This window comes from Vibrio rhizosphaerae (genome assembly GCF_024347095.1).
In the GTDB taxonomy this organism is placed as follows: Bacteria; Pseudomonadota; Gammaproteobacteria; order Enterobacterales; family Vibrionaceae; genus Vibrio; species Vibrio rhizosphaerae.
The window spans coordinates 1,038,089-1,095,759 of sequence record NZ_AP024903.1 but is presented as its reverse complement, the minus strand read 5'-3'; the positions used below and the strand labels follow the sequence as shown (position 1 = coordinate 1,095,759).

Sequence of the window (57,671 nt, the reverse complement as noted above, 5' to 3'; positions counted from 1 at the left end):
CAACCGGACTGGGGCAGCGTTGAAATCCGTTACCGGGGCAAACAGATCAACCGTGAAGCATTACTCCGTTATCTGGTTTCTTTCCGTGAACACAATGAGTTTCATGAACAGTGTGTGGAACGAATCTTTACCGACTTGATGAAGTATTGTGCCCCACAAACGTTAACCGTGTATGCACGGTATACCCGCCGCGGGGGGCTGGATATTAATCCTTACCGCTCAACGGAAGACAGTCAGCCAGCCAGCATCTTGCGTATGGCACGTCAATAAGTCGGCTTGGAGTCACCATTGAGATGATCAGAACCATCCGGAATGCGCTATTTTTATGGTTGCTTCTCAGTAGCTGTCCGATAGCATTTGCCAGTGTTTATACTTCTCCGACACTGGAAGAAGCCAACCTACTTCTGGATATTTCGCCGAAAGAAGCGCAGTCACTGACATCGACTTACCTGACCAGAAGAATCTTATCGGACACCAACGAAAAAACCCAGACGAAAATCACCAGCGAGAGCTCAGATAACCTCATCCGCACACCAAACTCTAGTGTTGAAGCCATGGAAATTCTGGCTCAGGCACTGTTTCGTCAGGGATATTATGATGAAGCGATGCGTTATCTGAAAAAAGCCATCGCATTGACTCAACAATACCAGCTCCCTTATCTGGAAATTGAGGTGCGTCAGTTAGAAATTCGGCTGAACTGGCTTCTCAATCATGATTCACAACTGGCCCGGGAACAGCTCAAAAAACTCTCCGCTGCATTAGCTCAGCTAAAAAATGCCGAACAGCTTGGCAAAAGAATCCACTATCATATTTTGATGCTTCTGGCGGAAATTGCCTCAAAATCCAATGAGAATGAACGGGCAGAAAACTATTATGAAGAGGCCAAAACCTACATCAGTGAAACACAATCCGTCAAAAGACAAATTGAGTACCACATTCAGGTCGGGAAGCACTATCTGAATCACAAACGTTACAATAAAGCCCTCTCAGAGCTACTGACCGCTTATTGGAGTGCCTTAGAATCCAATGACAGTGCCTTACTGGCGATGACCAATTCGCTCTTGGCCCAACTGTTTTATGAACGGAAGGTACTGGACCGCGCACTGCTTTATCTGGCTCAGGCTGCTGACTTTTATGATAGTTATGAGGAATCTCCCGTACTGGTGGATATCCTCAAACGGATGGGTGATATCTACTATCAGCAAAGTAAATTCAATCTGGCTCTCGTCTACTATCTCAATGTGCTGGATCACTCGGTCACACAACACGAAATGCAACTGTTTATTGGGGTGCGGATTCGTCTGGCATCGACCTATATGCAGCTCTACAACTACCCGTTAGCCGAGGATTACCTGTCAGCGATCGAGCCGTTACTGACCCAATTCGACTTTCCTCAGTTGCAGGGACAGGCTTTGCTCCTGAAAGCGGGGATCGCTTTTTATCAAAAAGACACATCCCGGGCAATCGCGCTGGCACGTCAGTCCGCTGTGCTGGCAGGACAGACTCACGATGATCAGACGCTGATGCAAGCGTTAAAACTGCTCTCCGATGCATCAGAGAAACAAGGACACTATTTAGAAGCTTTAAACTATTCACGTCAGTACAACCAACTGACGCAAAGACAGCAAAATCAGTTAAATCACATCAGCGAAGAAGCGTTCAAACAGCAAAAAATGTTTGTCGAACAGACATTACATCTGGCAGGACAAGACCGGGCGCTGAAACAACAGGAAAAACATTACCGATATTTACAAAATGTCGCTTACGGTCTTTTTGCGGCCGGATTCATTTTCTTTCTATTCATTTTGCGCCGTGGTTACATTATTCGCCAACAAAACGAAGAAATTGAATATCTCAACAATCACCTGTTCATGCATTCCCGCTCCCGTTTGAATAATCTGCGCATGCTGAACGAAGACCTCTCTACGTCTTTGCAAAAGAGCAGTCATACCTATGAGCAATGGCATATCGGTGAGTTAATCCACGAACCGCTCAGTGATCGATTACGCTTCGCGATGATCGATATACCTTTCCTACGGAATATGTATCTTGAGCATGGTTATACGGAAGGTCTCAAGCTTGAGCTAGCATTGGGCGAGTATCTGAAAGACAAGCTGGATGAACGCACACGCTTGTTCCATTTTACCGATGCCAACCTTATCTACGTGGAAAACAACCACATGCCCGCGGATGAAAACAATGAAACATCACCACAGGCACTGTTCGAAAAAATTCAAAGTTGGGTGAATGAATTTCAGCCATCCAGCCCGTTGAACCGAATCATTCGCATCGGTATCACCGATTACCCGTTTTTACCCAAAGCGTATACCGCAATCAATGAGAAAGAGTTACTGGATATTCTGTTGATGGCGACCAGTGCATCCAGAAAGCTCAGTATTACGGAAAAGAGTAGCCATTGGGTCTATTTGAAAGCAATCGACAATGCGCCAGCGGCCAGCTTTGCCACCGACGATATTCGTCAAGCCTGCCGGCAAGCGATTAGCCAAGGTCTGATTAAAGTACATTCTTCGCATAAAAATGAAGAAAGCATCAAGAATCTGCTCAAGGATACATAAATCAGGTTGCAACCATGCTGCTGTGACGAATGACAGGCGCGAACCGCCTTTATCAACGACGTCGCAGATAGAATACCGATGGATCGATTTGCTCATTCATTACAGCGTACGACAGATATGATCCTGTCTGATACCTGTTTAGATCCCAACTCAATAAAGTTCGTTTGACACACAGAGCGACTTCGGTTCAAATTTGAGGAAAACAAGCGTGTATTGAAACAATGTATCATTTTTCTGTCATCTGTTGACATGACAATGACATGCCAGATCACCCTGATGATACTGGCAAGAACAAACAAAATAACAAAAATGCAGATTCCCCTGAACTTGCTGTGATTGATAAATACTGAAACAACAGACGTTGACTATGGAAAAGACGACAATGACCAATCTTGAACGCCACATTCGTCATGGCGGAGAGACTTTGTTAAGAATTCCCGGTTTACCCTCAAAGGTAAAACGGGATCTTCGTGATCTGTTGAGCGTCTCTTCGGTTCATCCATCGCCCAAATCAGAGCAAGCGGTAAAATTACTGGGCCTTTATGAACGCTCGGTCAAAATTATTGCAACGAATCCACATCGCGCAAATGCCATGAGTTATACGGCAGAACAAGCGCTGCACAAAAAATTATCCGATGAGCTGCAAACCCTAATCACTGAACTGGATTTTGAAGGCGAATCCGGCGAGGTGCTGATGGATATCCGCGCCAAGTTATTGGTCGGCGTCCCCCCCGATACATTACTGGAATTGACGCTGGAAGTGTTGCGTCTGGTGGTTGAGGGAACAACGCATGAACGTAAACAATCAGAACAGTTCCTTGAGCAGATGAATAGTGCCTTGGCAACGCACCTGAAAAGTACCAAGCAAAGCATTCAACAGAGTCAGAGTTATCTGTCACACCGTCAGGAAATGAATCAAGAATTCAATACACTGATGACCCAAAGTAATAAGATTCTGAAAGACGAACAGGATTATGCCTCACTGAAATCCGGTCTCATGCCACTACTGGCTCAGTTGACGGCTTTATCAGAACGACTCACTCATGCTGAGCAGCGAGAAAAAGCATTGATTGAACGGATGGAATACACGCGTAATCAGGCTGAATCACTGTACGAATCAACCCAAGATTATCGCTGCCGGCTCGAAGATCAAGCGCAGAGAGTACTGCAAGATCCGTTAACCAAAGTGTATAACCGGGCTGCTTTTCATAATCGGATGGAATTAGAGTATCACCGTTGGATCAAGAACCAGCATCCTCTGCGGGTGGTGTTGCTCGATATTGATAATTTTAAGGCACTCAACAAAAACTTTGGTTACTCAGCCGGTGATAAGGCCCTGAAAATCATTGCAAAAACAATTCAAAAAGAACTGTCAGAAACCGATACGGTCGCTCGCTTTTCCGGTGAAGAATTCATGATTATCATGCCGGATCGGGCCGAACAGGAAAGTTATCTGCTAGTGCAGACCATTTTACGTCAAGTCGAGCGGCTGCCTTTTAAATTTAAAGATAAACACCTCACCATTACCCTGAGTGCATCCAGCGTTGCCTTTCAAGAAGGAGATACGCCGGAAGCGCTTCTTGAACGGGTCTATCATGCACTACAAAAAACCAAAAAAACCGGCCCCAATCAAGTTATCTGGCAATAAATCACCTGAGTATCCAAACCACCCCAAATGATGTTTTTTTAATCAAATCCAGACAATAGAGTGACATTCATCACATCATTGAACAGTATCAGTTCCCTAGTTGATCATCTACGGACTAGATTGTTACTGTAAAATCATACAGTTATTATACCTGTTTATCATTAGCCTCAACCTATTAGAAAAACATATTATTCCGTACTGATTATCAAGGAGGCATTCATGATTACTCATATCAGCCCGACCGGAAGTATGGATCTGCTCTCGCAGATTGAAGTGGAACGCCTGAAGAAAACAGCATCCAGCGGGGATCTGTACCAACTCTACAGAAATTGTACACTGGCTGTCCTGAACTCAGGCAGTCACACAGACAGCTCGAAAGAGTTACTGGATAAATATCAGAATTTCGATGTCAACGTTCTCCGGCGGGAACGGGGCATCAAACTAGAATTGATTGAGCCGCCAGAACATGCCTTCGTCGATGGTGAAATCATCAAAGGGATTCAGGAACATCTGTTTTCCGTTTTACGCGACATTGTTTACGTCAACATGCATCTCGCAGACAGCAAACGATACAATTTGGCTGACTCTGTCTATAACACCAATTTAGTCTTCGATATCTTGCGCAATGCCCGGACGCTGGTTCCCGGTATCACACCCAATTTAGTGGTTTGCTGGGGCGGCCATTCAATCAATCCGGTCGAATACCAATACACCCGCGAAGTCGGTAATGAACTGGGCCTGAGAGAACTGAATATTTGTACCGGCTGTGGCCCGGGTGCCATGGAAGGACCGATGAAAGGCGCGGCAATCGGCCATGCCAAACAGCGTTATAAAAATGCCCGCTACATTGGTTTGACTGAACCATCCATTATTGCGGCAGAACCACCCAACCCAATCGTCAATGAACTCATCATCATGCCGGACATTGAGAAACGTCTGGAAGCATTTGTGCGTATGGCACATGGTATTGTGATCTTCCCTGGCGGCCCGGGGACCGCTGAAGAACTGCTATATATTCTCGGCATCATGATGCATCCGGATAATGCTGAGCAGCCGTTGCCGATTATCCTGACCGGCCCGCAAGGCAGTGAAGATTATTTTAACTCTATCGATAAGTTCATCAGTGAAACATTGGGAGATGCGGCCCGCAAACACTATCAGATCATCATTGATGATCCGGCGAGAGTCGCACGTAAAATGAATGAGGCTATGCCTGTTGTCCGCCAATTCAGAAAAACACATGGTGACGCGTACAGTTTCAACTGGTCGCTCAAAATTGATCCTGAATTCCAAATGCCATTTGTCCCCAATCATCACGCGATGGCGAATCTTGACCTGCATATGAACCAAAAACCGGAAGTGCTTGCAGCCAATCTGCGGAAGGCGTTTTCAGGGATTGTGGCAGGAAACGTCAAAGCAGAAGGTATTCGGGAAATCGAACAGCATGGCCCCTTCATCATTGACGGCGATCGGGCAATCATGCAGAAAATGGACAAGCTGTTGAAAGACTTCGTCCAACAGAATCGCATGAAGCTACCCGGCGGACAGGCTTATGAACCCTGCTATAAAATAGCGAATCACTAGCATCGGTTGCCCGCGTGCGCTATTTTCCCCTAGAATAAGGGCTTCGGCCCTTTTTAACTCGCACCAGATTGAAGAACGCCCATGTCGCTACACCTTGTCATTATTGACGCACTCAACCTGATTCGCCGCGTTCACTCAGCGCAACCGAATGCTGAAGAGATTGAGAGAACCATCCAAACCACCAGCCGAACCTTAACCAAAATTATCCAAGAAACATCACCCACCCATATTATCGCTGTGTTTGATCATGACTCAGATGATCGGGGCTGGCGGGCAGAACTGTTACCGCAATATAAAGAAAAACGCCAACCCATGCCCGAAGCTTTAAGACAAAACATGGATGCGATTCAGCAAGCATGGTGGGAACTGGGAATCGACTCACTGCTCTCCAGCGGTGATGAAGCGGATGATCTGGTTGCCACACTGGCGACCAAAGTCGCCAGTCATCAGGAACAGGTAACGATCATTTCAACCGATAAGGGCTACTGTCAGTTGCTCTCCCCGACGCTCAGAATTCGTGACTATTTCCAGCATCGCTGGCTGGATCAAGACTTTATCGCTCAGGAATTCGGTGTCCAGCCCGAACAACTCTGTGACTACTGGGCACTGGCGGGGATTCACTCCAGTCAGGTTAGTGGGATACCGGGGGTTGGCCCCAAAGCTGCGAAGGAAATTCTCAATCAATGCAACGACATTGAACAAGCCTGTCAAAGCACAACACTGCCACAGAAATATCAGAAAAAGCTCACCGAACATATCGAACTGGCCCGTCAGTGCAAAGCCGTCGCGACACTCAAAACCGATATCGAGCTGGGATTTAACTTGCAGGATATCCGTTTTCAGCCATCAGAAAGCGTGCCTGACTGACACGCTTTACTGCCTTGCTCGGTGATTGAGCTATCTTGTTAGTGAGGCGAGATATTCGATAAACACTGAACATGCACGGTGATTTCTTCCCGGTCATGGTAAAGATGCTTGGCCTGTAGACGAAAGTTGACGTGATTGTCTTTCAGGAAATATCTGAGATTGTCGATATCCTGCAATACTTCATCATAACGTCCCTTCATCGGCAGTTTCAGATTAAACAGCGCCTCTTTAGCCCACCCACGGATCAGCCACTCTCCCATCAGTTGCGCTACGCGAGACGGCTTCTCGACCATATCACACACCAGCCAAGTCACATTTTTACGCGGTGGCTCAAATTTGAAGCCATCTTCCATATGATGTTTGACCTGACCGGTCTCCATCAGGCTGTCGGCCATCATACCGTTATCGACGGCATGCACAAACATCGACCGTTTCACCAGCTGATAAGTCCATCCGCCGGGACATGCACCCAGGTCAACCGCCCACATTCCCGAGGCCAACCGTTCATCCCATTCCGAGCGAGGAATAAAAACATGAAATGCTTCTTCCAGTTTCAGGGTCGAACGACTCGGCGCATCCGCCGGGAATTTCAAGCGGGGAATTCCCATGAAAAACGGAGAGTTATTATTGGTATAGGAATAGCCGATATAACAATGGCCGGGGGCGATAAAACACACATGCAATGCAGGCTTCTTCGGTTCATCCTTACCAAACAGAATGCCTTTGCCCCGCAGAGCCTGACGCAGTGGCACCGTAAATTTACGGCAGAATTTCAGCAATTCTTTGGCTTCATTGGTATCCGGCGTTTCGACCCGCAGATCGCCACAACGAGGCAATGTTTCAACATCACCCAAAACCTGAAGAATGGGAGAAATCCGATCGGTACTCGGTAATGATTCACACGTCGCGGAGACGGCAAACATCTGGCGGGCAAAAATCAGGCTCTGAAAATCAATCTCACGGATCAACTTATCAGCATCGCCCTCCTGATAACATTCGAACAGCACATATCCGGTTTGATACTTCAAACGGGGAAAGCCAAACACTTCGATCCGACTTGCCTTGTCCTGAATTTCTCCGGCACATTCTTTCTCAAAACCGGCACGGCAATAGAGCATGACCTGCTTCACTGATTCACCTCGTTCATATTCCATGCAGCGACAAACATCAGTACCCATCCTAAAATAAAACAGACGCCGCCGAGCGGCGTGACAGGACCAAACCATTTCACCCCAGTCAGGGCTAACGCATACAGGCTGCCGCTAAAACAAAAGATGCCGATAATAAAACAGATTCCAGCCCGATAAAAATATTTCTGCACCGCTTGGTGCGACGCCAGCATCACCATCACGCCACAGGCCAACAACGCTAAGGTATGAATCAACTGGTAACGGACTCCAACTTCGAAGACTGCCAGTAAATTCGGTGCTAAAACCGCTTTTAAACCATGAGAGGCAAATGCACCTAACCCCACGCCAGATGCGCCAAAACAGGCAGCAAAAAGAACTAACAATCTACTTTTCATGATTCATGCTCCAGATAAATGCACTTAATTGTTCCACAACCCGGGTTAAGTTGTCTTGCTCGGTATACCCAGAACGTTTACGAGGCTTAAAACTATGATCGCCATCCGGCACATAAACCACCTCAACCTGCGAACTCAAGGTCATTACCATCACTTCATCCCGGCAACCAAAGGTATCCCGTTCTCCCTGTAAAATCAGACACGGCTTGTCACACGTTGCTAAATGCTCACCTTTAAACTTCTCCGGCTTGCCCGGCGGATGAAACGGAAACCCTAAACAGGCAATCCCTTTCACCAGCTCGTGCTGAGTGAGTAAGCTTGCCATTCGCCCACCCATAGATTTTCCCCCGATCACCACCGGCCGGGTCGCATACTGCTGTATCACCTCATCAAACGCAGCAAGCAGTTTCGGGGCGCGATCCGGCGGAAACTGCTTTGCTTCCTGCGCTCTGCGAATCATATACGGAAAATTAAAACGCACCACACGGATGCCAGTTTCAGCCAGTCCACTGGCAACCTGCGCCATAAACGCATGATCCATATCTGCCCCGGCTCCGTGGGCAAAAATAAATACCGGGCCATCACTGGGGCCGTTCAATTGTACCTGTGCACTACCCGGCTGGTAGGTCTCGCTTGCGATATCATTCTTTGCTGTCATAGTTTTCATCCAACATAACCTCTTGCTCCCGTCGGGCCCGGTTCAGCATCCAGTTCCGAAATGTCGCAATCCGTCCGGTATTGGCCTGTTTCTCATGACAGACCAGATAGAAAGCGTTATCGGTCATCAACACTTTATCAAATAAAGGCACCAGCCTCCCGGCTTCAATTTCTGGCTGAGCCAGTACATTATTGCCCAGCGCAATTCCCTGACCATGCGCTGCCGCCTGTAAAACCATCGTTGTATGACTGAAAATCGGCCCATGATCAACGGTAATCCCGGACAAATGATTTTCCCGGGCAAAGGTTTTCCAATCCTGTCGGGAGGTATCATGCAGTAACGTATGGTGAGATAAATCTGCCAATGAATGCAGCGGTTTCCCCTGCGCCAGCAATAATGGTGAACAAAGCGGGATCAAAAACTCCTGATAAAGTTTATCGGTGCGTAAGCCGGGCCATTGTCCTTTACCGTAATAAATCGCAACATCGACATCATCGACTAAAGAGCCTTCTTCCTTATCAACTGCTTTTATCCGAACATCGATATCCGGCTGCTGTTGATTAAAGTCCGCCAGACGCGGCACCAGCCACTGAATCGCAAAACTGGGCGGTAGACTGATGGTTAATGTGCCCTTTTCACTCCGCGACAGGAGTTTATCTGTTGATTCTTGGATCGCTGTAAAAATATCTTTAATTTCAAAAAAATAACTTTGCCCCTCTTCTGTTAACAAAAGAGAGCGATTTCTGCGGATAAATAGCTTCAGTCCGAGAAATTCTTCTAAAGACTTGATTTGATGGCTAACCGCAGCCTGAGTGACATATAACTCTTCCGCGGCTTGAGTGAAGCTTAAATGACGTGCTGCGGACTCAAAAACCCGCAGCGCATTCAGAGGAGGCAACCTTTTGTTCACACCATGATCCTCAATCGAATTGGATTAGTTTTTTTTATGCGAAGCATTATAATTTGTCCATTGTTTACCTGCCAGAAAAACTCTATATTTTGTGCCGCAGACAAGTCTGAATGACTTGATTCTCCTTAGGATCAATAGACTTTGTGTTGCGATGTTGTGTTTGCAAACTCGTATTTCGAGTATGTGGTGTTTCACCACTTGTTCTGTGGCTCCCAGCCACAAAGCATACTTCCTGTATTTATTTTGACCTGTCTGTCAAATATTCACACCGCCTTCCGATGGGCGGTGTATTTTTATCTGTCCGAACTGATTTTTCAGTCCCCAGCGCTACCGCGGTCAAAACCGACTCACACGCGATGACATCATCTTAAAACACAAGATTAACAGCCCTGTTTTGCGGAATATCGGTCTGAAAATTGTCGTTGGGCCCATAAACGGAACCCCCCAGCCTAGCTGGGGGGGTTCTCTATACAAAAAAACCAGCCTCATGACGGCTGGTTTGTTCAACTTCAAAAACCGTTTAAGGACGATAAACCTTAACGTTCTCAAACCCCTGTTCTTTGAGATACAGCGCTTGTAAACGGCTCATCACCCCGCGGGCACAGTACAGTAAATAGGTTTTGGACTGATCTAAATCACCGAACTGGGTGGCCAGTTTATAAAACGGCAGATGTTTCACTTCGACGCCTTCTAATATCAACGGATGTTCATCTTCTTCATCCGGGCTGCGGATATCCAGCACAACCGCATGCTCCTGAATTGCATCAACCAGCTCAACTTCCGGTGCCTGCTGCGCCGTTTCCTGCGCAATATCACGGATGTCCATCTGACGAGCACTATGGATCACCTGATCGAGAATGGCAAAATCAAACTTGGCTTCCTCTGCTTCCAGCTTCGCCTGAACCGCTTTCACCGTCGGACGACGAGAGATGACCCCGCAATATTCCGGCATCGTTTTGGCAAAGTCTTCGGTGCCGATATCCCGGGCAAGGTTGATAATATCTTCTTTATCCCAGTTAATCAGCGGACGCAGAATCAAACGCTCAGTAACCCCATCAATATGGCGTAAATTGGTCAGAGTCTGACTGGAAACCTGCCCTAACGCTTCACCGGTAACCAATGCCTGAATATCAAACCGTTCCGCGATCATTCCGGCCGCCCGCATGAACATACGTTTCAGTACGACGCCCATTTGTCCGTCATCGACTTTTTCCAGAATTTCCGCAACAACCGGCTCAAAATCAACGGAAATAAAGCGTACTTTGGCAGACGAACCAAACTTATTCCATAAATAGTAAGCGACCTGCTTCACGCCAATTTCATGCGCCGGACCGCCTAAATTAAAGAAGCAATAATGTACTTTAGAGCCACGTTTGATATGCAGATAGCTGGAGACGCCGGAATCAAACCCACCGGAAATCAGGCTCAGCACATCTTCTTGGGTTCCGAGCGGGAATCCACCCAGTCCGCGATGACGGGCAATAATCTGGTTCAGTTTATCGCCTGACACTTCGACCCGAACCACGACATCCGGGTTGTTGAGTTTTACCCGGGCACTTTCAACCGCTTGGTTCAACCCGCCACCGACGTAGCGTTCCAGTTCAATTGAGGTAAAATCATGCTGGCCGCGTCTTTTGGCACGAACCACAAAGGTTTTGTTTTCAATCTTATGCCGGCTATGCGCTAACACCTGCTCATAGATATCATGCAAGTCGCTGAACTCAGACTGCTGGACTTCAAGCACATGATGAATACCCGGTGTATGGGTCAGAATTTCCAGCGTTTCCGCATAATATTGATCGCTCTCTGAGGTGACTTCAATATGATCACGACGATTAAATACCGCAACCGATTCAGTCCGTCGTTTAACAATATTGCGAATATTACATTCGAGAATTTTGGTAAAACGTTTCCGTACCGATTCACTTTTAACAAAAATTTCCGGATGGGGCTTAACAATAAATTTCATAGGATCATTCGCAACTCAGATTAATACGTCACTGTCTGGTTTACACGGTTTGGCTGTTAACAGCATCAACAAACAGCAATGAAAGGCGCAGAATTATACACGAGAAGCCGTGACAGGGAAAACATCTATTCTGCCGGACAGCGGTTCTCGGTGAGTGTTGATGAAAAAGGGTCACTCAGATAGCGTGACATCGCTTGTTAGTCTCTGAGTGACATCATTGGATGTTCGGACGGGTATCGCGTCGATTCAGGGGACCGAATGACCTTTGGATGCAACCCAAATACGATACCATTGCTCACGGCTCAACTCGATTTCCAGCGCAGCGACAGCAGCGCTGACCCGCTCGATTTTACCCGAGCCAAGGATCGGTATCGGTAATGCGGGTAAACGCCTGACCCAGGCATAAATCACCTGATCAATACTTTGCGCCCCCACTTCCTGGCCGATGTCTGTCAGCGTCTGACGGACACGTCGGGCTTGTTCACTCTCACCGTTAAAAATTGCACCGCCTCCCAGACATGACCAGGCCATCGGCCGGGTTCTGAGCATTTGCATCTGATCTAAAGTGCCGTCATGGGCAACTTCAAAATTAAGCGGATTAATTTCAACTTGATTGGTGACCAGTGGTTTATCAAGACGAGACTGTAACAAATCGAATTGTGCAGGGGTAAAATTAGACACACCGAAGTGTTTTACCTTTCCCGCCTGATGCAATGTAGCAAACGCTTCCGCTACCTCATCGGCATTCATTAATACGTCAAGACGATGAATCAACAACACATCGATTTCGTCAATGCCGAGGCGCGTCAGTGAGTTATCGACGGACTGGAGAATATGGGCTTTGCTCGTATCGTAATGATTGATTTGTCGGTGTGGAAACGCATCACCACAAAGCTGAATATCGCACTTCGTCACAATCTGAAGCTGCTGACGAATCGCAGGTTCGAGCGCTAATGCTTCACCAAACAAACTTTCACATGTGTACTGACCATAAATATCCGCATGATCAACCGTGGTAATCCCGAGTTCAAGATGCTGCTTTAAGAAAGACAACCGCGCCTGCGGAGTCATCTGCCATTCGTCGAGCCGCCAGTATCCCTGCGCAATTTCTGAAAATACCGGTCCCTGTGCTGCAATGGTTACTTGATTCACCATATTTCCTCTCCGTCTAATCAATGATTTATCTCGATAAAATTCGATAAAAAAAGTAAGCACCAAGGCTTACTTTTCACTTCTGTCACGATTCTAACACGCTGGATACTGTCTGCATTTGATCTCGCAACATTGATCGGAATCCACACTCATCCTCGCGATTATGGCTGTTTTGTACCGGAGCCGGCGGATGGTTGCTGTACCGACGGTACTTCGTCACTATAAGTCGGCTTACCTTGCAAAATACTGATATCCACACGTCTGTTTTGAGCCCGACCTTTGGCAGTATCATTCGAAGCGACCGGTTGTGTATCAGCCATCCCGCGGACTTCCATTCTTTCATGATTAAAACCGGGGACTTTTTCCATTTCCTGAGCCACCGAGACAGCCCGCTGCGCTGATAAATCCCAGTTTGAACGATACAACTCAGAGTCGAGCGGCTGATTATCCGTATGACCGGAAATCCTGATAATACCGGGAATATCTTTAACCAACTCCGCAATTTGCCGCACCAACGGGCGGAACTTCGGTTGTAAAAACGCCGAGTCTTTGGGGAATGCACCTTTTTCACGAATCCGAATGACAATTTCCTGACCAAGGTTTTCAACCTCGACAGCGCCCTGCTCAATTTCTGTGGCTAATGCTTTTTGCAGATTTTCCGAGACAATTTCCATCTCTTCTGTACTTGGGGACTGCGCTTGCTGTTGCTGGTCAACCGAATCATCATTCTGATTATCCTGAGTCGATGTTTCCGGAGACTGACCACCGGTCAGATCGCCTTCTTCTCGTTGTGTCCCACCCGCACGATCAGCATCACCTTCCTGAAATTCAAGAGTTTGCTGTGTAATATCAATCGTTTGCTGCATGATAACATCGATGGGGGTCGGTTCCGGCCGCCCGGGTCTGAATTCCTGAGCGATGACACTGGTCCCTTTCGGGATATCTTTCACTTCCAGTCGGTTCTGAACCCCGAAGGCAAATTTCATCGAGCCGGCAATCTGCTTAAACTTCAGGACATCCATTTCGGAGAAAGAGAGCAGCAACACGAAGAAACACATGAGCAGAGACATGAGATCAGAAAATGTCGCCAGCCATGCCGGCGCGCCGGGGGGCGGACATTTACATTTATTCTCTTCATCCATTGTTGACTTCCCCGCGCTTATTCGTTGTCCACATCCATCGCTCGCTTGCCTTCATTCAGGTAGTTTTTCAAATAACCGTCGATCACGCGAGGGTTTTGACCATCCTGAATCGCCAGAACACCATCCATAATCAGGCGACGATTCAACATCTCCTGCTCACGGCGCAAAGCCAACTTATCTGCAATCGGGAAAAAGATCATGTTAGCCATGACCGCACCATAAAGTGTCGTCAACAATGCCACCGCCATCGCCGGACCAATGGATTTCGGGTCATCCATGTTTGACAGCATCGCCACCAGACCAACCAGCGTCCCGATCATTCCCATTGCAGGTGCAACATCACCATAGGCTCTGAAGACCGCGGTTCCGGCCTCGTGACGCTCTTCTGTCAGTGAAATATCCTTTTGCAGGGCGGAACGAACGACGTCTGCATCATGACCATCAACCAACAGGTCAATCCCTTTCTGCATAAAGCTGTTACTGATTTCCATCTCTTCTAAGGCCAGAAACCCGCCTTTCCGCGCTGCATCTGCCATTTCGACGATTCTGGCAATCAAATCTTCCGGTTCATCCGCTTTAAACATAAAGGCTTTTGCTGCGATTTTACCTGCCCCAAAAAATTGCCCGAAAGTAAACTTCATCATGACAACGCACGTTGAACCACCGACAACGATTAACACCGAGGTGATGTCCAAGAACATCATCAGACCACCACCCAAAACCATGGCCATTATGATAAAGGCTAAACCACCTATCAAACCAATCAGTGTAGCTAAATCCACGAAACACTCCTCATGCACCATTCAATTTTGAGAGTTCTCTGACTCAAGGTATCGGCAACGGCATTAAATCTTTAACTAAATTATGGACTCTACACGCCAAAAAATGCAGTAAAGTCTTTATATTACCCAACTCATTTTCCCCGTCGTCTTAAGATACAGTGACAACAGAAATCCGTCACGTCCCATCAATACCGGATGTTCTCTCAATCCGCACGCTTCGGGGAACTGCGTATAAGTTTATACCGAAAACCAATAGAAAATCATAGATGCATCATTGAATCCTCACCAAAGCCCGATATTTATGATCTCTGGCAAAACTTATCGCCTGACCGCGTAAATACGGCACAAAAGCAACCGGCGTTGATTGAATGTAAACGCTTTATCTGTCGAAATCATGTCAGTGACGGACATTTGTGATGGCATAAACGCTATATGTTCCATCGTTCAAAACGCAACAATGACCGTTTGGGCGATTGATTTTTTCGAATTCGAGAGCAAAATTGTGTTGTGAGAGTAAATTCTTCCGGTTCTATTTGACCATCTCCACGCCCTGCGGTAACTTTCCCCCATTCCTCACCGATTGGAAGTTCTATGGCGAGCAAAAAACCTGAAAATATGTCATATGAGGCCACAATTGAAGAGTTGGATACGCTAGTCAACCAACTTGAAAATGGTGATTTGCCCTTGGATGACGCCCTGAAAACATTTGAACGGGGTATTGCACTGGCCCGGGCGGGTCAAGCGAAGCTCAACGATGCTGAACAGCGCGTCAAAATTCTGCTCAGTGACAGTGATGAAGCAGCCCTGAGTGATTTTGTCGAATCCGATGACCAATCCGAAGTATAAGTTCATATGATAACCACCCTAAGCACTTATCAGGCTCGGAATAACCAGCAGTTAAATCGCTGGCTGGAGCAATTTCCGCATCAGCATCAATCGCTGATTGAAGCGATGCGCTATGGATTATTGTTAGGCGGAAAGCGCATTCGCCCCTATCTGGTTTACATCACCGGGCTGATGCTGGGATGCCAACAGGAAGAACTGGATACCCCGGCATCGGCAATTGAGTGTATCCATGCTTATTCCCTGATCCATGACGATTTACCGGCCATGGACGATGATGCATTACGTCGCGGGCAACCGACCTGCCACATCCGTTTTAATGAAGCAACTGCAATTCTGACCGGCGATGCCTTGCAAACACTGGCTTTTACCATTCTGGCTGAGGGAGCACTGGCGGAGAATGCCGAACCTTACCGGGTCAAGATGATACAGGCTTTGGCACATGCATCCGGGGCAATGGGGATGTGCATGGGGCAAGCGTTAGATCTCGAAGCCGAACGTCGTCAAGTGACGTTGAGCGAATTAGAAGAGATTCACCGCCACAAAACCGGCGCTCTGATTCGATGTGCTGTACGTCTCGGTGCGTTATCCGCCGGTGAAAAAGGTCAGGCGATTCTGCCCTATTTAGATCGTTATGCCGATGCCATCGGTCTTGCATTTCAAGTTCAGGATGACATTCTGGATATTATCAGCGATACCGAAACTCTCGGGAAACCGCAAGGTTCGGATTCCAAACATCACAAAAGTACTTATCCCTCATTACTGGGACTCGACGGAGCGGAGCAAAAAACACAGTCTTTATTGGATGAAGCAATTCAGGCTCTGGACTCCATTCCTTATAATACTGATTTACTTGAACAGTTCGCTCGCTATGTAGTCGAGCGGAAAAGTTAACAAAATCATAAGCATAAAATAATGACCCTTGATATTTCAAAATATCCGACACTGGCATTGGCAAATACGCCTCAGGAGCTGAGAACGCTGCCGAAAGACGTGCTGCCGAAATTGTGTGACGAGTTAAGAACCTACTTACTCAATTCGGTCAGTCAGTCCAGCGGACATCTGGCCTCTGGCTTAGGTACCGTTGAACTGACTGTCGCGCTTCACTATGTCTATGAGACACCATTTGATCGCCTGATCTGGGATGTGGGCCATCAGGCCTACCCACATAAAATCCTGACCGGCAGACGCGAGGCCATGCCGACGATTCGCCAAAAAGATGGCCTTCACCCCTTCCCGTGGCGTGAGGAGAGTGAATATGACACCTTGTCGGTCGGTCACTCATCAACCTCAATCAGTGCTGCATTAGGGATGGCAATTTGTGCCAGTAAAGAAGGTAAATCGAGAAAAGTTGTCAGTGTCATTGGTGATGGTGCCATTACGGCAGGAATGGCTTTTGAGGCCATGAATCATGCCGGTGATCTGCATCCTGATATGCTGGTGATTCTCAATGATAATGAAATGTCGATCTCAGAAAATGTTGGTGCTCTGAATAATCATCTGGCACAACTACTCTCCGGTCATTTCTATACCTCGATCCGAGAAGGCGGTAAAAAAGTCCTTTCCGGCCTGCCGCCGATTAAAGAGTTTGCGAAGAAAACCGAAGAACACCTGAAAGGGATGGTCGTGCCGGGCACCTTATTTGAAGAGCTCGGGTTTAACTATATCGGCCCGGTTGACGGACACGATGTCGTTGAACTGGCAAAAACATTGAAGAATATGCGAGAGCTCAAAGGCCCGCAATTTCTCCATGTGATGACCAAGAAAGGCAAAGGTTACGAGCAAGCCGAAAAAGATCCGATCGGCTACCATGCAGTACCAAAGTTTGACCCAAACGATACGTCATTGCCGAAAAACAACGGTGCGCTCCCGACTTATTCAAAAGTCTTCGGTGACTTTCTTTGCGATATGGCAGCGCTTGATCCAAAACTGCTGGCGATTACCCCGGCCATGAGAGAAGGCTCCGGAATGGTGGGCTTTTCCAAAGCTTACCCGGACCAATACTTTGACGTTGCAATCGCAGAGCAACATGCCGTAACACTAGCTACCGGTATGGCAATTAGCGGCTATCATCCGATTGTCGCTATTTATTCAACCTTCCTGCAACGCGGCTACGATCAATTAATTCATGATGTGGCCATTATGGATTTGCCGGTGATGTTTGCCATTGACCGGGCCGGTCTGGTGGGTGCTGATGGACAAACCCATCAGGGCGCATTTGATCTCAGCTTCCTGCGCTGTATTCCCAATATGGTGATTATGGCCCCAAGTGATGAAAATGAATGTCGGCAAATGCTTTACACCGGCCATCAACATTCAGGGCCAAGTGCTGTGCGCTACCCGAGAGGGACCGGTACCGGCGCTGAAATTCAGCACCAGTTTACCGCACTGGAAATCGGCAAAGGTCGCATTGTGAGACAAGGTAAAAAAGTGGCCATTCTCAATTTTGGGGCTTTACTGCCGCACGCGCTCACCGCCGCTGAAATGCTGGATGCAACAGTCGCAGATATGCGCTTTGTCAAACCGCTGGATGAGGCCTTGATTCGCGATCTGGCCCAGCACCATGACGTGCTCGTCACGTTGGAAGAAAATGCCATTGCCGGTGGTGCCGGTGCCGGTGTGATTGAATTACTGATGAAAGAGAAACTGCTTAAACCCACATTAAATCTGGGATTACCAGACCACTTTGTTCATCAGGGCACTCAAAGTGAATTACATGCCGAACTCGGATTAGATGCAACGGGAATTACGCAGTCGATTCGCGATTATATGCAATGAAATGGTTGTCCCCTTTTGTAAATAACAATCTCAATACATTTTAACGGCAACACCTGCAATCATAAAAAAACGCCCTGAGGGCGTTTTTTTATGGCTTCGTTATATTCATGCTTTCATGTTTATAACGGCAGGCAATCAATCGCTAAATCACGTCAGACCAACCGAAACCCTCGCATAATTGTTGCCATGCTTGATCGAATGACGCCTGAATCGTCACAGGTGCACCAGTCAGGGGATGGACAAAACTGAGGCGCGAGGCATGCAGTAACAGCCGATGGCAATCATAGTGCGTCCGGAACAGGCGGTTATGCTTACCATCGCCATGAGTGGTATCACCGATAATCGGATGACTCAAGTGATGCATATGTCGCCGTAACTGATGTTTACGCCCGGTTTGAGGCTTCATTTCAATCAGCCCATAACGACTGGTCGGGAAACGACCGGTGGAATACGGCACTTCAACCTTTGCCAGCGGCTGATAAGCAGTCACCGCCGGTTGGGCCGGTTTATCCGTTTTGGCAAACTTATCAGCGATTTTATCCAGTTCTTCAACAAGCGGATAATCCAGAACCGCTGCTTCTTCAATCCATCCGCGCACCACGGCATGATAGGTTTTTTCCATCTGATGACTGGCAAACAACGGCATCACTTGAGCGGCGACCTCACTGGATAAGGCAAACACCAGCACACCCGATGTCGGACGATCCAAACGATGTAAAGGGAAAACATGCTGGCCAATCTGATCCCGTAGTGTCTGCATCACAAAACAGGTTTCATGTTTATCCAGCCAAGATCGGTGCACCAGCATGCCCGCCGGTTTATTGACTGCAATCAGAAACTCATCCTGATAAATAATCTCAAGCATCACGACAGTGCGCCTCAATCTTCATTAAGATACGAATGACCGGCTGATAATTCGGATTATCCCGCCACGCTTCAATAAAATATGGTGTCATTTCAAACCCACTCGGAACCGAGGCGGCGGTGGCAATCCGCTGGCGCATTTGCGGAATAAAAACCCACTGGAGCCACTGTTCCGGTAATAAGGTATCCACAGCAAAGGGCTGCTGACTCGATAAAGCCTGAGCTGATGGTGGCGTGTCCTGCCATAGCTGTCGCATTTTGAGACATGCTTCAAGTTCATTGAACGATTGATTTAACTGATAATATTTTGACATAAAGAAAAACGCGGCTTGAAATCGGCAGATAGGGTACCATGTATTGAAGACAAAACTAAACTTATCCCGGTGGCTAAGATTCGGTGATTCTGTCAGGAATCATCTGCGACACGATGAGCCGGGCAAGAATGGAACCTATGAACACAATATATACCCTGACCGAGCTCCTCAGGCAAAGTGGTTGCCAATATCAGGTGGTTGATCTCGGACGCCGCATTCAACCTATCACACCGGAAATCTTTGCCAAAATAGAGCAAGGCCAGCAAGCTTATCCTTATCCGCTGCAACGCATGGCCCGACTGGCTATTGTTTACTGGAATGAAACTCAACAGCCTTGGATTTGGTTTTTACAGTTTGAACTGGATGAAAGAGGACGACTGCAACCGACCGATATCAGCGAGTTTATCCGTTTTATGCTGGAAGCGATGGGCACCCGGATTCACCAGAACCTGACGGAAGAACAACAGCAAAAACTGGCGAATAACCCGTATACTTTTACCCCACCGGAAGAAAAAATGGCGGTGTTTCATAGTCAGGTCAGAGCCATGCTCAAATTACCGGCCAGCCAATACTATGAACATGCACAGTGCTACTTTCAGGGAAACCTCGGCTGGAACAACTGGCAAACTATCGGATTACAGGGCATCACCGACATTTGCGCACGACTGGGACAAGAGCAAAATGCACCGACGCTACTGAAAGCTCTCAATCACCTCCCGTCAGAGCCTTGCTATGCCCTACTGGGCGCTTTGGAACACACGCCTCTGACCGAAAAAATAGCCGATAAACTGCAGGCGATGGTGCATCAGGAAATGCAGCAAACAGCTCCTGACTTGTTCTTTCTCGCAGCTTTACTCCGGGCATTATCCGGTGCACCGGGTCAGCAATTGAAAGAAACGATTGCCAATCTCCTGACACAACCGCACCTGTGTCATGCTGAGGTATTAATCGGCATTGCCGGTCGCAGTTGGTCGGCACTTACCGAACCACAGCAGGCTGAATTGTTCCTGACTCGTCTGGCACAAACCGGTCAGCAAACACTATTTAATCAACTGTTTGCGGATTTAGTCATGCTGCCTGAATTAAGGGTGATCTTCTTGCCATTACTGCATACTACCGCCTCTGAAGAACTGGCAACCGCCTTGTCAATGCTCCAACAACAAACCAGAAGCCGGTGAGCCATGCAGGACTTGATGACCATTCTTTTGGTTTGCTTTGGCTGCTTCTTGTTCTGGCAACAACGGCGTCAGGCCGAAATTGCCAGACAGACAATAGAAAGAAAATGCCACCAACTGGAATTGCAAGTGGTCAGCATTACATTCAAACACCGTCTGGTTGATGAACAGCGTCGGTGGCGCTGGCACACTCGATATACATTTGAGTTTTCATCTCTGGGAGATGATTGCTATGAAGGGTATCTGGATATGATCCGCTTTACCCCTGCCAAATTTTTTGTGCCGGTCCATCGACTGTAAGTTGATATTCATAGAGCGTCTCTGGGGTTTCCGATAATGTTGGTCGGGAGATAAACCCGAGTTTTCGCACTAAAGCGACCGCCGACTGATTCTGTTCATTGACGAAAATACGGATTTTTTTCAACGAGAAGCGTAAAGATACGTTTTGTAAGAAAGCACTCAATGCCTCCGTTCCGTAACCTTTTCCCCAATACAGACAGCGGAGGATGAACTGAAGTTCTCCGACATCTTTGTCATGTAAATCTAAAGCAAGATGCCCCATATATTCACGATGTTCATTATCAACAATGGCCATCGCGTAAACATTTGAATCGGCTAAAACCTGATGAAACTTTGCCCGGGCACTGGACACACTGAAAGGCTGCTGATGAAACAACCGGTTTCCCGGAGAGCATAACAGCGATAGAAAATCGAATTCATATTCATCCGTATAAGGCAGCAAAAGCATTCTTTGCGTTGCTATTGTCACAATTCATCCTTGTTTCATTCGCCCGAACCCAATGATTCGCTGCGAACGTCAATGTTAAACCAATAAGAAATTGATTAAATTTATCGAGATGGTGAATGCCAGCCTCAGAATAGAAATGACGGAAAGCCCCGACACCGTAAAGGCATCGGGGCTCAGTCTTATAGCAGCGATCCGGCCACCAATAAGAGCTCCCTGCATCATCCATAACGAAGGCTAATCCTTCAACCTATCCTTTGCATCGCATCCAAGCGGTGTCCCCTGTTATCCGTAACACTGACTTTCCGCTAGCCAGTACACATCACTCATCCTTAAGCGGTTTCCTTCATCATCCTGATGGTATTCAATCACTCTGGCATCATTTTATTCAAACGGTTCAAGTAAAGTGATGATTGGTCAAAGTGATCGTTTGACGCTTCCTGCAACAGACATCATGCCTGTTGTCGCTTCCCTACGCAGTCCTCAGCTCTCCAGCCTGAATGCATCCCAGACATTCGTCTTCATTCCCGAAGACATCACTCCCTGATGCTTTTATCTATGTCGTTCCCTGCCGACCAGTTCAATGTACGACGTTTGTATTTTCTCGACAACACACTGGTCCGCTCACTTTATAAACAGCCACGCACAAAGTCGATAAAATCAATATAAATCAATCAGCTAAATTGAGTTAAAGCATTTACTCTATTCTAAATACCGCTATATCTCACAGCACTTGTAAGCGATCTCTTACAAACCAATTAGCACTTTTGTTGCTGCCCTATCCAGCGTAAAATCACCTCACAACAGCGTACACATTGAAGGTCTCAAAAAAGGATATTTATGCTGACAAAAGACATATCACAAGAGCTTGAAACTGTGATTTCGCAATTAGTCGCTGACGGCAAGGAACCCACTGTCGCGCTCATCAAAGCCCGCCTGAGTACCCAAGTCCCCATTCCTGCGATCGTCACCACAATCAAACGCTGGAAATCCTCTCAGCAGATCCCCAAAGTTGAAGTCGCAGTTCAGTCCTCAGTCTCAGCCACCGAACAAAGAATCATTGCACTTGAACAACAAGTCGCTGAACTTATCTCCCGAGTCACACAACTCGAACAACAATCAGGTCAAAAATTATGAAAATATGGGTTGATGCCGATGCCTGCCCAAAAGTCATCCGGGAGGTCATCTTACGCGCAGTTGAGCGAACCGGAGTGACATGTACGTTTGTCGCCAATCACGTCATTCCGCTTCCCCGCCGTGACAATATTCGCTTCTTACAGGTAGAAAGCGGTTTCGATATTGCCGACAACGAAATTGTCCGCCGCGTTGCAGCCAATGATCTGGTGATCACCTCAGATATTCCGCTTGCCAGTGAAATTCTGGAACAGCAAGCCATGGCATTAAGTCCGCGGGGTGACTTGTTTACTCTGGATACCATCAAAGCCAGACTGACCATGCGCGATTTTATGGAAACAATGCGCGCCAGCGGTGTTCAAACCGGCGGTCCTCCGGTTATGAGTCAGGCCGAACGCCGTGACTTTGCCAATCACCTTGACCGTATTTTAGCCAAGTCTCTCCGGGCGACATCAGGGCCAAAATCATGACCAACGATGCACTGCCGCCACTCGAACCGATTGGTATCATGCGTAGTCCTTACCGAGAGAAATTTGCGGTGCCACGGCAACCCCGGCTGGTCCCGGCGGCAACCGCACAGATTCAACTGATTGGTGAGGCCAACTGTCCGGAGTCAGTCCGTGGTCTCGAGCAATTTAGTCATTTATGGCTCTTGTTCCTCTTCGATCAGAATCTAAGTGCCGGTTGGAAACCAACCGTTCGTCCGCCCCGGCTGGGTGGCAATGAACGGATTGGCGTATTTGCCTCCCGCTCAACCTTTCGCCCCAATGGCATTGGTATGTCAGCCGTTGAATTACAGGGGATTCGGCAAGAAGGTAATCAAACCTGGATCGATGTCGGCAGTGTTGATCTAGTGGATGGCACACCGATTATCGATATTAAACCTTACCTCCCTTATGCCGATCGGATTGAACAGGCCTACGGCGGGTATGCCGACAGTGAGCCGACCCCGACAGCGGTCCAGTTGTCCGATACCGCACGTCAATCACTCGCCGCGCATCCCCGTGCGCATGAAATTGAGCCGGTCATCATTCAGGTTTTAGCTCAGGACCCGCGTCCGGCTTATAAGAAAGACAAACCGGATGAGAAAGAATATGCGGTGAATTTATTCGATCTCAACGTCAAATTCAGAGTCAGTCAGTCGATCATCACGGTTACCGCAATAGAACGCTTTTGACAAACTAAAATGACTGATATTATTGACGGCTAATTGAATCCGCCCTCAAATCATCCGAGGGTTGTTGTATAACTTAATGAATGGATACCCTCATGCGTACCAGTAAATATCTTCTTTCAACATTGAAGGAGACACCAAACGACGCAGAAATCGTCAGCCATCAGCTCATGCTACGGGCTGGTATGATTCGGAAACTCGCTTCCGGCCTTTATACTTGGTTACCGACCGGGCTGCGTGTGCTGCGTAAAGTCGAGAATATTATTCGCGAAGAAATGAACAAAGCCGGTGCAGTAGAAACACTGATGCCGGTTGTCCAACCTTCCGAACTTTGGCAGGAAACCGGCCGCTGGGATAAATTCGGCCCTGAATTACTGCGTATTGCAGACCGCCATGATCGACCGTTTGTACTGGGACCGACTCATGAAGAAGTCATCACTGACATGGTTCGCAACGAGGTGAAATCCTATAAACAACTGCCTTTGAGTCTGTATCAGATTCAAACGAAGTTCCGGGATGAAGTTCGTCCTCGTTTCGGTGTGATGCGTTCGCGAGAATTCATCATGAAAGATGCATACTCCTTCCATATCGATCGGGAAAGTCTCGAAGCGACCTATCAGGATATGCATACCGCTTACTGTAATATTTTCAATCGTATGGGTCTCGATTTCCGCCCTGTCTTGGCAGATTCAGGCGCCATTGGTGGCAGCGGTTCGCAAGAATTTCATGTGTTGGCTGAAAGTGGTGAAGACTTAATTGCTTTCTCTACCGATTCAGATTACGCGGCCAATATTGAAAAAGCAGAAGCGCTGGCACCAACGACACCTCGACCAGAGCCGACTCAGGCGATGACGCTGGTCGATACGCCGGATGCCAAAACGATCGCACAGTTGGTGGAACAGTTTGATCTACCGATTGAGCAGACCATCAAAACCTTGTATGTCAAAGCGTCTGAGCATATTGAAGCCCCGATCATTGCGCTGTTACTGCGTGGCGATCATGAACTCAATGAAGTGAAAGCCGAAAATCTGCCTGAAGTTGCCGCACCACTGACGTTTGCCACTGAAGAAGAGATTCGTGAACTGATTGGTGCCGGTCCGGGGTCTCTGGGACCTGTCGGTCTGAAACTACCGTTTATCACAGATCACGCTGTCGCTGTAATGAGCGATTTCGCCGCTGGCGCAAACATTGACGATAAACACTACTTCGGGATTAACTGGGGGCGTGACGTTGAGCTTGGACAAGTTGCCGACCTGCGTAATGTCGTGGAAGGCGATCCAAGTCCATGCGGACAAGGAACTCTCCTGCTGAAACGGGGCATTGAAGTCGGTCATATCTTCCAGTTGGGCACCAACTATTCAGAATCGATGAAAGCCAGTGTTCTGGGGCCGGATGGTAAGAGCGTAACCATGGAAATGGGATGCTACGGCATCGGCTGTACACGGGTGGTTGCCGCATCAATCGAACAGAATCATGATCAGAACGGCATTATCTGGCCGAATGCCATTGCACCATTTGAAGTTGTCATTGTACCGATGAATATGCATAAGTCCGAGCGTGTACAAGAAGCAGCAGAAAAACTCTACGCTGACTTGCAAGCGCAAGGGATCGATGTTCTGTTTGATGATCGTAAAGAGCGCCCCGGTGTGATGCTTTCCGATATGGAACTGATCGGGATTCCACATATGGTCATTATTGGTGACCGTAGTATGGATGAAGGCAATTTCGAATATAAAAACCGTCGTTCCGGTGAAAAAACGCCGGTGCCGATGAGTGACGTTGTAGCCCATCTTCAGGCTCAGCTCGCTCAGTAACCATTGGTTCGTTTGAAAGGGTTGCTCCGGCAACCCTTTTTCATTGCCATCACTCAAATACAATGACAAGGATACTCATGATGAAAGTATATGACTGCTGTGATTTAGTCCGTGAGCGATATGCCCAGATTGGCAGTGGCGATCAGGCTTACGTACCTCAGGCAATCAGTTGTGCGTTGCGTGCACTGAACAACATTGCCTCCGATGAATCTCTCCCACAAGAGACCCGGGAGCAAGCTGCCTTTGCTGCTGCCAACTTATTGATTTCAGACTTTGAGGATAAATCATGAATCTTGCGAACTTTGCCACGATGGATCCGATTCTGCTGTTCAGCTTGGTCAATACCAAGTTACGGGACGATTTTGGCGGTGATCTGGATCAGCTTGTGTCTTATTACGACCTCGATAAGCAAGCACTGATTGACCGTCTTGCGAGTGCCGGCTTTGAATTTCTTGCCGAAGTCGGCCAGTTCCGTTAACGGTATTTGTCACAACCTTCCATTAACGCTAATGCCATCAACACGAATTCCAGCATAGGATTTGCCGTTGATTGACAGGAAGTCAAGATTTGCCTCTTCCTGTCATTAGCGCCTGACTTATCCTAATAAATTCCCTTTAATGCCTTTATAAATCGCCAGCATGCGATCATGAGCCGGTTTATGTTCAGCAAAAAAAGCCAGACAAATCAGTGCACTATCCTGATAACCATCGGGGAGTTCGACCTTGAGATCCGTGGCAATGCGACGAGCATAATTCAGTTGCTTGTCCGTCGGCAGCTTCAAATCATCCGGAATTGCAGATTGAATTGCATTGGTCAATTGTTCTGAAAACTGCGGCCACTCATTCAGATCCAACATCGTCGTTTCCGTTAACGATGCCAGTTTTTGCTGTTCAGGTGTCAGCTGATAGAAGAAGGTGAGATGACCGACGGAAAATTGCACTTTATCCATTGAGAGCCTTGTCTGACGTGGGGTTTAATTTTTTAAGCATCATATCAGCAGGTGCAAAAATATGCACTTGAAACTCGTTTACCTTGATCAAAAAACCGAAGCTGTCGCTTCGGTTTTTATCGATATCAATTCACGCAACCTGACAGATCATCGGAGGCGCTTCATTGCGTATCAGCAGTCACAATCTTAAAGTTTGAAACGTGAAACAAGCGCCGTCAGACTGTTGTTGATATCCGCAATATCACCCATATCTTTCATGGACTGTACGCCGATAGATTCCAGTTCAATCACCATATCATTGATGGCTGACATATTGCGGCTCAGCTCTTGTGTTACACAACTTTGCTCTTCAGCCGCTGTCGCAATTTGCGAACTGAGATCATTAATCTCCATCACATGCTGAGAAATCGTTTCGAGACTATTCGCAGCATGCCCTGCACCTTCAGCCGTCTCCTGACAACGCGTCCGCGTATGTTCCATCGAACTCACCACCGCATGGTTACCATTGGCAAGGCTCTTCAGCGCCTGCTCAACTTCCGTCGTACTGTCTTTGGTTCGGCTGGCAAGACTGCGAACCTCATCAGCAACGACTGCAAATCCGCGACCTTGTTCTCCGGCACGCGCAGCTTCAATCGCGGCATTCAAAGCCAGTAAATTGGTCTGCTCTGCAATTTCACCGATAACACTAAGTATTTCGTTAATTTTCTGAGTTTCGAGTGTCATGTTATGTACATCGCTGACTGAGTGTTCGACATCATCAATCAGTACAGAAACCGTCTGTTTCGAACGATCCATGATATGACGAGATTCCATACTGGTTTCATTCGCCCGGGCCACCAGACTGGCGGTATTGGCGGCATCCGTTGCCATTGAATCAGCCGTCGAGCTCATTTCTTCAATCGCTGTCACAACCTGTTCCGTTTCCGAAACATGCTTTTGCAAAATTGAACTATTTTTCTCCGACTGACCGAGCATATGTTCAACATTTGCCTGTAGCGAGTGACAGTATTTCTGAATGTCCAGCATCATGGACTGCAGATTTTCAATAAATTGGTTCACGCCCTGAGAAATCTGACCTAAATCGTCATGACTTTCCACTTTCAGGCGTTGCGTTAAATCGCCTTCTCCGCTGGCCAGTCCCTGAATGGTTTCTTTTAGCGATAAGATAGGGCGATAAAGCAATTGGATCAGGAAGTAAGTCACCACGACACTCACGACACAGGCCAGCAGGGAGAAAATCACAGCACTGTTTCTCGCCTTGGTTAACTGAGCAAACACAACCGACTTATTCAGCCCGATCATGTAGTACCAGTTTTTCTGCCCTAAATGAATCCGGTGTGAGAACATCAGTTTGTCAGTCCCGTCGAGCACATAGTCGAGATGAGTTGATTCATGCGCCACCATCTGTGAAGTTAAGCGATCGCCCCAATCCTTGTTTTTCAGCAGATCTCCTACTTTTAATGCTGATGACGTGGTCGCCAGAATCCGGCTATCCTCATCGAGGATCAGAGCAACAGCCCCCGGAATCTTATTCGACTCATTGACGATCTGGCTTAAAAATTCAAGCGCCATATCAGTGGAAACCACACCACCTTTAATCTTTTCCAGAATACTGACCCAATATTTTTGTTTCGATGAACCCAGATACGGAGGTGTGACACTCACCGTATCCGACGAACGCCCCTGTTGATACCAGGACGTCTCCCGCACATCCCCTTTCAGCCGATGATTTGGCCACGCCTGATTTTCCATACTCCAGTACGCCCGGCCATCTTCCAGCCCGATCACAAAACTATCCAGATTCATCACCGCAGCCAGAGACTGTACTAATTCAACTAAAGCCTCTTCAGACGAGTTAATCTCCTGATGCTGAAATCTTTGCGCCAAATGATGAATTCCATTAATTTTTTCTTGCATCACGGTTTCAATCACGACGGCTTTTGACGCGACATAGCTTTCACTCGATTGAAAAATATTCTCTGTCAGGATTTTTTCTTCCTGAGAATAAAGTACATAACTGGTAACAGACACCGATATTCCGACCAGCAACATGACGGATAAAATTAATAATTTTTTTAATCCAAGTAATCTCATAAATACCTACACTAAACACCGACTCAAATACACAAAAGTAGAAGTTACTGACCTGAAAAATTGCCGCCTCCCGAAAGAAAACGGCTCACATAAAAAACAATAAGTCAATAGTAAAAACGTCTCATAAGTGAGAAATAATAACACATATTGTTGCACATACAACAACTTACTTATTCTTTTTGCAAGCCATCCAAACATGAAGAACACGCCTCAGGTACGATGAGTTGATAAAAATGGCAGATAAGCAGCGAAATGTTGGTAACCAAGAAGAAAAAGAAAGGCAAAGATTCAATTACAACCTCAAATCAGGCGCTAAAAAATAATTATTCCCTGTTTTTCAATGCCGGTTTGATATGCCGAATAAAGAGCTAACGCCATTGAGTTCATACCTCTGATGTGCACAAACGAGTGTCCCCCGACGTCTTCATAATGTTGCCACAATAAAAAAATCCCCTGTCGGCAGACAGGGGATTTCACAGGGTACATCCGGCTTTCAATTATTTTAAATCAAACCGATCCGCTTGCATCACTTTCACCCATGCTTTCACAAAATCACGGATGAATTTCTCGCCGGCATCGTTGCCCGCGTAAACTTCAGCCAAAGCACGTAACTGAGAGTTAGAACCGAACACCAAATCGACCCGGGAAGCCGTCCACTTCACCGCTCCCGTCTGGCGATCCCGGCCTTCAAAAATATCAGCCGCTGCTGAGGTCGGTTTCCACTCCGTATCCATATCCAGCAAGTGAATAAAGAAATCATTGGTCAGCGTGCCCGGCGTTTTCGTCAATACCCCGTGCTGTGACTGAGCAAAATTCGCATTCAGTGCACGCATCCCGCCAACCAAAACCGTCATTTCCGGTGCGGTTAAAGTCAACAACTGAGCACGGTCAAGGAGCAACTCTTCAGCTGAAACAGTATAATCACGTTTCAGATAGTTACGGAAACCATCGGCAATCGGTTCAAGGACCGCAAATGATTCAGCATCCGTTTGCTCATCAGTCGCATCGGTTCGTCCTGCTGCAAACGGAACTGTAATCGCATGACCAGCCTGACGGGCTGCCTGTTCAATCGCTGCTGAGCCGCCCAGCACAATCAAATCGGCCAGCGAGATTTTCTTGTTGCCGCTTTGTGCCGCATTAAACTGGTGTTGAATTCCTTCAAGAACACGTAAGACTTTCTGCAGTTGCTCTGGCTGATTGACTTCCCAGTCTTTCTGCGGTGCCAGACGAATCCGCGCCCCGTTTGCGCCGCCACGACTATCCGAACCACGGAACGTTGCTGCGGAAGACCACGCGGTATAAACCAGCTCAGAAACCGTCAAATCAGCAGCAAGAATTTTAGCTTTTAATGCTGCCACATCATGCGCATCGACTAAACCATGATCAACAGCGGGTAACGGGTCTTGCCAAATCAGATCTTCCTGAGGCACTTCAGGACCAAGGTAACGGACTTTAGGTCCCATATCCCGGTGAGTCAGCTTAAACCAAGCCCGGGCAAACGCATCGGCAAATTCATCCGGATTTTTATGGAAGTGCTCTGAAATTTTCCGATAGATAGGATCTTCACGCATGGCCATATCCGCATCGGTCATCATGATTCCGACCTTCACCGCACTGTCTTCGGCATCCGGGGCTTTGTCTTTATCAGCCAGATCAACGGGAACCCACTGTGTCGCACCCGCAGGGCTTTTCACCAGTTTCCAGTCATAGCCAAACAAGACATCAAAGTAACTGTTATCCCACTGTGTCGGGGTCGGGGTCCATGCACCTTCCAGACCACTGGTAATGGTGTCGCGCCCTTTACCGCTGCCATAGGTACTTTTCCAGCCGAGTCCCATTTCTTCAAGCGGCGCGGCTTCGGGTTCCGGGCCAACCTGTGCCGCATCCCCGGCACCGTGGGTTTTACCAAAGGTATGCCCACCGGCAGTCAAAGCAACCGTTTCATAATCATTCATCGCCATCCGGGCGAATGTTTCACGCACATCTCGCGCTGAAGCAAGTGGATCAGATTTGCCATTCGGACCTTCAGGATTGACATAAATCAGTCCCATCTGAACCGCAGCCAGCGGATTTTCTAAATCCCGCTCCCCGGTATAACGATTGTCGTTACCAAGCCATTCATCTTCTGCGCCCCAGTAGATATCTTCTTCCGGTTCCCAGATATCTTTGCGTCCGCCACCGAAGCCAAAGGTTTTTAACCCCATCGATTCCAAAGCCACATTACCGGTCAGAATAAACAAATCCGCCCAAGACAGACTATTGCCATATTTTTGTTTCACTGGCCAAAGCAGACGCCGGGCTTTATCTAGATTCGCATTATCCGGCCAACTGTTTAAAGGAGCAAAGCGCTGGTTTCCGGTGGATGCGCCCCCGCGGCCATCACCGGTCCGGTACGTCCCCGCAGCATGCCATGCCATCCGAATCATAAAAGGACCATAATGACCGTAGTCAGCCGGCCACCATGACTTTGAGTCTTTCAATACCGTCTCTATATCCTGCTTAACCGCACTCAAATCAAGGGTACTAAAGGCAGCTGCATAATCGAAATCTTCACCTAACGGGTTCGATTTCTCATCATTCTGGTGAAGGATTTTGAGGTTGAGCTGATTTGGCCACCAATCAACATTCTTGGTTCCTTTCCCACCAACACGGGTATGACTCCCATGCATGACGGGGCACTTTCCTGACATTTTATTCTGTTCCATTGTCTGTCTCCTGCTTCGCAGCGTTTTGATTTATTGAACTCGATACTCTAATGAATGACGTCTACACCCATGCAAAACAGGACGTTAAAGTGATGAAAAGCGACTCATCAACCCGTCACTCGATAACCTGAAACGTTCCATCCAACATGTTTTATCGAAAAATTAAAAAAAGAACATATCCCAGAATGAGTAAGATTGAGGCGTTTCACTGGCAAGTGATTCAACCAATAAATACTGATGACAAGCGAAGGATTGACAGGGTTCACTTTCGTAGTGAGACGTCGCTCCGAACGCAACCTGATTATCAATACTGACTATTTTTTCACGTAACGGCTCAGACATAAGGAATCCTTCTTTCGCAATCTGCTCAACCAGATTCCAGTATAGGAATAGACCACTGAAAGTGATAATGGTTTCGACCTATCCATTCTATAGAAGAAATCTATCCTGTAACCCGGCATGAAAAACAGGTATCCCACAAAGCAGAGAACCGTGGCGGTGCTCTCTAGTGAATAGTAAACCGGATGAAAAGGTTGAACTGGATAGCAGGCCTGAAATCAGACGATGAATGGTACAGAGAGGAAATAAAGCACAAGTGAGCGATTGAAACTCAACCGCTCACCGGCAATCATCACAAGGATTACAGCAATGTGCAATTCGCCATTAACCGGTTAAAGCAACCTTGGCATCGACATAATCTAAACCGTGGCTTTCTGCAACAAAGCGGTTGGTCAGCTGACCGTGACACACATTCAGCCCATTCAGGAAATGTTCGTCAGCAAGCAGTGCCGCCCGGTAACCTTTTTCAGCCAGTGCGATAATATAAGGCAGTGTGGCGTTATTCAGAGCCACCGTCGACGTCCGGGCAACCCCGCCGGGCATATTGGCGACACAGTAATGCACCACTTCATCCACAATATAGGTCGGCTCCTGATGCGTGGTCGCTTTCGATGTTTCAGCACAGCCCCCCTGATCAATCGCCACATCAACCAATACCGCACCTGACTTCATCTTTTTCACCATCTCTGCGGTAATCAGTTTCGGGGCTTCTGCGCCGGGGAGCAATACCGAGCCGATCACAACATCAGCCGATAAAACATGCTTCTCAATCGCATCGGCTGTGGAATAAACCGTAGTGATTTTTCCTTGATAAATCGCATCGATATCACGCAGAGCATCAATATTTTTATCGATAATCACAACCTCAGCGCCTAAACCGGCTGCCATTTGTGCGGCATTACGTCCCACTACGCCCGCCCCGATCACCGTCACTTTGGCTGGCTCAACCCCGGGAACACCGCCCAATAACAACCCACGCCCTGCGTGTGATTTTTCTAATGAAGTCATTGCCGCCTGAATCGACATTCGCCCGGCGACTTCGGACATCGGAGCCAACAGCGGTAAGGTTCGGTTCGCACTGGTGACGGTTTCATAAGCAATGCAGACCGCTTTACTTTGTATTAAATCGTGGGTCTGAGGGGCATCGGGGGCGAGGTGGAGATAAGTAAACAGGATTTGATCCTCCCGCAACATCGCACGCTCGCCCGCCTGAGGTTCCTTCACCTTTACAATCATGTCGCTTTCAGCGAAAACCTTCGCGGCATTGGGGCTAATCGAGGCACCGGCATCGATATAATCCTGATCAGAGAAGCCGATACCATCACCCGCTAAGGTCTCAACCAAAATGTGATGTCCTCTTTTCGTTAATTCCTTCACGCTCGCAGGCGTCATCCCGACGCGGTATTCATGGTTCTTAATTTCTTTAGGTACACCGATCAACATATCCTTATCCTCTGCAAAAATTAACGTTGTTATTTATGCAGACAATACAGTGCTTTCAACCAACAAATCAACAAAAATAAGCATTAAAAACCAATGATCTCGGTCAATTTTAGATTTAAGCATCTAAAAACTGAAATAATGTAGATAATAATATTAATTTTAATAATTTTTTTAGCAGATGCCGCCAGAAAATATGTAAAAAAAAGTGAGCAAAATATTTACTTATGAAACAATTTAACAACATAAAATAAGCAAAAAAAAAATCCCTCGCCGACTGACAAGGGATTTCTCTCGTATTTGTGATGTGCTGACTCAGACGTTAGCCAAGATTTTTCCGGGCATTCTGGAACATCCGCATCCAAGCACCATTTTCACCCCACGAATCAGGATGCCATGAGTTCACGACGGTACGGAAAACACGCTCCGGGTGAGGCATCATGATGGTCACACGGCCATCGGTGGTGGTCAGACCGGTAATCGCATTCGGTGAACCATTCGGGTTATTCGGATATTGCTGGGTCGGTTGTCCATGATTATCGACATAGCGAAGTGCCACGGTCCCTGACTGTTCAATCGCCGTGAGATGCGCCAGATCACGCACTTCAACCCGGCCTTCTCCATGAGACACAGCAATCGGCATCCGTGATCCCGCCATACCGTTCAAGAACACGGAATCAGATGGTTGAACCTCAACCAGACTGAAACGCGCTTCAAAACGCTCCGACTCATTACGGACAAACCGCGGCCATAAATCAGCGCCCGGGATTAAATCTCTGAGGTTCGATAACATTTGACATCCGTTACACACACCCAGAGCGAATGTATCCTGACGATTGAAGAATCCTTCAAACATCTCTCTGGCTTGCGTATTGAACAGAATCGATTTGGCCCAACCTTCGCCGGCACCTAAAACATCACCATAAGAGAAGCCACCACAAGCCACTAATCCCTGATACTGTTCTAAAGTGATACGGCCCGCCAGTACATCACTCATATGCACGTCAACCGCATCGAAACCAGCTCGTTCAAAAGCGGCAGCCATTTCAACATGAGAGTTGACCCCTTGTTCACGCAATACAGCCATTTTTGGTCTGGTGCCGGTGTTGATAAACGGCGCAGCCACGTCTTCATGAATATCGTAGCTCAGATGGACATTCAATCCGGGATCGGTATTATCCTGCTTGGCAGCAAACTCTTGTTTTGCACAGTCCGGGTTATCCCGCAGGGCTTGCATCTGATAGGTTGTTTCAGCCCAGATAGTTCTCAGTTCCGTTCTGGAACGCTCATAAACCACCTGCCCCTGTTGCGTCACCACCACACGGTCTGAATCTTCCACAGTACCAATCACATGTGAACAGTTTTGCAGGCCCAGCTGTTCCAGCGTGCTCAGAACAAAGTCTATATCCTGTTCATGTACCTGAATCACTGCGCCCAGTTCTTCGTTAAACAGCACCGAAAGGACATCATCGCCCAGCGCGGTAATATCAACATTGACGCCGCAGTGGCCGGCAAATGCCATTTCTGCCAGCGTCACAAACAGACCGCCATCCCCTTTATCGTGGTATGCCATCAGTTTGTTCATCCGAACCAAAGCCTGAATCGCATCAAAGAAACGTTTCAGTTGTTGCGCATCATCCACGTCAGCCGGTTGGTCACCTAACTGTTTGTATACCTGCGCTAATGCTGTTGCACCGAGGCGATTTTTCCCGTTGCCCAGATCAATCGCAATCAGTCGCGTCTCTCCCAGATCGGTGCGCAATTGTGGCGTCACCGTCTTACGCACATCTTCAACCCGGGCAAACGCGGTAATAATCAGTGACAAAGGTGACGTGACTTCTTTTTGTTCACCGTTGGCCTCATCCCACTTGGTCTTCATCGACATAGAGTCTTTACCGACCGGGATGGTCAGGCCAAGGGCCGGACATAATTCTTCGCCGACCGCTTTCACGGCTTCATACAAACCCGCGTCTTCGCCCGGGTGGCCTGCCGGAGACATCCAGTTGGCCGATAATTTAATATGTTTCAGGTCGCCAATGTCGGTCGCCGCAATATTGGTCAGCGACTCCGCCACGGCCAGACGCGCAGAGGCAGCAAAATCAAGCAATGCCACCGGTGTCCGTTCGCCCATCGACATCGCTTCGCCACAATAGGTATCAAAGCTGGCGGTGGTAACCGCACAGTTGGCAACCGGAACTTGCCACGGGCCGACCATCTGATCGCGTGCCACCATGCCGGTAACCGAACGATCCCCAATGGTAATCAGGAAGGTTTTTTCAGCCACGGCAGGGAGACGCAACACACGCTCAACCGCTTCATTCAACTCGATACCACTGCGATCCAGTGCCGTCCCCTGCACTTTCAGCGTGGTGGCTTCGCGATGCATTTTCGGCGGTTTACCCAACAGAATATCCATCGGCATATCAATTGGCGTGTTGTTAAAATGTGAATCTTCCAGTGTCAGGTGACGTTCTTCCGTCGCGACACCGACCACCGCATAAGGGGCACGTTCACGGCGACAGATTGCATCAAAGGCTTCCATATGCTCAGGCGCAACCGCCAGCACATAACGCTCTTGCGATTCATTACACCAGATTTCCAGCGGGCTCATCCCCGGCTCATCATTCGGCACATCACGTAGCTGGAATTTACCACCACGCTCTCCGTCATTGACCAGCTCCGGCAACGCATTTGAAATACCACCGGCACCGACATCATGGATAAAGGCAATCGGGTTGTTCTCACCCAACTGCCAACAGCGGTCAATCACTTCCTGACAGCGGCGTTCCATTTCAGGGTTTTCCCGCTGCACCGACGCAAAGTCGAGATCTTCAGCCGACTGACCGGACGCCATCGAAGAGGCAGCGCCGCCGCCCAAACCAATGTTCATTGCCGGGCCACCCAACACAATCAGACTGGCTCCGACCGGAATCTCTTTCTTCTGGATATGGTCTTCGCGAATGTTCCCCATCCCACCGGCAATCATAATCGGCTTATGGTAACCCCGGATTTCTTCACCGGCGTGAGACGTCACTTTCTCTTCATAGGTCCGGAAATAGCCCAACAAATTCGGACGACCGAATTCATTGTTAAATGCCGCGCCGCCCAATGGGCCTTCAATCATAATATCCAGTGCATTGACGATCCGGCCCGGTTTACCGAAATCGGTCTCCCACGGCTGTTCAAAATGCGGAATACGCAAGTTAGAGACGGTAAAGCCAACCAGACCGGCTTTGGGTTTCCCGCCAATCCCGGTTGCGCCCTCATCACGAATTTCACCGCCGCTTCCGGTCGAGGCTCCGGGCCAAGGTGAGATAGCGGTCGGGTGGTTATGGGTCTCCACCTTCATCAGGATATGGGTATCCTCGGTATGATAGGTGTACTGGCGGGTCTGCGGATCAGGGAAGAAACGTCCGACTTTAGAGCCGGTCATGACTGCGGCATTATCTTTGTATGCCGACAAAACATAATCGGGAGTCGTTTCATAAGTATTTTTAATCATCTTAAACAGGGACTTTTCTTGTTGAACGCCATCAATCGTCCAGTCCGCGTTAAAGATTTTATGCCGACAATGTTCTGAGTTTGCCTGAGCAAACATCATCAGCTCAATATCATTTGGATTACGCCCCAGTTTGGTGAAGTTCTCGACCAGATAGTCGATTTCATCTTCAGCCAGTGCCAGTCCTAAAGTCAGATTGGCCTCAGCCAGAGCTTTGCGCCCGCCGCCCAAGACATCAACGGCTGTGACCGGTGCCGGAGTCGCACTATGAAATAGCTGAGCAGCCGATTCCAAATCGGTAAACACAACTTCCATCATGCGGTCATGAAGTAATGCTTTCAGTGTGCTTTGCTCTGCTTCAGTCAAGGTTGCCGAGGACTCAATATAGTAAGCCGTACCCCGTTCCAAACGTTTGACTTTCTCAAGGCCGCAGTTATGTGCAATATCGCTCGACTTCGATGACCATGGGGAAATCGTGCCCGGACGCGGCGTAACCAGCAACAATAAACCTTCTGGCTGATGCTCTTCAATGGTCGGGCCATAAGTCAGCAATTTTTCTAACTTCTCTGTTTCTTGACGATCCAAATCGGCGGTCAGATCAGCAAAGTGCATGAATTCTGCGTAAATACCAGTCACGGGTAAGCGCAGTTCGCGACACCGTTCAAGAAGTTTGTTTACCCGGAATTCAGAAAGCGCTGGGGAGCCACGGAAAATTCTCATGTGCTTAGGTCTCTGTTGCTGTTGGTTAAGATAGTATTGGAATAAATTCAAGCAATTAAATTGAAAAGAGTTGAATGCATACCAATTTTAACGACATTGTGCGGCGCATTATAAAGGAATTATTTTTGTGATGTAACACCAAACGCAACCGTTTGCGTCATTTTTTTCATGAATTTTGAAATCTCTCGCTTTCATCTTATTCACAACGACATAATTTACCATTTTATACATCAAAAAGTTGCGATTCGGTGGCGCTTTGATATAAAAGCATCATGATGAGAAGAGATAAGCTGTACATGATCCGAATATTCCAACGTCAGGCCCGTAACATCCTCGCTTTTGTATTCATGGTAACTTTACTCAGCGGCTGTCAGATTGACTCTAAACCGAAAAGTGAACTCGACCAGATCCGTGAGCGAGGCGTGTTACGTGTCGGGACCCTCAACAATCAGCTTTCCTATTTTATCGGGCCGGAAGGGCCATCGGGGATGGATTATGAACTGGCACGCGAATTTGCCAAATCCCTCGGTGTCAAACTGGAAATGAAACCCGTTTATCGTGTGGCGTCGCTTTTTCCTGCTTTGGAAAAAGGAGAAGTCGATATCATTGCCGCCGGTCAAATCCAAAATACTCAACGCATCCAGAAATTCCGCCCCGGCCCTGCTTATTACTATGTCAGCCAACAAGTCGTCTATCGTCAGGGACAGTGGCACCCGCGTAATATGTCTCAATTGATTCAGAAACAACAAGAACTCTTAAATACCCCTGAACAAGATAAAGTATTAAATGTTGTTGATGATTCTCATTTTGAGCAGACGCTGACACGACTCAAAAAGAAATATCCTCAGTTTCAGTTCCAGATTGAATCGGATTCAGATGTTCATGATTTGCTCAAAGAAGTCTCTCAGGGAGAATTGATGTTCACGATCGCTGACTCCGTTGAAATCTCTCTTGCACAACGAATCTATCCCGATTTAGCCACCGCATTTGAGATTACCGATGATCAGCCGATCTCTTGGTTCATTCGTCGTTCGGATGATGAAAGTCTCTATGCACTGATGATTGAATTTTTCGGTAATCAGAAACAAGCCGGTACAATCGCTTCACTGGAAGAAAAATATATCGGTCATGTCGGGACATTTGACTATGTCGATACCAGAGCCTTTATCCGGGCACTGGACAGCAGACTTCCCCAATGGACCCCGCTATTTCAAAAATATTCAGGTGAATTCGACTGGCGTCTCATCGCTGCATTGTCGTATCAGGAGTCGCACTGGAACCCAAGAGCCAAGTCACCAACCGGCGTCCGGGGTATGATGATGCTCACCCTGACGACCGCAAAATCCGTTGGGATCACCAACCGGCTCAGTCCGGAACAGTCGATCCGAGGGGGTGTCAGATATCTGCGCCGAATGGTCAGCCGCGTGCCGGATTCCATTCCCGATCATGAGAAGATCTGGTTCGCTTTGGCCTCTTATAATATGGGGTACGGACACATGATGGATGCACGTCACCTGACCAAACAGCAAGGCGGTGATCCAAATGCATGGGGAGATGTGAAAGATCGCCTTCCTCTGTTGAGAAAGCGCCGTTATTTCAGCCAGACCCGTTATGGTTACGCCCGGGGAGATGAAGCGCTCGCGTATGTCGAAAATATCCGCCGCTACTATCAGAGTATGATCGGACACATCAACGCCAAAACAGTGGCCGATAGCGATAGTACCAGTGTCGATGATCTGACCGTCATTCAGGCGATGATCCCTGATGCAGACGAAGCCACAGAGCAAGATAGTGCGGCTGAAGATATAGAATCCGATGAAAATACAGCCACAACCGACGATACCAGTGAGACCGCGACACAATAACCGGATTCAAGGCTTGATTTTTGGTATGGAAACCCTTACATATTAGGAGCTGTTGCTTTTTCGTGATGTAATTTTCTTAATGTTAAAGTCAACAGCCCTCAGGAATACCCGACGTTCGTCGGGTTCATCTTCCGGTCATAATACATCTGTAAAAGACAATTGTCTGATTCTTGAAGCCGATTGAAGGCTATCAAGAAGAGATTGTACTGACTATTTATTGGTATTTTTGAAAGGAGGTAATCCATGCTGAAAAGACGAATGAAGTCCAAGCATTTATGGCGGACAACAGCAGCGATTCACCGCAAACGTAAGTTAGCTAACAATAAAAAGAAAATTTTTGCTCGTCACCGGGCTTTTACGCATCAGGCAGCCTGAGTGGATTGACTCACAAGCCTGAATCCGTATCCCACACCGGGAATATCGTCATCATATCGAGTAATTATACCGAGTAACCACAGAGGTCTCCTTCCCAGAATAATCAGAAGGAGACAGCACACTCTCCCAACGACTTCCCTCGCTTTAAGCTCCCCGCAGAAGCCCCGTCATTATCATCCGTTTACTTCTGCTTTTGTCGCTTTACTTGTGTCATTTTCCCCAGCATTCCTTTCTTACAGAGACTACTTTTTCACAGAGACTATTTTTTACAGAGACTATTTTTTTACAGGTAATGTTTCACAAGCAATACTTGTTACTGATGTCACCGAATTCGGTACACCGATGCACACCCCATATCGGTACACCCGGCTGATATCCCGGTTCAGACTGACGGCTCACCGGATTGGTCATTCTCCCGTTGCTGACGCTTCTGATCTTTGATCTCCTGCCGACGCCGCCGGAAAAAGCACTGTAACTGCTCGCGACATTCCGTTTCAAGTAACCCCGGTTCTATCTGCGCATAATGGTAAGCGGCATCACTTTCAAACAGGTTCATCACCGTGCCTGCTGCACCGGCTTTCAAGTCCGATGCGCCAAACACAATCCGTTTCACCCGACTGTGTAATAACGCCCCGGCACACATCGGGCAAGGCTCCAGCGTGACATACAGAGTTGAATCCACCAGCCGGTAGTTTTCCAACACTTGCCCGGCTTGACGCAAAACCTGAATTTCCGCATGCGCTGTTGCATCATGCGTGGTGATTGACCGATTCCAACCTTCTGCAATAATCTGCCCGTCTTTGACCAGTACGGCACCGACCGGGACTTCCCCTTCCAGTTCCGCTTGATGTGCCAGTTGGATCGCCCGGCGCATAAACCGTTCATCGTCAGCAGAAAAATGTTGCGTCTGCATGAATCCTCTATTTTTTACATTTACTCTTGTCGCGCATTATACCCGAATCGGCGCGGGATGTTTCACGTTGATATTAACCGTGTCCCGGCTTTTCTGAGAGCGCTTCATAAAGATAGTCAGACAGTAAACGGACCTTCGGTGAAATATGTCGGTTTTGCGGATACAGCGCCCAGACACCTTCCCGGTCATCCCGATAACGGGCCAAGACTTCAACCAATTGACCACTGGCAAGATAAGGTGCCACATAATAATCCGGTAACTGAGCAAGCCCCATCCCTTTTAATGCCGCATCCAGTAACACCACACCACTATTACAACGGATTCGTCCCCGGATACCCAGCGAACGGGCATGATGATGATCTTTGAAACGCCAGTGATCATAAGTTCCGACCAGACACTGATGTTTAGACAATTCCGTTAATGTGTACGGCTCGCCATATTGCGCCAGATATGCCGGTGCCGCACAGACATGCAGCCGCCGGGGACTTAACTTCCTGACGACAAAGCTGGAGTCATGTAATTGTCCGAGTCGAATCGCCAGATCAACCCCGTTCTCAATCAAGTCCAGCTGCCGGTTGGTCAGTACCAGTTCCAACTCCAGTTTCGGGTAACGTTGCAAAAAGTCATGCAACAATGGAGCAATTTTCTGCTCTCCGTAGGTCACGGGAGCCGTTACTTTCAATCGCCCGATCGGCATCTGCTGCATTTGCGTCACGGTCCGTTCGGCATGTTCCAGACCTTCCACTAACTGTTTACATTGTTGGTAATAAACCTGCCCCGCTTCTGTCAATGACACCTTGCGGGTTGTACGCAGCAACAGTTTAATCGCCAGACGTTCTTCTAACGCTGCCACTCGACGACTGACATTAGCCACCGATGTCGTAAGTTTCTGTGCCGCCCGGGTAAAACTTTCCGTCTCAGCAACGGCGACAAATTCGCTGACACCATCCCATATTGCCATGATTTATTATTACCATATTGTAAAAGTCATTCTCTTTTTTACTTGATTATAAAATATAAGAAAAGAACTATACTCAATTTCACCGTGATTTATCACACGATCCCAATCACCTGAGAGACAGGAAAGGAAGAACATGTCAGAGCAGAAATTTATCAAGTCCAAAGCGGCCGTTGCCTGGGGGCCGAACCAGCCACTCAGCATTGAAGAAGTCGATGTCATGTACCCCAAAGCCGGTGAGGTTCTGGTACGTATCGTGGCAAGCGGTGTCTGTCACACAGATGCATTCACACTGTCCGGTGAAGATCCAGAAGGCATATTCCCGTCTATTCTTGGCCATGAAGGTGGCGGTATTGTTGAAATGGTTGGCGAAGGCGTGACCAGTGTTGAAGTGGGAGATCATGTCATTCCACTGTATACCGCGGAATGCGGAGAGTGTAAGTTTTGTACTTCCGGCAAAACAAACCTGTGTCAGGCTGTGCGTGAAACACAGGGCAAAGGTTTGATGCCCGATGGTACAACCCGTTTCTATAAAGACGGCGAGCCAATTTATCACTACATGGGATGTTCGACATTCTCTGAATACACCGTCTTACCGGAAATCTCGCTGGCGAAAGTCAACAAATCAGCGCCACTGGAAGAGGTTTGTTTGCTCGGATGTGGCGTGACCACCGGTATGGGCGCAGTAATCAATACGGCCAAGGTTCAAAAAGGTGACACCGTCGCAATTTTCGGACTGGGCGGGATTGGTCTATCCGCGATTATCGGCGCAAAAATGGTCGGTGCCAGCCGGATTATCGGTATCGATATTAACGAGAAGAAATTTGAACTCGCACAACAACTGGGCGCGACCGATTGTATTAATCCTCAAAAATTCGACAAACCGATTCAAGAAGTGATTGTTGAAATGACCGACGGCGGCGTGGACTTTTCGTTCGAGTGTATCGGTAATGTCAATGTGATGCGTCAGGCACTGGAGTGCTGTCATAAAGGCTGGGGAGAATCCGTGATTATCGGTGTCGCCGGTGCAGGACAAGAAATCTCCACACGCCCATTCCAGCTGGTGACAGGCCGGGTATGGCGCGGCAGCGCATTTGGCGGCGTGAAAGGCCGTTCTCAGCTGCCCGGTATCGTTGAACAATATCTTGCCGGTGAATTTGGTTTGCAAGAATTTATCACCCATACCATGCCGTTAGACGCAATTAACGACGCCTTTGACCTGATGCATTCAGGTGACAGTATTCGTTCTGTGGTTCACTTTAAACCATAATTTGATGTGCCCGTCCCCGGCTCAGCCGAACCGGGGACGAGAAAAGGAGAGCCTGACATGTTAGAACAAATCAGCCAGTCAAAAGTATTTGGTGGATGGCACAAACAGTACACACATCCTTCCGACGTACTCAACTGTACGATGCGTTTTGCGATCTATTTACCCCCCGATGCGAGTGACAGTCATCCGGTTCCGGTGCTCTACTGGTTATCCGGCCTCACCTGTACGGATGAAAATTTCATGCAGAAAGCAGGAGCATTCCAAAAAGCAGCCGCGCTCGGCATGGCGATTGTGGCACCAGATACCAGCCCAAGAGGAGAAGGCGTTCCGGATGACCGGCAAGGAGACTATGATCTCGGACTCGGTGCCGGATTTTACCTCAATGCGACGCAATCCCCATGGGATCAGCATTACCAAATGTATGATTATATCGTGAATGAACTTCCCTCACTCATCGAGCAGAATTTCCCTGTCACGTCTGAGCGCTCCATCGCAGGACATAGCATGGGGGGACATGGCGCACTGACGATTGGTATTAAAAATCCTGATCGCTACCGTGCCATTTCAGCCTTCAGCCCTATTTGTCATCCGGTGGCCTGCCCTTGGGGACAAAAAGCATTCCATGCTTATTTGGGAGACGACCAGACGCTGTGGCAAAACTATGATGCGACAGAACTCCTGAAACAAAAAGGCTGCCCGATCCCCATCTTAATTGATCAAGGGGAAATGGACCCGTTTTTGGAAGAGCAGTTGAAACCCTGGGATTTACTCGAAGTCGCTGATCATCAACATTGTGAGCTCACCTATCAGTCTCACCCCGGATATGATCACAGCTATTACTTCATTCAAAGTTTTATTGAGTCACATTTGCAGTTCCATGCGTTATATCTGCTGGGACAGCGTACTTAGGTATTCGTGGTTCAAATTCATTGAATCGCGAAATCATGGTGGAAAGCGTAACCTGATGCGTTTTCCCCGTGTGTCCCCGCCAACTGACAACCACCTGCACCGGCTTCAAATCACCGTGAAATAATGGAGGGCCAACCTGTATGTCGATACAGAAAGGCGCCTGAGTACCACAATCCAGCCCCGTCCTGATTCGTTCAAAAGATACCGATCCGACTGCCCGGCGAGGGTTTATCTGATCAGGGTTTATCTGGTCGCTGGTTATCCGGGAACGATGCGTTCGGAGCCGTTCCAGAGTACGACTGGCAAGATCAAGCGCTTGTGTTCGCTGAAAAACATCCCGGGTCTGAAACATCGTCAGCCGCTGTAACTGCCCGACCGTCAGTATCCCCAGACTCAATATGACTAAAGCGATCATCACTTCGAGTAAAGTATTCCCCCGCCAGCCAGATGGATAACATGGCTTTTTATCACTAGCGTTCATTCCAGCTTCCTCCGAGCCATCGCGCAGGACGAATCAGGCTGAGCGGCGTCATCAACAAATCGCGTCGATAATGAAAATCCATACGCCCCTGAACCACCGCAAAATGACGATCGGCATCCAATACCAGACCGCCCGCAGGATAGAATGAGCCATGTTGAAAGTAACTCACTTGCTCAGGTGTAATACTAAATTGTGGTTTCAGTGATACTAAAGACTCAATGAGTGTCGTTTGCAATGCGGTGTCGCCCCAGCTTTGAAATACCATAGCCGGATGTTGCGGCGAAATAAATTGATAGAGCATACCTTGTAGCGGGTGATGACTTTCAATACCGACCACCCCATCCTGAATCAGTAGGATAATGCCCTGCCGAGGAAATTTTGTCTGAATCGCCGTATTGATTCGCTGAACATCCGGATCAGACAACACGCACCCGCCATAAACCCAGATGATCATTTCCCCACGCCAGACAAGATCTTCGATTTGGGAGCCACATTTCTGATTCAGCCGCGCCTGAGGCAAGGCAGAAGCCGTTGTGTAACGGAGATTGCCACTCACAGCATCATTCAATGTATCAGGAATTCGCCCGACCTGTGGCTGCGACATCACATCAAACCACCGCTGTACCGGCACACCAAACAGATCCTGAAAAGGCGATAAGCCGGGGGTGTACTGATAATCGGATTGCGCACTTTTTGCCGGCAGCTCAACAGAATGATATGAAGCGGCACAACGTCCTGAATGAACCGGAAACCCGGAATATAAAAGATAAGGGAGCTGGTCGGGATGATAAGTCGTGACCGAGGGGGCATAAAAATCATACTTATAGCGCAAAGCGATACATGCCCAATCCCCGCTTAAATTGAACCGGGCCACATCCGGTGCAAATGCAGCCGGTTGCGTCAATATCAGCCGGCTGGTCGTTTTCACCGAGCCAGCCATATCGGGTAAGGGTAAACGGTAGCGTTTTTGTAGTGTGGTCTTCCCGACAGTCACCGTCAGTTGTTGCTCGCGGGGCGATATCCACTGAATTTGATGTTCTATCGGCTGACACGCTGAAGGAAGGGTTTGTCCGGCTTGATTTGAGCGCACTTGTGCCCATAAACATTCCAGTCCGCCTTCTGCCAGCCAAAATGACTGACGACGTTCAATATCATGCTGAACCTCAGCCAGCTGATAACGGCTGAGCAATGCAGCGCGTCCCGCCACGATCAGCATCAAACTCACCATCAGCGTCGTTAACAATAATGTTGCAGCGCCCCGCTGCCGAATCAATGTCCGCCCGGCGTAGAGATACATCATCATGACCAATGCCGCTGTAAAAATGCAATCTCTGCAGTTGCATGAATCGAGGGGTCCTGAACCAAAGACAACCGCAACTGAATGACGATCCACCCCGTATTGAGCGCCGAACGGGTTCCCCCATCAAGGGGCTGATAATCAACCTGAAAAGCATCGACATGGATCCAATCGCTGTCAAACAGTGAAAAACAGGGCCCCGATTCACCGGAAGATGCCGCTTGCTCAAACGTTAATTGATGATCATGTTGTTTCTCGCACAACCGTAAGACCGCCTCTCCTGCCGAATTGGTTGTCAGTTGATAAACCACATGGCGAAAATCCTCTGTGCCACCAAGGCTTTGCTGAGACACATATCCCACCTGATGAGTTGCGTGACGCACATCAGTGAGTACCGGACTTTTACGCAGAAACACCGCGCTTGCAGTCGCCGCATTAAAGCCAGCCATGCGTAAATTCCGCTTCATCAGAGTCAATGACGCCCGTAGCTGTTGATGTAACTGCATTGTGCGGCTCTGGCGATCAGCCACACGAACTTCGCTCACAATCAATTGGCTCATCGTCAGGATTAACACACTACTGATTAAACTTGCCAGTAAAACCTCCAGCAGCGTCCCCCCTCGCTGGGCAGGTAAGTAACATGCTCTCACTAACATGCCGGATACCCATATATGGCAGTACCGACACTGCAATGCCGAACCCGGCCGGCACCATAAGAGGTAATGACTTTGATTTGTCGTTCCGGCGTATTGCGGGCCAGAAATGTAATGCTGCCATTGCCGAGTTTGCCGGAATGACCATCGATAAATAACCGATCCTGCGGGAATCCGGAACGAATGCTGATCTGCCGATAACGTTGCCCGGATAGCGTGAGTAAATGCTGCCCCTGATGACGCTCTTCAGCAGTCGTCACCCGTAACAGCCAGCTTCGTGATATACCGTTGTCAGTGAGCGAGGGAGATTGAGAAATCAGATGTAACCACAGATTTTGATGATGGGTAATTGCCAGTGATCTTGCCCGTAATATAAACGCCTGAACCTCACTAACCGCCGTTTTTAACTGTTCCTGTTCCATTTGTCGGGAAAATTGAGGAACAACCAGCAATAGTGAAAGGCTCAGTAATGCCATCACCACAACAAGTTCAAGCAAAGAGAATCCTGTGCGCATATTTTTTCCAGTCGATGAGTTTTCTCTATGATAAAAAAATAATGCGCGTCGTCCGGTGCTAAACCAAACATCTTGCTGTGATATCAAATAAATAACGACATGATAGACATCATCATTACATGACCGGTTCGTCACAACCAACAATATTCACGCTCAGACAGCCCGGAAAAACAGACATGCACCGAGATTCAATATCGATGCACGCGGATACTCAATGATGACATGCAGGGCAATCAAGCTGTCGGAGGGGAACTGACATAAAAAAACCTGCCGAAGCAGGTTTTTTGACACGAATCATTTGGTTTTGCTCAGCTCGTGAGGTCATCAAAGAACTTTTTCACGCCACTGAAAAACCCTTCTGACTTGGGCTTGTGCTTACTTGCCGCTTCGCCACCACAGGATTCTTCAAATTCACGCAGCAGTTCTCTCTGACGCGAACTCAGATTCACCGGTGTCTCAACTACCAAGCGAACAATCAAATCACCGGCGGCACCACCACGAACATTCTTGACACCTTTACCCCGCATCCGGAACATTCTGCCAGTCTGCGTCTCTTCAGGCACTTTGAGATTGACACGGCCATCGAGTGTCGGAACTTCTACTTCCCCGCCGAGAGCAGCCATCGAGAAGCTTACCGGTACTTCACAGAACAGGTTATTGCCCTCACGCTCAAAGATATGGTGCTCTTTGACATGGACCTGAACGTACAAATCACCGGCTGGCGCACCCATTTCACCGGCTTCGCCTTCTCCGGTAAGACGAATCCGATCCCCGGTATCCACACCGGCAGGAATCTTCACATTGAGCGTCTTACGCTGTTGCTTGCGCCCCTGACCGTGACAATCGCGACAAGGATCTTTGACGATTTTGCCTTTACCATGACAGGTTGGGCAGGTCTGCTGCACCGCAAAAAAGCCCTGTCTCATCTGAACCTGACCATGGCCATGACAAGTGCCACATGTTTCCGGAGAGGTGCCTTTCTTCGCACCGCTGCCGTTACAGGTATCACAATGCACCATGGTTGGGACTTCAATTTCTTTTGAACAACCGCGGACTGCTTCTTCTAAAGTGAGTTCCATATTGTAGCGAAGGTCCGATCCGCGCTGTGCCCGGGCCTGACCACCACCACGGCGGCCACCCCCAAAGATATCGCCGAACACATCACCAAAGATGTCACCGAAGTCAGCACCACCGCCACCAAAGCCGCCGCCAAAACCGCCACCGCCTTGTTCAAATGCGGCATGGCCATACTGGTCATAAGCTGCTTTTTTCTGTGGGTCCGTTAACACCTCATACGCTTCTTTTACTTCTTTAAACTTATCAGCTGCGGTGTCATCACCCGGGTTACGGTCAGGATGGAATTTCATCGCCAAGCGTTTGTAGGCTTTTTTGATATCACGCTCAGCGGCATCACGGCTTACGCCTAAGATTTCGTAAAAATCACGTTTTGACATGTTCTTCGTCACCAATTAATTACTGCAAGCGACGCTTGTCGCCCGGTAGAGATGTATCGATATAGATGATATTTCACACAATGATGAAACATGACCTAAATCGACACCAAAATTACAAACAGACGGGCGTTAGAGTTCCCCCAAACGCCCGTATCATACCTGAAAAGGTCTGAAGTCATATCAATGAATTACTATTCACTGATTACTTTTTCTCGTCTTTGACTTCTTCGAATTCAGCATCAACAACATCATCATCCTGACCAGACGCTTGCTCTGCACCACCCGCTTGCTGGGCTTGTGCTTGCTGCTGTGCGATTTCCATCAGTTTCTGAGATGCAGTCATCAATGCCTGAGTCTTGGCATCAATTTCTTCCTTGTCGCCGCTCTTACTTGCCGCTTCAAGTTCACTGATTGCCGTTTCAATTTGTGCTTTATCTTCCTCAGGCAGTGCATCGCCAGCTTCTGCTACCTGTTTACGGGTTGCATGGACGATTTGGTCAGCCTGGTTACGAGCGGCCGCCAACTCTTCGAACTTTTTGTCCGCTTCTTTATTCGCTTCAGCTTCTTGAACCATTTTTTCGATTTCATCGTCGCTCAGACCGCCAGACGCTTGAATCGTAATCTTCTGCTCTTTGTTGGTCTGTTTGTCTTTCGCAGACACATGCAGAATACCATCAGCATCCAAGTCGAAGGTTACTTCGATTTGTGGCATACCACGTGGCGCAGGCTGGATACCTTCAAGGTTAAACTGCCCCAGAGACTTGTTGTAAGTCGCCTGTTTACGTTCACCTTGTAACACATGGATAGTTACAGCACTTTGGTTGTCTTCTGCCGTTGAGAACACTTGATTCGCTTTAGTTGGAATCGTGGTGTTTTTCTCAATCAGCTTAGTCATCACACCGCCCATGGTTTCGATCCCCAGAGACAGCGGCGTTACGTCAAGCAGCAGAACGTCTTTTACGTCACCGGCAAGAACACCACCCTGAACCGCAGCACCAACAGCTACAGCTTCGTCTGGGTTGACGTCTTTACGCGCATCTTTACCGAAGAATTCAGCAACTTTCTTCTGAACCATTGGCATACGAGTCTGACCACCGACCAGAATCACGTCGGTAATATCGTTCACAGACAGATCCGCATCTGCCAGCGCAACTTTCATTGGCTCAAGAGAACGCTGAACCAAATCTTCAACCAGCGACTCAAGTTTTGCACGAGTCACTTTAATATTCATGTGTTTAGGACCAGTCGCATCTGCCGTGATATAAGGCAGGTTTACGTCAGTCTGTTGCGCTGAAGACAGCTCAATCTTCGCTTTCTCAGCCGCTTCTTTCAGACGTTGCATTGCCAACGGGTCATTTTTCAGGTTGATACCTTGCTCTTTATTGAACTCATCAACCAGATAATTGATCATGCGAGTATCGAAGTCTTCACCACCTAAGTGAGTGTCACCGTTGGTTGCAAGCACTTCAAAGGTTTTCTCGCCTTCAACATCATCGATTTCGATGATCGAGATATCGAACGTACCACCACCTAAGTCGTATACAGCGATAACACGGTCACCGCCTTCTTTATCCAGACCATAGGCCAGTGCAGCCGCTGTTGGTTCGTTGATGATCCGTTTGACTTCCAGACCTGCGATACGGCCGGCATCTTTTGTTGCCTGACGCTGCGCATCATTAAAATAAGCAGGAACAGTAATTACGGCACCGGTGACGGCTTCACCCAGAAAATCTTCTGCGGTTTTTTTCATTTTTTTCAAAACTTCAGCAGAAACCTGTGGCGCTGCCAGTTTTTCATTTTTAACCTGAACCCATGCATCACCGTTATCAGCCTTGGTAATTTTATAAGGCATGATCTCGATATCACGTTGAACTTCTTCGTCTTCAAAACGACGACCGATCAAACGCTTGATTGCAAATAGTGTATTCTCAGGGTTTGTAACCGCTTGACGTTTTGCTGGCTGACCAACAAGCGTTTCACCGTCGGTATAAGCAATTACAGAAGGGGTTGTACGTTCACCCTCAGCATTTTCAATAACGCGAGGTTTTCCGCCATCCAGTACAGCAACACAAGAGTTTGTAGTACCTAAGTCAATACCAATGATCTTACCCATCAGGACATCTCCGAATAATTCTATTGTCGTTTTGTCAGTACCCCATATATGGGGTTCGAGAATCGGGTTTCAACCCCGGACTCACCGCTCAACAAACGAAGTTTGCTTCTCTATGCCCCTTAGATAAGGGCGGAAAATACCTTTTCAAGGGGAAAAATGAAAAAAATACAAATTTCCTTGTTTTATGGCCGGATATAGCGATTTAGCACGACCCGGCACCCCATCATGGCCAAAATCAATCACGGCCGTTCACGCATGATTCACTCACACATCACAAAGTTACCTTCGGTTTGGTGACCTAACTTGTATTTTGTCAATTCCGTTATACCCAGTGATATCAACATCGTGGTATCAAAACCGATACATAACATTCACATTTACACTATATTCACAGGTGTTCACACAACATATGTCCGGCATGGTGATGAGCATACCCAATGTAAATACTTCTTTTATATCCGTAGAAAAACAGGGAGTTTCTTATGTACAACATCGTCAAGAAAGGGGTGATGATTCTTGGGCTGAGTATTGCGCTACCAGCTTTTGCGAATAACTACACCATAGGGACAGGCAGTCAAAGCGGAACTTATTACCCGCTTGGCGGCACACTGGCTAAAATCTGGAGTGAAAATATCCCTGATTTCAATATGCGCGCCGAAGTCACCGCTGCATCCGTGGAAAATATCATCAAAGTCGCCACACAAAAGCAGTTAGTTGGTATCGCAATGGGGAATGTCGCGCTGAAAGCCTATACGGGTGAAAAGCCATTTCCGAGAAAAATGCCGACACAAGTGCTCTTCGCTCTTTATCCCAATGTCGTCCAGTTCATGGTTCCGGCTGATTCCGATATTCATACTATCAGTGATCTGAAAGGCAAAAAGATTTCGCTCGGAGCCCCCGGCTCAGGCACTCGGGTCAGTGCTGTGAATATTCTGAACATACTCGGTATCACGGAAAATGACGTGAAAGCACAGTCACTGAACTATACCGCGACGACAAGTGCACTGGCGAACGGACAGATTGATGCCGGGGTCATTGTCGGTAGTCTCGGGGTTGGAGCCATTACAGAGCTGGCACTGACCCGCAAGATCCGCATCCTTTCCTTTACCCCGGCAGAGCTGAAGAAAATTTCAGCCGCCAATCCATCCTATCAGGCATTCAGTGCACCGGCTGACAGTTATAAGAATGTGCCGGCCTTTGAAGTTCCTGCGGTCTGGAATGTTCTGGTCACCAATCAGAAAATGGATGACAAACTGGCTTATGAGATGACCAAAGTTGCCTTTGAAAATATCGACAAAATCCGTCAGGCGGTGGGGGTCACGAAATTTATGACCATCGATAATATGCCAAAGCTGGAAGGTGTACCACTTCACCCCGGCGCTCTGAAATACTACCGAGAACATCACCAGTAACTACATATCTCTGAACATTCACCCCATCAGGTGGCTGACTTTGCGCCGAAGTTTGTGCCGAAGCCCGTCACCTGATTGTGCTTTATCGATTTTGTGCTTTACATCATGACATTTGGAGTTAGCTATGACTCAGGTTTTATCCCGTCACACGAAATTCGCCAACAGTCTCACACTCGTGACCGGCCTGATCGCAGTTTTGCTGACGGTGTTCCAGATATGGCAGGGCATCACCGCCGATCTGTCAGCAACGGTCTTCAGACCCACCCACCTCAGCTGGGTTTTAATTCTGGTCTTTTTGGCATTTCCTGCCGCACACATTGAAACCACCTCTCCGGCTAAATATGTGGTACTGCGGTGTCTCGATATCATTTTGATCATACTCACTTGCTGGGCCGCCAGCCGGGTGATTCCATTTGATTATGATGATATCAGTTTCCTGCTGGATGGATTGCAACCGGCAGATCAATACGCCGGACTCGTCCTCATGTTGTTGCTTTTAGAAGCCACCCGCCGGACGGTCGGCATGGTCATGGTGTTGGTTGCGGTGATTTTTCTCAGTTATGCACTGTTTGGCAATGTGCTGCCGGATACCATCGCCAGTAAAGGGTTTTCATTGGAAGAGATGATCCGCTTTCACATCTATTCCACCAACGGCGTGTTTGGTGCGCCGCTGGCTATTGCCGCCGGTGTGGTATTCGTCTTTGTCTTGTTCGGTGCTTTTCTGCAAGTCAGCGGAGCCGGCCAGTTTTTCATCGATGCAGCCTTTGCGATTGCCGGTAAATCAAGAGGCGGACCGGCCAAAGCCAGTGTGCTGGCTTCCGCCGCACTGGGATCCATTTCCGGTTCCGCGATTGCCAATACGGTCACCACAGGGTCACTGACCATTCCGATGATGAAAAGACTCGGCTACAAAGCCGAACAAGCGGCTGGTATTGAGGCGGCCGCTTCAACCGGTGGACAGATTATGCCTCCGGTCATGGGTGCCGGTGCTTTTGTTATGGCACAGTTTACCGGCATTCCCTATAGCGACATTATTCTGGTGTCGATTGCACCGGCGATTCTCTACTTTGCCTGTACATTACTTTACGTGCATCTGATGGCGTGTAAGCTCAATCTGCAAGGCATGAGTGAAACGGAAAAAATCGGTCGGATTGTCAAACAGGGATGGCACTTTCTGCTGCCATTGGTGATGATCACCGCATTGCTGATCATGAGTTATTCGCCGATTCTGGTCGGTATTGCCGGATGCGCAGCTATCCTGATCGCGGCCATTACACGCAAGCACACCCAAATCAGTGTCAAACTCGTCTTTGAGGGAATGCGAGAAGGGGCAATTCTTGCGCTGCCAATTTCCATCGCCTGTGCGACTGCCGGTATCGTGGTTGGCGTGGTCGGGCAAACCGGAATTGGCCTGCAATTTACTCAGTTTCTGACTTCACTATCCGGTGGTCACCTCTGGTCTGCCCTGTTGTTTATTGCCATCGCAGCCGTCATTCTGGGCATGGGGCTGCCGGTCACGGCTGCTTATATCGTACTGTCGGTGATGGCCGTCCCAGCCTTGATGGATCTCGGCGTGCCGCTGCTCACCGCACACATGATCGTCTTCTGGCTGTCGCAGACCTCCAATGTCACACCGCCCATTGCATTAGCCGCTTTTGCCGGGGCCGGGATCGCCAACGCCTCACCGATGCGTTCGGCGGTTCAGGCCTTCAAACTGGCACAGGGATTTTTCCTGATCCCGGCGATGATGGCTTTTTCCGGCCTGATCTGGACGCAAACTGAAACACCGCTGGCATTTGTGGAATCCATCCTCGGATGTATCGCCTTAATTCTTGCTTTTGCCGGTGGTATTGAAGGCTACCTGTTCCGACCAATGTCAGCACTTTACCGCTTGATATTTCTGTTATTCGCAGCTGCGACACTATTCCTTGTCGACAATTATCGTTTGATCGGCATTGTCTGCATTGCTGTTCTGATGATATGGGAGTGGAAAAGAAGCCGCCTTTCACCCCACCACTCTCCGGCTGCACCGCAGGAAAAATAGCCAGACGGAACCATTAAACACACTGTTTTGATCGGCATAAAAAAAGGTTGGCACTGCCAACCTTTCTATTTGATTGAATCAAATCGTCATCTCATGATAATGCTGCACTTATTTGGCAACCATCACCATCGCAGGACGAACCACACGACCATTCAGTTCATAACCTTTTTGCATCACAAACATCACGGTATTTGACTCATGATCAGGACTTTCCTGAATAGACATCGCCTGATGTAATTCAGGGTTAAATGTTTCACCTTCAGGATTAATCTCTTTGAGACCAAATTTTTCAATGGTCCCGATAAAGGTTTTGTGAGTCAGCTCCACGCCTTCCAGCAGAGGCTTGATGACTTCATTCTCAGCGTCTGCCGCTTGAATGGCGCGTTCAAGGTTATCAATCACCGGCAGAAGTTCCTCGGCAAAACGACTCAGAGCGAATTTACGCGCCTTATCGATTTCCTGCTCACTCCGACGGCGGATGTTCTCAACCTCAGCCTGAGCACGCAAGACCGCATCTTGCTGCTCTTTCACCTTACTTTCACTGGTCAGTAGCGCCGCTTCCAACTGGGCAATTTTCGCGTCTTGCTCATCCTCTGGGGCATCGCTTTCATTCCACTCGATATCAGCCTCACTCCCGACGACGTCAGCCTCAGTCTGTTCTTGTGCTACCGATTCTTGCTGCAGCTCTTCTTCTTTGACTTTATTCTCTTCGTTGCTCATGATATCTCCAGAGTTCCATGATCTTTTGTATTGATGATCAACATTCAACACACTAAACATTCGCATAAAAGCATAACTTGCCTTTATTATGGGGATGAAGATTCCTGATTCAAGCCTAATTCGATTGGAAACATTATGAAAAAATCTTTTGGCGTGATTGCCATCATTGGTAAACCACGGGACCAGTCTGCGATACAAACTCATCGCGAATTATACCAATGGCTGTCAGAGCAGGGATATTCAGTGTTTATCGATGATCGGCTGAGCAGTATTCTCACCGATATTCCGCCCCAGTGTTTTTCATCGTTACTGGAGTTAGGTAAAAAGGCAGATCTGGCAATTGCCGTCGGCGGTGACGGTAACATGCTCGGCGCGGCCAGAGTGCTATCCCGCTTTGATATTCGGGTTATCGGGGTCAACCGTGGCAACCTCGGTTTTCTGACCGATTTAAACCCCGAAGATTTTCAGGCTGCGTTACAAAAAGTTCTTGAAGGCGAATATATTGAAGAAGAACGCTTTCTGCTGGAAACCGAAATTCACCGTCACGGCCAGATCAAAAGTCATAATGCCGCCTTAAACGAAGCGGTCCTCCACCCGGGCAAAATCGCGCATATGATTGAGTTCGAAGTACACATCAACGACGCTTTTGCTTTTTCTCAACGCTCTGACGGACTCATTGTTTCCACCCCGACCGGCTCAACCGCCTATTCGCTTTCTGGTGGTGGTCCGATCCTGTCACCAAGCTTAAACGCCATCTCACTGGTCCCGATGTTTCCGCATACGCTGTCATCCCGCCCCTTAGTAGTTGACGGCGATTGTCGCATCAAACTCTCTGTCTCTCCGAATAACAGAGGCACACAAGAAATCAGTTGTGACGGGCAGATTTCGCTCCCGGTCTCTCCCGGAGATGAAGTGCTGATCTACCGCAGCCCGAATAAGTTACATCTGATTCACCCAAAAGATTACAGCTACTACCATGTGCTGAGAAACAAATTAGGCTGGTCGAGCAAACTGTTCTAGAAGCTTAAGCACTTGTTCTGATTGTCATTGAGCAAAGCTCAGTTCGCCATCAATCCGGCACGATAGCCGTGATTGAGACGTTGGTGAAAATAAAATCAATTCACATCTTTACTGTATAAAGAAACAGTATATACTGTTTCTTTATACAGTATTGGTAAAACGTACAGGTGTGAACATGCTGGCTCATTTAAGCGTCAATAATTTTGCAATCGTCAAATCATTACAGTTAGAACTTTCACAAGGAATGACCACCATTACCGGAGAAACCGGTGCGGGGAAATCCATTGCCATTGATGCACTCAGCTTGTGTCTCGGTGGCAGAGCGGAAGCCGGAATGGTCCGTCAGGGGGAAGAGAAAACTGAAGTCTGTGCGGCATTTTTGCTCGATCACAACCTGCACGCTACCCGGTGGCTCGAAGATAATGAGCTTCTGGACGGCAGCGAGTGTATTCTCCGTCGGGTCATCACCAAAGAAGGCCGTTCACGCGCATTTATCAACGGTAATCCGGTGCCAATCTCACAACTCAAATCTCTCGGTCAGTTACTGGTTAATATTCACGGCCAGCACGCCCATCAGCAACTGATGAAAAGTGAGTACCAACTGACAATGTTGGATCAATATGCCGGTCACACCGATTTGTTGAAAAAAACACGACTGGCTTACCAGAACTGGCGTCAGGCCAGCAATGAGCTGAAACAGATCCGGGAAAACAGCCAACAGAATCAGGCACAACTCCAGTTGTTGGAATATCAAATCAAAGAACTGAACGAACTCTCGATAGGTGAAGATGAATTCCCCGAACTGGAACAGGAATACAAACGCCTGACGAACAGTGGTGAATTACTCACTCTCAGCCAAAATGCCATCCAGTTGTTAAATGAAGGCGATGAAGTCAACGCCATCGGTTTACTTCAGTCAACCAGTCAGGTTCTGGGCCAATTGGCCGAGCTGGATGAAAAAATGGCAATGCTGCCGACGATGATTGCAGAAGCCCTGATCCAACTGGAAGAAGCAAACAGCGAACTTCGTAACTATCTGGATCGCATTGAAGTCGATCCGGAACAAATGGCATTGATTGAAAGCCGTTATTCCAAAGTTATGTCACTGGCCCGTAAACACAATGTTCTCCCGGAAGATCTCTATCAGCATCACCAAAACTTGCGCCAGCAAATCGCTGCGCTGGATTATTCCGACGAAAAACTTGAGCAGCTTGAAAATGTTGTGGCAGAAGCGTATCAGTCATTTGTTCACCGCGCTGAAAAACTGCATCAGTCCAGAGCACGTTATGCCAAAGAACTCAATAAATTAATCACTCAGAGTATGCATGAACTCAGCATGGAAAAAGCCAAGTTCCAGATGGATATTCATTATGATGACAAGCACCCCTCCCCGCTTGGGTTTGATTCCGTAAACTTTATGGTTTCCACCAACCCGGGACAACCGCTGCAACCCATGACCAAAGTTGCCTCGGGTGGTGAACTGTCGCGGATATCCCTCGCGATTCAAGTCATTACGGCGCAGAAAGTCGAAACCCCGAGTCTGATATTCGATGAAGTCGATGTTGGTATCAGCGGCCCGACAGCGGCTGTGGTTGGTAAAATGCTTCGTCAATTGGGTGAATCAACCCAAGTCTTGTGTGTCACTCACTTACCACAAGTTGCCGGATGCGGACATCAACAACTGTTTGTCGCCAAACAAACCAAAGGCGGCAAAACAGAAACCCAGATGCTCAGGCTGGATGATCAGCAACGGATTGAAGAATTGGCCAGACTGCTTGGCGGAAGTCAAATTACTGAAACGACATTAGCCAATGCAAAAGAGTTACTACTCGTTGCTGCATAATCTATTTTAAACTAATTTATTCTATTATTAGTTTTCTGAATATCACACACATAATAAATATCGGGCTTTTGGATGAAATAATATTCGGCCCGATATTTTATTTTGATTTTTTCTGCATTTGATCTTAACTTAGTTAAAAAAATGGATAGAATGTGCCGCAATTCATGGTTGCCCATTCCAGATATTATACAAATAATACATTCATATTATGTTAAGAGAACAATGCATAAAATACATTGATAAAAACATCAATGGCGTTATTAAAATCACTGACCAAAAAAAAACCTACTGGCTAAAAATTGGCGGAGAGGATAAATCTAATTTTATCCGAAAAATATCATCGCTTGCTGGCAAGTTAAATTTATTATCATGCTTTCAGTCGAAAGCAACGATGAATTCATGGTCACGTTTTGAACATGAAAAATCGAT

52 protein-coding genes (2 of these 52 running past the window's edge) are annotated in these 57,671 nt (G+C 47.9%); 26 read left to right on the top strand and 26 right to left on the bottom strand.

The features are described from left to right. The 5 genes from queF to xni all read left to right on the top strand — a co-directional run. A protein-coding gene (gene queF / locus OCV37_RS04695) for an NADPH-dependent 7-cyano-7-deazaguanine reductase QueF (protein ID WP_038182030.1) crosses the window boundary here: on the top strand, positions 1 to 270 show its end. 576 nt of this gene lie to the left of the window's left edge; the window shows 270 of its 846 coding nt (coding positions 577-846); the start codon falls outside the window, past its left edge; its stop codon occupies positions 268 to 270. A 23-nt stretch (positions 271 to 293) separates the two neighbouring features. Beyond that, on the top strand, positions 294 to 2,576 hold the full coding sequence (locus OCV37_RS04690) for a tetratricopeptide repeat protein (protein ID WP_038182033.1): 2,283 nt from the start codon (positions 294 to 296) through the stop codon (positions 2,574 to 2,576). Between the two features lie 367 nt (positions 2,577 to 2,943). Further along, a complete protein-coding gene (locus OCV37_RS04685) occupies positions 2,944 to 4,224 on the top strand; it encodes a diguanylate cyclase domain-containing protein (protein WP_390902282.1) in 1,281 nt (426 codons plus the stop codon). 219 nt (positions 4,225 to 4,443) lie between these two features. Further along, positions 4,444 to 5,808: a nucleotide 5'-monophosphate nucleosidase PpnN gene (gene ppnN, locus OCV37_RS04680; protein WP_038182036.1), complete on the top strand. Its 1,365-nt coding sequence runs from the start codon at positions 4,444 to 4,446 to the stop codon at positions 5,806 to 5,808. 81 nt (positions 5,809 to 5,889) lie between these two features. Continuing rightward, positions 5,890 to 6,675, top strand: a complete 786-nt coding sequence (gene xni / locus OCV37_RS04675; RefSeq protein WP_038182040.1) for a flap endonuclease Xni — start codon at positions 5,890 to 5,892, stop codon at positions 6,673 to 6,675. Positions 6,676 to 6,713: 38 nt separating this feature from the next. Here xni and rlmM read toward each other — a convergent pair whose 3' ends face one another. The 8 genes from rlmM to pomA form a co-directional block, all read right to left on the bottom strand. Beyond that, positions 6,714 to 7,805 carry a 23S rRNA (cytidine(2498)-2'-O)-methyltransferase RlmM gene (rlmM, locus tag OCV37_RS04670; RefSeq protein WP_038182715.1) on the bottom strand — a complete coding sequence of 364 codons (1,092 nt, stop codon included), beginning with the start codon at positions 7,803 to 7,805 and terminating at the stop codon, positions 6,714 to 6,716. Next, positions 7,802 to 8,200, bottom strand: a complete 399-nt coding sequence (locus OCV37_RS04665; protein ID WP_038182043.1) for a DUF423 domain-containing protein — start codon at positions 8,198 to 8,200, stop codon at positions 7,802 to 7,804. Before OCV37_RS04665 ends, rlmM begins: the two co-directional genes overlap by 4 nt. Beyond that, the gene (locus OCV37_RS04660) at positions 8,190 to 8,858 is read right to left on the bottom strand and encodes an alpha/beta fold hydrolase (RefSeq protein WP_051680576.1); all 669 of its coding nucleotides are present in this window, start codon (positions 8,856 to 8,858) and stop codon (positions 8,190 to 8,192) included. The genes OCV37_RS04665 and OCV37_RS04660 overlap by 11 nt, the downstream gene beginning before the upstream one ends. After that, a complete protein-coding gene (locus OCV37_RS04655) occupies positions 8,842 to 9,768 on the bottom strand; it encodes a transcriptional regulator GcvA (protein WP_038182046.1) in 927 nt (308 codons plus the stop codon). The genes OCV37_RS04660 and OCV37_RS04655 overlap by 17 nt, the downstream gene beginning before the upstream one ends. A gap of 520 nt (positions 9,769 to 10,288) precedes the next feature. Further along, on the bottom strand, positions 10,289 to 11,737 hold the full coding sequence (gene thiI, locus OCV37_RS04650; RefSeq protein ID WP_038182049.1) for a tRNA uracil 4-sulfurtransferase ThiI: 1,449 nt from the start codon (positions 11,735 to 11,737) through the stop codon (positions 10,289 to 10,291). Positions 11,738 to 11,983: 246 nt separating this feature from the next. Further along, positions 11,984 to 12,892 (bottom strand): aldo/keto reductase, encoded by a 909-nt coding sequence (locus tag OCV37_RS04645; RefSeq protein ID WP_038182052.1) that lies wholly within the window; start codon positions 12,890 to 12,892, stop codon positions 11,984 to 11,986. 158 nt (positions 12,893 to 13,050) lie between these two features. Beyond that, positions 13,051 to 14,031 (bottom strand): flagellar motor protein MotB, encoded by a 981-nt coding sequence (locus OCV37_RS04640; protein WP_038182055.1) that lies wholly within the window; start codon positions 14,029 to 14,031, stop codon positions 13,051 to 13,053. A gap of 17 nt (positions 14,032 to 14,048) precedes the next feature. Continuing rightward, positions 14,049 to 14,813 carry a flagellar motor protein PomA gene (pomA, locus tag OCV37_RS04635; protein ID WP_038182057.1) on the bottom strand — a complete coding sequence of 255 codons (765 nt, stop codon included), beginning with the start codon at positions 14,811 to 14,813 and terminating at the stop codon, positions 14,049 to 14,051. 591 nt (positions 14,814 to 15,404) lie between these two features. Here pomA and xseB point away from each other — a divergent pair. Genes xseB through dxs form a run of 3 tightly spaced genes read left to right on the top strand, consistent with a single transcriptional unit; the run spans position 15,405 to position 18,434 of the window. Continuing rightward, positions 15,405 to 15,659 carry an exodeoxyribonuclease VII small subunit gene (gene xseB / locus OCV37_RS04630; protein ID WP_038182060.1) on the top strand — a complete coding sequence of 85 codons (255 nt, stop codon included), beginning with the start codon at positions 15,405 to 15,407 and terminating at the stop codon, positions 15,657 to 15,659. A gap of 6 nt (positions 15,660 to 15,665) precedes the next feature. Beyond that, complete coding sequence (ispA, locus tag OCV37_RS04625) at positions 15,666 to 16,550, top strand: (2E,6E)-farnesyl diphosphate synthase (RefSeq protein WP_038182063.1); 885 nt, start codon at positions 15,666 to 15,668, stop codon at positions 16,548 to 16,550. 21 nt (positions 16,551 to 16,571) lie between these two features. Beyond that, entirely contained in the window at positions 16,572 to 18,434 is a 1,863-nt protein-coding gene (gene dxs / locus OCV37_RS04620; RefSeq protein WP_038182065.1) for a 1-deoxy-D-xylulose-5-phosphate synthase, read from the top strand. Positions 18,435 to 18,576: 142 nt separating this feature from the next. Here the strand turns inward: dxs and truC are convergent, their stop codons facing one another. Then, the gene (gene truC / locus OCV37_RS04615) at positions 18,577 to 19,299 is read right to left on the bottom strand and encodes a tRNA pseudouridine(65) synthase TruC (RefSeq protein WP_038182068.1); all 723 of its coding nucleotides are present in this window, start codon (positions 19,297 to 19,299) and stop codon (positions 18,577 to 18,579) included. Continuing rightward, entirely contained in the window at positions 19,292 to 19,612 is a 321-nt protein-coding gene (locus OCV37_RS04610; RefSeq protein WP_038182069.1) for a YqcC family protein, read from the bottom strand. Before OCV37_RS04610 ends, truC begins: the two co-directional genes overlap by 8 nt. Before the next feature lie 137 nt (positions 19,613 to 19,749). On the opposite strand from OCV37_RS04610, the gene OCV37_RS04605 reads away from it, so the two are divergent. Both OCV37_RS04605 and OCV37_RS04600 read left to right on the top strand, forming a co-directional pair. Further along, positions 19,750 to 20,790 (top strand): DUF3549 family protein, encoded by a 1,041-nt coding sequence (locus tag OCV37_RS04605; protein WP_038182719.1) that lies wholly within the window; start codon positions 19,750 to 19,752, stop codon positions 20,788 to 20,790. A 3-nt stretch (positions 20,791 to 20,793) separates the two neighbouring features. Further along, positions 20,794 to 21,087, top strand: a complete 294-nt coding sequence (locus tag OCV37_RS04600) for a DUF3301 domain-containing protein (RefSeq protein WP_084717473.1) — start codon at positions 20,794 to 20,796, stop codon at positions 21,085 to 21,087. Here OCV37_RS04600 and OCV37_RS04595 read toward each other — a convergent pair. After that, positions 21,047 to 21,556 (bottom strand): GNAT family N-acetyltransferase, encoded by a 510-nt coding sequence (locus tag OCV37_RS04595; protein ID WP_157634990.1) that lies wholly within the window; start codon positions 21,554 to 21,556, stop codon positions 21,047 to 21,049. The genes OCV37_RS04600 and OCV37_RS04595 overlap by 41 nt on opposite strands. Before the next feature lie 385 nt (positions 21,557 to 21,941). Here OCV37_RS04595 and OCV37_RS04590 point away from each other — a divergent pair, with 385 nt between their 5' ends. The 7 genes from OCV37_RS04590 to OCV37_RS04560 all read left to right on the top strand — a co-directional run bounded on the left by OCV37_RS04590 (position 21,942) and on the right by OCV37_RS04560 (position 26,132). Further along, positions 21,942 to 22,079 (top strand): hypothetical protein, encoded by a 138-nt coding sequence (locus tag OCV37_RS04590; RefSeq protein ID WP_157634992.1) that lies wholly within the window; start codon positions 21,942 to 21,944, stop codon positions 22,077 to 22,079. A gap of 293 nt (positions 22,080 to 22,372) precedes the next feature. Further along, the gene (locus tag OCV37_RS04585; RefSeq protein WP_038182075.1) at positions 22,373 to 22,669 is read left to right on the top strand and encodes a hypothetical protein; all 297 of its coding nucleotides are present in this window, start codon (positions 22,373 to 22,375) and stop codon (positions 22,667 to 22,669) included. After that, positions 22,666 to 23,136, top strand: coding sequence for a YaiI/YqxD family protein (locus OCV37_RS04580; RefSeq protein ID WP_038182079.1), 471 nt, complete (start codon positions 22,666 to 22,668; stop codon positions 23,134 to 23,136). The genes OCV37_RS04585 and OCV37_RS04580 overlap by 4 nt, the downstream gene beginning before the upstream one ends. A gap of 11 nt (positions 23,137 to 23,147) precedes the next feature. Further along, a complete protein-coding gene (tsaA, locus tag OCV37_RS04575) occupies positions 23,148 to 23,843 on the top strand; it encodes a tRNA (N6-threonylcarbamoyladenosine(37)-N6)-methyltransferase TrmO (RefSeq protein ID WP_157635025.1) in 696 nt (231 codons plus the stop codon). A 92-nt stretch (positions 23,844 to 23,935) separates the two neighbouring features. Beyond that, complete coding sequence (locus OCV37_RS04570) at positions 23,936 to 25,654, top strand: proline--tRNA ligase (RefSeq protein WP_038182088.1); 1,719 nt, start codon at positions 23,936 to 23,938, stop codon at positions 25,652 to 25,654. Positions 25,655 to 25,734: 80 nt separating this feature from the next. Beyond that, entirely contained in the window at positions 25,735 to 25,944 is a 210-nt protein-coding gene (locus OCV37_RS04565; protein ID WP_038182092.1) for a YaeP family protein, read from the top strand. Beyond that, complete coding sequence (locus OCV37_RS04560) at positions 25,941 to 26,132, top strand: DUF4250 domain-containing protein (protein ID WP_038182095.1); 192 nt, start codon at positions 25,941 to 25,943, stop codon at positions 26,130 to 26,132. The genes OCV37_RS04565 and OCV37_RS04560 overlap by 4 nt, the downstream gene beginning before the upstream one ends. A gap of 117 nt (positions 26,133 to 26,249) precedes the next feature. Here OCV37_RS04560 and OCV37_RS04555 read toward each other — a convergent pair whose 3' ends face one another. The 6 genes from OCV37_RS04555 to purL all read right to left on the bottom strand — a co-directional run bounded on the left by OCV37_RS04555 (position 26,250) and on the right by purL (position 37,400). Then, positions 26,250 to 26,603: a hypothetical protein gene (locus OCV37_RS04555; protein WP_038182098.1), complete on the bottom strand. Its 354-nt coding sequence runs from the start codon at positions 26,601 to 26,603 to the stop codon at positions 26,250 to 26,252. 186 nt (positions 26,604 to 26,789) lie between these two features. Then, positions 26,790 to 28,697 carry a methyl-accepting chemotaxis protein gene (locus OCV37_RS04550; RefSeq protein WP_038182101.1) on the bottom strand — a complete coding sequence of 636 codons (1,908 nt, stop codon included), beginning with the start codon at positions 28,695 to 28,697 and terminating at the stop codon, positions 26,790 to 26,792. Positions 28,698 to 29,194: 497 nt separating this feature from the next. Continuing rightward, entirely contained in the window at positions 29,195 to 31,402 is a 2,208-nt protein-coding gene (gene katG, locus OCV37_RS04545; protein WP_038182104.1) for a catalase/peroxidase HPI, read from the bottom strand. Positions 31,403 to 31,564: 162 nt separating this feature from the next. Further along, complete coding sequence (locus tag OCV37_RS04540; RefSeq protein WP_038182108.1) at positions 31,565 to 31,744, bottom strand: hypothetical protein; 180 nt, start codon at positions 31,742 to 31,744, stop codon at positions 31,565 to 31,567. A gap of 321 nt (positions 31,745 to 32,065) precedes the next feature. Then, positions 32,066 to 33,184, bottom strand: a complete 1,119-nt coding sequence (gene ald, locus OCV37_RS04535) for an alanine dehydrogenase (RefSeq protein WP_038182111.1) — start codon at positions 33,182 to 33,184, stop codon at positions 32,066 to 32,068. A 319-nt stretch (positions 33,185 to 33,503) separates the two neighbouring features. After that, on the bottom strand, positions 33,504 to 37,400 hold the full coding sequence (gene purL / locus OCV37_RS04530; RefSeq protein WP_038182113.1) for a phosphoribosylformylglycinamidine synthase: 3,897 nt from the start codon (positions 37,398 to 37,400) through the stop codon (positions 33,504 to 33,506). A 296-nt stretch (positions 37,401 to 37,696) separates the two neighbouring features. Here purL and mltF point away from each other — a divergent pair, with 296 nt between their 5' ends. After that, complete coding sequence (mltF, locus tag OCV37_RS04525; RefSeq protein ID WP_051680587.1) at positions 37,697 to 39,265, top strand: membrane-bound lytic murein transglycosylase MltF; 1,569 nt, start codon at positions 37,697 to 37,699, stop codon at positions 39,263 to 39,265. A 243-nt stretch (positions 39,266 to 39,508) separates the two neighbouring features. Next, positions 39,509 to 39,640, top strand: a complete 132-nt coding sequence (locus tag OCV37_RS04520; RefSeq protein ID WP_261888120.1) for a hypothetical protein — start codon at positions 39,509 to 39,511, stop codon at positions 39,638 to 39,640. 382 nt (positions 39,641 to 40,022) lie between these two features. Here OCV37_RS04520 and tadA read toward each other — a convergent pair whose 3' ends face one another. Further along, a complete protein-coding gene (gene tadA, locus OCV37_RS04515; protein WP_038182117.1) occupies positions 40,023 to 40,553 on the bottom strand; it encodes a tRNA adenosine(34) deaminase TadA in 531 nt (176 codons plus the stop codon). 73 nt (positions 40,554 to 40,626) lie between these two features. Beyond that, positions 40,627 to 41,514 carry a LysR family transcriptional regulator gene (locus OCV37_RS04510; protein ID WP_038182121.1) on the bottom strand — a complete coding sequence of 296 codons (888 nt, stop codon included), beginning with the start codon at positions 41,512 to 41,514 and terminating at the stop codon, positions 40,627 to 40,629. Positions 41,515 to 41,647: 133 nt separating this feature from the next. On the opposite strand from OCV37_RS04510, the gene OCV37_RS04505 reads away from it, so the two are divergent. Continuing rightward, positions 41,648 to 42,781: an S-(hydroxymethyl)glutathione dehydrogenase/class III alcohol dehydrogenase gene (locus tag OCV37_RS04505; RefSeq protein ID WP_038182124.1), complete on the top strand. Its 1,134-nt coding sequence runs from the start codon at positions 41,648 to 41,650 to the stop codon at positions 42,779 to 42,781. A gap of 57 nt (positions 42,782 to 42,838) precedes the next feature. Continuing rightward, a complete protein-coding gene (gene fghA / locus OCV37_RS04500) occupies positions 42,839 to 43,690 on the top strand; it encodes an S-formylglutathione hydrolase (protein ID WP_038182127.1) in 852 nt (283 codons plus the stop codon). Here fghA and OCV37_RS04495 read toward each other — a convergent pair. The 6 genes from OCV37_RS04495 to dnaK form a co-directional block, all read right to left on the bottom strand. Next, positions 43,635 to 44,171 carry a type IV pilus modification PilV family protein gene (locus OCV37_RS04495; protein WP_157634994.1) on the bottom strand — a complete coding sequence of 179 codons (537 nt, stop codon included), beginning with the start codon at positions 44,169 to 44,171 and terminating at the stop codon, positions 43,635 to 43,637. The genes fghA and OCV37_RS04495 overlap by 56 nt on opposite strands. Continuing rightward, entirely contained in the window at positions 44,161 to 45,474 is a 1,314-nt protein-coding gene (locus tag OCV37_RS04490) for a hypothetical protein (RefSeq protein WP_157634996.1), read from the bottom strand. The genes OCV37_RS04495 and OCV37_RS04490 overlap by 11 nt, the downstream gene beginning before the upstream one ends. Further along, on the bottom strand, positions 45,471 to 46,124 hold the full coding sequence (locus OCV37_RS04485; protein ID WP_051680588.1) for a PilW family protein: 654 nt from the start codon (positions 46,122 to 46,124) through the stop codon (positions 45,471 to 45,473). Before OCV37_RS04485 ends, OCV37_RS04490 begins: the two co-directional genes overlap by 4 nt. Next, on the bottom strand, positions 46,118 to 46,636 hold the full coding sequence (locus tag OCV37_RS04480) for a pilus assembly FimT family protein (RefSeq protein WP_157634998.1): 519 nt from the start codon (positions 46,634 to 46,636) through the stop codon (positions 46,118 to 46,120). Before OCV37_RS04480 ends, OCV37_RS04485 begins: the two co-directional genes overlap by 7 nt. Positions 46,637 to 46,944: 308 nt before the next feature. After that, on the bottom strand, positions 46,945 to 48,090 hold the full coding sequence (dnaJ, locus tag OCV37_RS04475; RefSeq protein ID WP_038182135.1) for a molecular chaperone DnaJ: 1,146 nt from the start codon (positions 48,088 to 48,090) through the stop codon (positions 46,945 to 46,947). Positions 48,091 to 48,292: 202 nt separating this feature from the next. Continuing rightward, positions 48,293 to 50,203, bottom strand: a complete 1,911-nt coding sequence (gene dnaK, locus OCV37_RS04470) for a molecular chaperone DnaK (RefSeq protein ID WP_038182136.1) — start codon at positions 50,201 to 50,203, stop codon at positions 48,293 to 48,295. Between the two features lie 482 nt (positions 50,204 to 50,685). Between dnaK and OCV37_RS04465 the strand changes: the two genes are divergently transcribed. Continuing rightward, positions 50,686 to 51,615, top strand: coding sequence for a TAXI family TRAP transporter solute-binding subunit (locus OCV37_RS04465; RefSeq protein ID WP_038182138.1), 930 nt, complete (start codon positions 50,686 to 50,688; stop codon positions 51,613 to 51,615). Between the two features lie 124 nt (positions 51,616 to 51,739). Continuing rightward, positions 51,740 to 53,659 carry a TRAP transporter permease gene (locus OCV37_RS04460; protein ID WP_051680590.1) on the top strand — a complete coding sequence of 640 codons (1,920 nt, stop codon included), beginning with the start codon at positions 51,740 to 51,742 and terminating at the stop codon, positions 53,657 to 53,659. 108 nt (positions 53,660 to 53,767) lie between these two features. Here OCV37_RS04460 and grpE read toward each other — a convergent pair whose 3' ends face one another. Further along, complete coding sequence (gene grpE, locus OCV37_RS04455) at positions 53,768 to 54,379, bottom strand: nucleotide exchange factor GrpE (protein ID WP_038182140.1); 612 nt, start codon at positions 54,377 to 54,379, stop codon at positions 53,768 to 53,770. A gap of 135 nt (positions 54,380 to 54,514) precedes the next feature. Here grpE and nadK point away from each other — a divergent pair, with 135 nt between their 5' ends. The 3 genes from nadK to OCV37_RS04440 all read left to right on the top strand — a co-directional run. Continuing rightward, the gene (gene nadK / locus OCV37_RS04450; protein ID WP_038182142.1) at positions 54,515 to 55,399 is read left to right on the top strand and encodes an NAD(+) kinase; all 885 of its coding nucleotides are present in this window, start codon (positions 54,515 to 54,517) and stop codon (positions 55,397 to 55,399) included. Positions 55,400 to 55,574: 175 nt separating this feature from the next. Further along, positions 55,575 to 57,242 carry a DNA repair protein RecN gene (gene recN, locus OCV37_RS04445; protein ID WP_038182144.1) on the top strand — a complete coding sequence of 556 codons (1,668 nt, stop codon included), beginning with the start codon at positions 55,575 to 55,577 and terminating at the stop codon, positions 57,240 to 57,242. 391 nt (positions 57,243 to 57,633) lie between these two features. Further along, on the top strand, positions 57,634 to 57,671 hold the 5' portion of the coding sequence (locus OCV37_RS04440) for a BUD32 family EKC/KEOPS complex subunit (RefSeq protein ID WP_157635000.1). Its footprint extends 532 nt past the window's final position; 38 of the gene's 570 nt are visible here — the first part of the coding sequence; its start codon is at positions 57,634 to 57,636; its stop codon lies beyond the right edge, outside the window.

Excerpts from the sequence above, each read along its gene's own strand:
- OCV37_RS04690 (WP_038182033.1), top strand. The coding sequence starts at position 294 with ATGATCAGAACCATCCGGAATGCGCTATTTTTATGGTTGCTTCTCAGT.
- OCV37_RS04685 (WP_390902282.1), top strand. The coding sequence starts at position 2,944 with ATGGAAAAGACGACAATGACCAATCTTGAACGCCACATTCGTCATGGC.
- ppnN (WP_038182036.1), top strand. The coding sequence starts at position 4,444 with ATGATTACTCATATCAGCCCGACCGGAAGTATGGATCTGCTCTCGCAG.
- xni (WP_038182040.1), top strand. The coding sequence starts at position 5,890 with ATGTCGCTACACCTTGTCATTATTGACGCACTCAACCTGATTCGCCGC.
- OCV37_RS04665 (WP_038182043.1), bottom strand. The coding sequence starts at position 8,200 with ATGAAAAGTAGATTGTTAGTTCTTTTTGCTGCCTGTTTTGGCGCATCT.
- OCV37_RS04660 (WP_051680576.1), bottom strand. The coding sequence starts at position 8,858 with ATGACAGCAAAGAATGATATCGCAAGCGAGACCTACCAGCCGGGTAGT.
- thiI (WP_038182049.1), bottom strand. The coding sequence starts at position 11,737 with ATGAAATTTATTGTTAAGCCCCATCCGGAAATTTTTGTTAAAAGTGAA.
- OCV37_RS04645 (WP_038182052.1), bottom strand. The coding sequence starts at position 12,892 with ATGGTGAATCAAGTAACCATTGCAGCACAGGGACCGGTATTTTCAGAA.
- OCV37_RS04640 (WP_038182055.1), bottom strand. The coding sequence starts at position 14,031 with ATGGATGAAGAGAATAAATGTAAATGTCCGCCCCCCGGCGCGCCGGCA.
- xseB (WP_038182060.1), top strand. The coding sequence starts at position 15,405 with ATGGCGAGCAAAAAACCTGAAAATATGTCATATGAGGCCACAATTGAA.
- ispA (WP_038182063.1), top strand. The coding sequence starts at position 15,666 with ATGATAACCACCCTAAGCACTTATCAGGCTCGGAATAACCAGCAGTTA.
- dxs (WP_038182065.1), top strand. The coding sequence starts at position 16,572 with ATGACCCTTGATATTTCAAAATATCCGACACTGGCATTGGCAAATACG.
- truC (WP_038182068.1), bottom strand. The coding sequence starts at position 19,299 with ATGCTTGAGATTATTTATCAGGATGAGTTTCTGATTGCAGTCAATAAA.
- OCV37_RS04610 (WP_038182069.1), bottom strand. The coding sequence starts at position 19,612 with ATGTCAAAATATTATCAGTTAAATCAATCGTTCAATGAACTTGAAGCA.
- OCV37_RS04605 (WP_038182719.1), top strand. The coding sequence starts at position 19,750 with ATGAACACAATATATACCCTGACCGAGCTCCTCAGGCAAAGTGGTTGC.
- OCV37_RS04600 (WP_084717473.1), top strand. The coding sequence starts at position 20,794 with ATGCAGGACTTGATGACCATTCTTTTGGTTTGCTTTGGCTGCTTCTTG.
- OCV37_RS04590 (WP_157634992.1), top strand. The coding sequence starts at position 21,942 with ATGATTGGTCAAAGTGATCGTTTGACGCTTCCTGCAACAGACATCATG.
- OCV37_RS04585 (WP_038182075.1), top strand. The coding sequence starts at position 22,373 with ATGCTGACAAAAGACATATCACAAGAGCTTGAAACTGTGATTTCGCAA.
- OCV37_RS04580 (WP_038182079.1), top strand. The coding sequence starts at position 22,666 with ATGAAAATATGGGTTGATGCCGATGCCTGCCCAAAAGTCATCCGGGAG.
- OCV37_RS04570 (WP_038182088.1), top strand. The coding sequence starts at position 23,936 with ATGCGTACCAGTAAATATCTTCTTTCAACATTGAAGGAGACACCAAAC.
- OCV37_RS04565 (WP_038182092.1), top strand. The coding sequence starts at position 25,735 with ATGAAAGTATATGACTGCTGTGATTTAGTCCGTGAGCGATATGCCCAG.
- OCV37_RS04560 (WP_038182095.1), top strand. The coding sequence starts at position 25,941 with ATGAATCTTGCGAACTTTGCCACGATGGATCCGATTCTGCTGTTCAGC.
- OCV37_RS04555 (WP_038182098.1), bottom strand. The coding sequence starts at position 26,603 with ATGGATAAAGTGCAATTTTCCGTCGGTCATCTCACCTTCTTCTATCAG.
- OCV37_RS04550 (WP_038182101.1), bottom strand. The coding sequence starts at position 28,697 with ATGAGATTACTTGGATTAAAAAAATTATTAATTTTATCCGTCATGTTG.
- katG (WP_038182104.1), bottom strand. The coding sequence starts at position 31,402 with ATGGAACAGAATAAAATGTCAGGAAAGTGCCCCGTCATGCATGGGAGT.
- OCV37_RS04540 (WP_038182108.1), bottom strand. The coding sequence starts at position 31,744 with ATGTCTGAGCCGTTACGTGAAAAAATAGTCAGTATTGATAATCAGGTT.
- ald (WP_038182111.1), bottom strand. The coding sequence starts at position 33,184 with ATGTTGATCGGTGTACCTAAAGAAATTAAGAACCATGAATACCGCGTC.
- purL (WP_038182113.1), bottom strand. The coding sequence starts at position 37,400 with ATGAGAATTTTCCGTGGCTCCCCAGCGCTTTCTGAATTCCGGGTAAAC.
- mltF (WP_051680587.1), top strand. The coding sequence starts at position 37,697 with ATGATCCGAATATTCCAACGTCAGGCCCGTAACATCCTCGCTTTTGTA.
- OCV37_RS04520 (WP_261888120.1), top strand. The coding sequence starts at position 39,509 with ATGCTGAAAAGACGAATGAAGTCCAAGCATTTATGGCGGACAACAGCA.
- tadA (WP_038182117.1), bottom strand. The coding sequence starts at position 40,553 with ATGCAGACGCAACATTTTTCTGCTGACGATGAACGGTTTATGCGCCGG.
- OCV37_RS04510 (WP_038182121.1), bottom strand. The coding sequence starts at position 41,514 with ATGGCAATATGGGATGGTGTCAGCGAATTTGTCGCCGTTGCTGAGACG.
- OCV37_RS04505 (WP_038182124.1), top strand. The coding sequence starts at position 41,648 with ATGTCAGAGCAGAAATTTATCAAGTCCAAAGCGGCCGTTGCCTGGGGG.
- fghA (WP_038182127.1), top strand. The coding sequence starts at position 42,839 with ATGTTAGAACAAATCAGCCAGTCAAAAGTATTTGGTGGATGGCACAAA.
- OCV37_RS04495 (WP_157634994.1), bottom strand. The coding sequence starts at position 44,171 with ATGAACGCTAGTGATAAAAAGCCATGTTATCCATCTGGCTGGCGGGGG.
- OCV37_RS04490 (WP_157634996.1), bottom strand. The coding sequence starts at position 45,474 with ATGATGATGTATCTCTACGCCGGGCGGACATTGATTCGGCAGCGGGGC.
- OCV37_RS04485 (WP_051680588.1), bottom strand. The coding sequence starts at position 46,124 with ATGTTAGTGAGAGCATGTTACTTACCTGCCCAGCGAGGGGGGACGCTG.
- OCV37_RS04480 (WP_157634998.1), bottom strand. The coding sequence starts at position 46,636 with ATGCGCACAGGATTCTCTTTGCTTGAACTTGTTGTGGTGATGGCATTA.
- dnaJ (WP_038182135.1), bottom strand. The coding sequence starts at position 48,090 with ATGTCAAAACGTGATTTTTACGAAATCTTAGGCGTAAGCCGTGATGCC.
- dnaK (WP_038182136.1), bottom strand. The coding sequence starts at position 50,203 with ATGGGTAAGATCATTGGTATTGACTTAGGTACTACAAACTCTTGTGTT.
- OCV37_RS04465 (WP_038182138.1), top strand. The coding sequence starts at position 50,686 with ATGTACAACATCGTCAAGAAAGGGGTGATGATTCTTGGGCTGAGTATT.
- OCV37_RS04460 (WP_051680590.1), top strand. The coding sequence starts at position 51,740 with ATGACTCAGGTTTTATCCCGTCACACGAAATTCGCCAACAGTCTCACA.
- grpE (WP_038182140.1), bottom strand. The coding sequence starts at position 54,379 with ATGAGCAACGAAGAGAATAAAGTCAAAGAAGAAGAGCTGCAGCAAGAA.
- nadK (WP_038182142.1), top strand. The coding sequence starts at position 54,515 with ATGAAAAAATCTTTTGGCGTGATTGCCATCATTGGTAAACCACGGGAC.
- recN (WP_038182144.1), top strand. The coding sequence starts at position 55,575 with ATGCTGGCTCATTTAAGCGTCAATAATTTTGCAATCGTCAAATCATTA.